Genomic DNA, 54,709 nt, shown 5'->3' on the forward strand with positions numbered 1-54,709 from the left:
ACCGGAAGTGTTTGAACTGCTGCCCTGCTCTTTCGAGGAGGGCTACCGCAACGATGTTCTGGCTGAACCGCTGCAGTGACAACTCAGGCTGCGCATATTACACGAATCGCGCAGCTTTGTGTCAACTTTTATGCAATATGCGCAAATGCCTTCTGGCACCAGATCATGATCGGGTTCCAGGCCAGGCCCAGCGCCAGCAGCGCCAGTGCGTTCACGCCCAGCACCAGGCCCAGCACGCGGTCGTTGCTTCGCGGCATGGCCTCGCCCACCGGCTCATCGAAGTACATGACCTTGATGACGCGCAGGTAGTAGAAGCAGCCGACCACGGCACACAGCACGCCCAGGATGGCCAACCACAGCAGGCCACCGTTGATGGCTGCGCCCAGCACCGCCAGCTTGGTCCAGAAGCCCAGGAACGGCGGGATGCCAGCCAGCGACGCCATGATGCACAGCACCAGGCCGGCCATCCACGGGTTGCGGGCATTCAGGCCCTTGAAGTCTTCGATGTTCTCGGCTTCGAAACCGGCACGCGACAGCGCGATGATCGCACCGAAGGCCGCGGTCGACATGATGGCGTAAGCCAGTGCGTAGAACAGCGCGGCGGCATAGCCCTGCGAACCGCCACCAGCAATGCCCATCAGCAGGAAGCCGATGTGCGAAACGGTGGAGAACGCCAGCATGCGCTTGAGGTTGCTCTGCGCGATGGCCATCAGGTTGCCGATCACCAGCGAGACCGCGGCCAGGCCGGCAATCAGCAGCTGCAGTTCGGCCGACAGCGGGCCCACGCCCATCTCCAGCAGGCGGTAGGCCATGCCGAAGGCAGCCAGCTTCGGTGCCGAGCTGATGAACAGCGCGATCGGTGCCGGAGCCCCCTGGTAGACGTCGGGCAGCCACATGTGGAACGGCGCGGCACCCAGCTTGAAGGCAACGCCGGCGATCATGAACACCGCACCGGTGATCAGCAGCACGCGCTCTTCCGAGTGCGGGATGGCCTCACGGATCACGTCCAGGTGCAGGCTGCCGGTGGCGCCGTAGATCAGCGACATGCCGTACAGCAGCAGACCCGAGGCCAGCGAGCCCAGCACGATGTACTTCATCGCCGCTTCCGACGCCAGGCCGTTCTCACGGTTGCTGGCAACCAGCGCGTAGGAGCAAAGCGCCAGCAGTTCCAGGCCCAGGTAGACCATCAGCAGGCTGCCGGCCGAGACCAGGATCATCATGCCGGCGGTGCCGAACAGGATCAGCACGGGGATCTCGCCCTGGAACAGGTTGCGGTCACGCAGGTAGCGCCAGCCATAGACCAGGGTCAGGCCGCTGAGCAGAACGATCCCGGTCTTCATCACGTCTGCGGCGGTATCGCGCACGAACATGCCATGGAAGACCTCCCCCTGCCCGCCCACGCCGGTGGCCAGCATGAACAGCACCACGGCCAGCGCAGCGAGCGAGAACAGGTGGGTGACGAGCTTGTTCCGGTTGCTGACGAACAGGTCGAGGATCATCAGGGCGAAGGCGCTGCCGATCAGCACCAGCTCGGGGGCGAGCGGTGGCAGGTCAGCGGCGGTCAATGGCAGCAGCGGCGAGGTGGTCATCATCAAATCCTGGAATTACAGCAGCTTGCTGGATGCGATCTGCATCGCCAGCTTCGCGATCGAGGGCTCCATCAGGTCGGTCAGCGGCTTGGGGTAGATGCCCAGGGCCAGCACGCCGATGGCGAACACGCCCAGCACCAGCCATTCGCGACCGTTGATGTCCTTCAGTTCGGCAACATGGCTGTTGGCCACTTCACCGAAGAAGATGCGCTTGTACAGCCACAGGGTGTAGGCGGCGCCGATGATCAGGGTGGTGGCCGCGCCCAGCGCGATCCAGGGATTACGCTGGAAGGCCGCGAGGATGACCATGAACTCGCCGACGAAACCGCTGGTGCCCGGCAGGCCTGCGTTGGCCATGAAGAACAGCATGGCGAAGGTGGCAAACCAGGGCATCACGTTGACCACGCCGCCGTAATCGGCGATGCGGCGGCTGTGCATGCGGTCGTACAGCACGCCGACGCTGGAGAACATCGCGCCGGACACGAAGCCGTGCGAGATCATCTGCACCATCGCGCCCTGCAGGCCCAGACGGGCCGCATCGGCGTTGCCGGCTTCGCGCACCAGCCACAGGGCGATGAAGGTACCCAGGGTGACAAAGCCCATGTGCGCGATCGACGAATAGGCGATCAGCTTCTTCATGTCGTCCTGCACCAGCGCGACCAGGCCGACGTAGATCACCGCGATCAGCGACAGCGCGATCACCAGCCAGGCCCATTCCTGCGACGCGTCCGGGACGATCGGCAGGTTGAAGCGCAGGAAGCCGTAGCCACCGATCTTCAGGGCGATGGCAGCCAGGATCACTGAACCGGCGGTCGGCGCTTCCACGTGGGCGTCCGGCAGCCAGGTGTGGACCGGGAACATCGGCACCTTGACCGCGAAGGCGATCAGGAAGGCGAAGAAGATCCAGGTCTGTTCCTTGGCCGACAGCGGCAGCGCGTACAGGTCGGCCAGCTGGAAGCTGCCGCCCTTCATGTACAGGTAGATCAGCGCCACCAGCATCAGCACCGAGCCGAGGAAGGTGTACAGGAAGAACTTCAGCGCGGCGTAGATGCGGCGCGGGCCGCCCCAGACACCGATGATCAGGAACATCGGGATCAGCATCGCTTCGAAGAACACGTAGAACAGCATCGCGTCCGTTGCGGCGAAGATACCGACGGTGACACCTTCCAGGATCAGGAAGGCCGCCACGTACTGGTTGACGCGCTTGTCGATCGCGCTCCAGGCACCGATCAGGGCAAGCACGCTGACCAGCGTGGTCAGCAGGATCAGCGCCACGGCAATGCCGTCCACGCCCAGGTTGTAGCCGATCTTGTACGCCGGGATCCAGGCATGGGTCTCGACGAACTGCATGCCGTCGACACCCGCGTTGTAGCCGCTCAGCAGCGAGAGGCTCGCCACGAAGGTCAGCACGGCGACGCCCAGGGACGCCCAGCGGGCGGTCTGCGCATCACGGATCGCAAGGATCAGGGCGCCACCGATGATCGGCAGCCAGATGAGGACACTGAGTAGAGGCCAGTTCGACACGTCTTCTTATTCCGTACAGGTCATCAACGCAGGTAATGCATCAGCACGCCCAGAAGGGCAATCAGGCCGATGATCATTGCGAAGGCGTAGTGATAGAGGAAACCGGATTGGGTACGACGCAGCACGCCGGCTGCAACGTCCACAACACGTGCCGAAAGATTGACCACGCCGTCGACGATGTTGCTGTCGATCCAGCGCGAGACCTTGCCCAGCTTGACGCCGCCACCGGCAAAGCCATCGATCCACAGCTTGTCGAAGCCGTACTTGTTTTCCAGCACCGACACCAGCGGAGCAAAGGTCTTGCGCGCCTTGCCCGACAGGTCCGGCTTCCACAGGTAGAACAGCGCGGCCAGCAGGAAGCCTGCCAGGGTCAGCCAGAACGGCGGCAGCATCATGCCGTGCAGCGCGAACGCGACCGGGCCATGGAACTCCTCACCGAGGAAGGCAACGGTGTTCTTGGCCGGATCGTAGAAGTCCACGACACCGGTGAAGAACGTCTGTGCCTGGCCCTTGATCGCCGCGTGAGCGTGATTACCCGCCCAGTCGGTACCGTGCAGCATCGGACCGATGCTGAAGAAACCGATGGCGATCGACGGGATGGCCAGCAGGATCAGCGGCAGGGTCACCACCCACGGGGTTTCGTGCGGCTCATGCGGACCGTGGCCATGGCCGTGGTCGTCATGGTGCGCGTCGCCATGATGCGCATCAGCAGCGTGGTGATCGTCATGGCCATGGCCATGGCCATGATCGTCATTGTGCGCGTCGCGGAAGCGTTCCTTGCCATGGAAGGTCATGAACAGCAGGCGGAAGCTGTAGAAGCTGGTCACCAGCACGCCACCCAGCACAGCCCAGTAGCCATAGGTGGCCACCCAGCTGTTCTGCATGTGGGCGTGGATCTCGGCCGCTTCGATGATGGTGTCCTTCGAGTAGAAACCAGAGAAGAACGGCGTACCGACCAGGGCCAGGGTACCGATCCACATGGTGACGAAGGTGATCGGCATGTACTTGCGCAGGCCGCCCATCTTGCGCATGTCCTGCTCATGGTGCATCGCGATGATGACCGAACCGGCACCCAGGAACAGCAGCGCCTTGAAGAAGGCGTGGGTCATCAGGTGGAACACGGCCGCCGAATAGGCCGACACGCCCAGTGCGACGGTCATGTAGCCCAGCTGCGACAGCGTGGAGTACGCGACGACGCGCTTGATGTCGTTCTGCACGATGCCGATCAGGCCGGTGAAGAAGGCCGTGGTGGCACCGATGAACAGGATGAAGTTCAACGCGGTCTGCGACAGCTCGAACAGCGGCGACATGCGGGTGACCATGAAGATACCGGCGGTCACCATCGTCGCGGCGTGGATCAGTGCCGAAATCGGGGTCGGGCCTTCCATCGAGTCCGGCAGCCACACGTGCAGCGGGACCTGGGCCGACTTGCCCATGGCACCGATGAACAGGCAGATGCAGATGACGGTGGCGATCGACCAGATCACCGGCTCGTTCAACAGTTGCATGCCGAACATGGTGCCGTCCCAGATCTGCAGCTGGGCGCGCGGGTCGGCCAGCATGCCGGCCTGCGAGAACACCTGCGAGTAATCCAGGGTGCCGAACACCCACAGCACGCCGGCAATGCCGAGCAGGAAGCCGAAGTCACCGACGCGGTTGACCAGGAACGCCTTCATGTTGGCGAAGATCGCGGTCGGGCGCTTGAACCAGAAGCCGATCAGCAGGTACGACACCAGGCCCACCGCTTCCCAGCCGAAGAACAGCTGCAGGAAGTTGTTGCTCATCACCAGGGTGAGCATCGAGAAGGTGAACAGCGAGATGTAGCTGAAGAACCGCTGGTAGCCCGGATCGTCCTGCATGTAGCCGATCGTGTAGATGTGGACCAGCAGCGACACGAAGGTCACCACCACCATCATCATCGCGGTCAGCTTGTCGACCATGAAGCCGACATGGGCCGAGTACTGGCCGACCTCGAAGAACGTGTAGATGTTCTGGTTGAACGGTTGCGCACCGCCCCACAGCAGCTGGTAGAGCGTGTACATCGACAGGCCGCAGGCCACCGCGACGCCGAGGATGGTGATGGTCTGCGCACCGAAGCGCTTGACCTGGCGACCGAACAGGCCGGCGATGATGCTGCCGAACAGCGGTGCAAGCACCACTGCGATCAACAGACTCTTGGAGAGAGTGATTTCCATCTGTGGATCAGCCCTTCAACGAATCGACTTCGCCGACATTGATCGTGCGTCGGGTACGGAACAGGGTCACCAGGATCGCCAGGCCGATGGCGGCTTCCGCGGCGGCGACGGTCAGGATGAAGAACACGAACAGCTGGCCGGACGGATCGCCCAGCTGACGCGAGAAGGCGACGAAATTGACGTTCACCGACAACAGCATCAGCTCGATCGACATCAACAGGACGATGACGTTCTTCCGGTTGAGGAAGATGCCGGCCAGGCTGATGGCGAACAGCACCGCGCCAAGCGCAAGCATGTGGCCAAGGGTAATCACGGCTGGGTCTCCTCGCCGGTGGCCGGCTTGCTGTTGCTGTGCACGACCGGCGCTTCGGCGTCCATCTTGACCATGCGCAGGCGCTGGCCGGCCTTGACCATGGTCTGCTCGCCCGGGTTCTGGCTCTTCACGCCGGTACGGCGACGCAGGGTCAGCATCACGGCGGCCACCACGGCCACGGTCAGGATGACCGCAGCGAACTCGAACGGCAGCAGGTACTCGGTAAACAGCGTACGGGCCAGCCAGGTGACGTTGGAGCTGTCGGCGGCGAGCGCGGCGGCGTTGTCGGCCGGGAACGGGGTGACCGCCCTGCCCTTCACGCCGATCAGGATCAGCATCTGCACCAGCATCGCCACGGCGACGATGAGGCCGACCGGCAGGTAGCGCACCCAACCCTCACGCAGCTTGGTGGGATCGATGTCGAGCATCATCACCACGAACAGGAACAGCACCATCACAGCGCCGACATACACCAGCACCAGTGCCACGCCGAGGAACTCGGCGCCGACCAGCAGCCACACGCAGGCGATGGAGAAGAAGGTCAGCACCAGGCAGAGCACGGCGTGAACCGGGTTGCGCACGCTGATCACCGCACCGGCCGAAACCGTTGCCGCGATGGCGAACACCCAGAAAGCGATATTTACCCAATCCATCTCTCGACCTCAGCGGTAAGCGGCATCGGCGGCGCGACGCTCGGCGATCTCGGACTCGAGACGGTCGCCCAGGGCCAGCAGCTGCGGCTTGGTAACGATGTTTTCGCCACGATTCTCGAAGTGATACTCGAGGATGTGGGTTTCGACGATCGAGTCCACCGGGCAGCTTTCTTCGCAGAAGCCGCAGAAGATGCACTTGAACAGATCGATGTCATAGCGCGTGGTACGGCGGGTGCCGTCTTCGCGCTTGGCCGAGTCGATGGTGATGGCCAATGCAGGGCACACCGCTTCGCACAGCTTGCAGGCGATGCAGCGCTCTTCACCGTTGGGGTAACGGCGCAGGGCGTGCAGGCCACGGAAGCGCGGCGACTGCGGGAATTTCTCCATCGGGTACATCATCGTGTACTTGGGCTTGAAGCTGTACTTCAGCGTCAGCCAAAGGCCGCCCAGCAGTTCGAGCAGCAGAAGGCTCTTGAAGTAATGGGTAATCCTGTTCATCACTTAGACGCCCTTTTGAATCACGCCGAAGAACACCATGACGGCGGTAACCGCGATCCACAGAATGGCCAGCGGGATGAAGACCTTCCAGCCCAGGCGCATGATCTGGTCATAGCGGAAGCGCGGGAAGCTGGCACGGAACCAGATGTAGGCACTGGCGAAGAAGAACACCTTGACGAACAGCCACGGTGCACCGCCCTTCCAGATCCAGTCGACCAGCGGCGAGATATCGCCCGGGTTGACCCAGCCCTGGATCGGGCTCAGCCAGCCGCCAAGGAAGAAGATCGAGATCAGGAAGCTGATCAGGATCATGTTGGCGTACTCGGCCAGGAAGAACAGCGCGAACGCACCGCCCGAGTACTCGACCATGTGGCCAGCCACGATTTCCGACTCGCCTTCCACCACGTCGAACGGCGCGCGGTTGGTTTCGGCAACGCCCGACACCCAGTAGATGACGAACAGCGGGAACAGCGGCAGCAGGAACCAGTCGAAGAAACCGGAATTGCCGGCCTGCGCCATCACGATGTTGCTCAGGTTCAGGCTGCCCGACGCGATCATCACGCCGACCAGGGCGAAGCCCATGGCGATTTCGTAGCTGATCATCTGCGCCGAGGCACGCATCGCACCCAGGAACGCATACTTCGAGTTGGATGCCCAACCGGCCAGGATGATGCCGTAGATGCCCAGCGAGGTCATCGCCAGCAGGTACAGCAGGCCGGCGTTGGCGTTGGACAGCACGATCTGCGAATCGAAGGGGACCACCGACCAGGCCGCGAAGGCCGGAGCCAGGGTGATCAGCGGTGCCAGCAGGTAGATCGCCTTGTTGGCGCTGCTCGGCTGGACCACTTCCTTGAACAGCAGCTTGAAGACGTCGGCGAAGGCCTGGAAGATGCCCATGCCCACGTACATCGGGCCGTGGCGGACGTGCATCCAGCCGATCAGCTTGCGTTCCCAGACCACGTAGAAGGCCACCGAGATGATCACCGGAACGGTGATCACCAGGATCTTCAGGATGATCCAGATCAGCGCGCCGATGTCACCGAGGCCAAGCAGCCACTGGTGCAGCGGGTCGACCGCGTTCAACAGCAATTCGTTCATGCAGCCACCACCGTTACGCGAGCGGCACCCAGCGGCGCGGTCGCGCCGTGGCCCGATTCAATCCAGACCGAACCCGCAGCGACGCGGGCGTCGATCACCACCGGCAGGGTGGCCTTGCCGGCATCGGTGCCGACCTTGGCCATCTGCCCTTCCTGCAGCTGCAGGCGAGCGGCATCTTCAGCGTTCAGCACGATGCGCGGCGCGTTGTTGAGCGGATGCGACTGCAGCGCCGGGGCACGACGAACCACCGCATCGGTGCGGTAGATCGCGGCGGTCGAAGCCACTTCCAGGCCTTCGCCGGCAACCACCGGCTGCGCCGAAGCGGCAACGGTGACCGACACCGGGGCCAGGCTGGCACGCAGGCCGGCCAGGTCGGTGAAGTCAAAACCGGCCAGCGCCATGTCGCCGCCCAGTGCGCGCAGCACGCGCCAGCCCTCACGGGCCTCGCCCGGCAGCTTGCCGCCGGCACGGGCCGACTGTTCGCGACCATCGAGGTTGGTCAGGGTGGCGTCGATTTCCGGCAGCGCACCGATCGGCAGGATGACGTCGGCAACGTCGCGGGTGGAGACGCAGGCGAACTGGCTGAAGGCCACCACCTTGGCACCGACCAGCGCCTTGCGCGCGGCGGGAGCGTCAGCGAAGTCCAGACCCGGCTCCAGGCCGTACACCACGTAGGCCTGGCGCGGTTGCGCCAGCATCTCGGCGACGTCCTTGCCGGCCGGCAGCACGCCGGCGCGGGTCAGGCCAACGGCGTTGGCACCCTGCGGAATGCGGCACAGCTTGGCACCGATGGCGGCGGCGAACTCACGCGCAGCGGCGCGGATCGCGGCAGCCTGCGGATGGTTTTCAGCGATGCCACCGACGATCAGCACGGTGTTGTTGCCGCCCTGCACCGCCGAACGCAGCTCGGCGTTGGCCAGCGCGTCGACGAACTTCGACGGCGCGACGATCTGCTTGCCGGCGATGCTGAAGGCGAAGTCGAAGTCCACCGGGTTGACGACGTGGATCTTCGCCCCATTGGTGGTCTGCGCCTTGCGCAGGCGAGCGTGCAGCAGCGGCAGTTCGTGGCGGATGTTGCTGCCCAGAACGACGATGCGGTCGGCGCCTTCGATCTCGGCGAGCGGCAGGCCGAACACTTCAGCGGTTGCAGCGTCGGAGAAATCGCGGTTGTTGATGCGGTGGTCGATGTTGCTCGAGCCCAGGCCCTTGGCCAGGCGGGCCAGCAGCGCGCCTTCCTCGTTCGAGGTCGACGGGTGCACCAGCACGCCCAGATTGTCGCCCTGGTTGGCCTTGAGGATCTCGGCAGCGGCGGCCAGGCCTTCGGCCCAGCTCACTTCCTTCCACTCGCCATTGACCTTGCGCAGCGGCTTGACCGCACGATCTTCGCTGTACAGGCCCTGGTGCGAGTAGCGGTCACGGTCGGACAGCCAGCACTCGTTCACGGCTTCGTTGTCGCGCGGCACGGTGCGCAGCACTTCGCCGCGACGCACGTGCAGGAACAGGTTCGAACCCATCGCGTCGTGGTAGCCCAGCGATTCGCGCGCGGTCAGTTCCCACGGACGGGCGCGGAACTGGAACACCTTGTTGGTCAGCGCGCCGACCGGGCAGACGTCGACGACGTTGCCCGACAGCTCGGTGGTCAACGGCTTGCCGTCGAAGGTACCGATCTGCAGGTTCTCACCGCGGTACATGCCACCCAGTTCATAGGTACCGGCAACGTCGGCGGTGAAGCGGACGCAGCGGGTGCACTGGATGCAGCGGGTCATCTCGGTGGCGACCAGCGGGCCCATGTCCTCGTCCGGCACCACACGCTTGCGCTCGTTGAAGCGGCTGACCGAACGGCCATAGCCCAGCGACACGTCCTGCAGCTCGCACTCGCCGCCCTGATCGCAGATCGGGCAATCCAGCGGATGGTTGATGAGCAGGAACTCCATCACCGAGCGCTGGAACTTCAGTGCCTTCTCGCTGCGGGTGGCGACCTTCATGCCATCCATCACCGGGGTGGCACAGGCCGGCGCCGGCTTCGGCGACTTTTCAACGTCCACCAGGCACATGCGGCAGTTGGCGGCGATCGGCAGCTTCTCGTGATAGCAGAAGCGCGGAATCGAAATGCCGGCCTTGTCGGCGGCCTGGATGATCATCGAACCCTTGGGTACGACCAGCGACTTGCCATCGATCTCGATGGTCACGTGATCCGGTGGCACGCTCGGGTTTACGGGTTGCGCGCTCATGCGGCGGCTGCCTCCACCTTCTTGCCGTCAACCATCGAATGACCGTTGACGATGTAGTACTCGAATTCGTCCCAGAACTGGCGCAGGAAGCCCTGGATGGGCCATGCAGCCGCTTCACCGAACGCACAGATGGTGTGGCCTTCGATCTGGCCGGCCACCGCCTTCAGCTGGTGCAGGTCTTCCATCGTGGCCTTGCCGGCCACGATGCGCTCCAGCACGCGGTGCATCCAGCCGGTACCTTCACGGCACGGGGTGCACTGGCCACAGGATTCCTTGTGGAAGAACTGGCTGATGCGGCAGGCGAACTTGACGCAGCAGACGCTGTCGTCGAGCACCACGATCGCACCCGAACCCAGGCCGGAGCCCAGCGCACGGATGGTGTCGTAGTCCATCGGCAGGTCCTTCAGCTCGGCCGCGGTCAGCACCGGCATCGACACGCCGCCCGGGATCGCGCCCTTCAGGGTGCGGCCCGGACGCAGGCCACCGGCCATCTGCAGCAGATCGTGGAAGGTGGTGCCCAGCGGCACTTCGAAGTTGCCGCCGTTCTGCACGCAGCCGGACACCGAGAAGCACTTCGGGCCGCCGTTGGCGGTCAGGCTCAGGCCCTTGAACCACTCCGGACCGTTGCGGATGATCGCCGGCACCGAACCGTAGGTTTCGGTGTTGTTGATCGTCGACGGCTTGCCGTACAGGCCAAAGTTGGCCGGGAACGGCGGCTTGTAGCGCGGCTGGCCCTTCTTGCCTTCCAGCGATTCCATCAGTGCGGTTTCTTCGCCGCAGATGTACGCGCCGGCACCCAGCGCACCGTAGATGTCGATGTCCACGCCCGAGCCCATCACGTTCTTGCCCAGCCAGCCATTTGCATAGGCGTCGGCCAGGGCCTGCTCGAAGTGCTCGAACGGCTCGTGGTGGAACTCACCGCGCAGGTAGTTGTAACCCACGGTCGAACCGGTGGCGTAGCAGGCGATCGCCATGCCTTCCACCACCGAATGCGGGTTGTAGCGCAGGATGTCGCGGTCCTTGCAGGTGCCCGGCTCGGATTCGTCCGAGTTGCAGAGGATGTACTTCTGCATGTTGCCCTTGGGCATGAAGGACCACTTCAGGCCGGTCGGGAAGCCCGCGCCGCCACGGCCGCGCAGGCCCGAGGCCTTGACCATCTCGATGACCTGCTCCGGCGGGATCTTCTCTTCGAGGATCTTGCGCAGGGCGGCATAGCCACCAGTCTTCAGGTAGCTTTCGTACGACCACGGGGTGTCGTAATGCAGGGTGGTGTAGACCACCTGGTGCGGCAGCGGCGCAGGACCGACCGGCCCCTTGGATTCGTGGTGATGTGCCATGCCCTTACTCCAGCCCGTCCAGCAGCTCGTCGACCTTTTCCAGGGTCAGACGCTCATGGTAATGACCGTTGATGACCATCATCGGTGCGCCACCGCAGCCTGCCAGGCACTCTTCCTCGCGCTTGAGGTAGACGCGGCCGTCCGCGGTCGATTCACCGTGCTTGATGCCCAGCTTCTTCTCGCAATGGCGGACGATGTCCTCGGCGCCATTGAGCCAGCAGCTGATGTTGGTGCAGATGGCCACGTTGTTGCGGCCCACCTTCTCGGTCTCGAACATCGAGTAGAAGCTGGCGACCTCGTAGGCCCACACCGGCGGCAGATCAAGGTACTTGGCCACGCCGGCGATCAGCTCGTCGGTCAACCAGCCCTGGTTCTGCTCCTGGGCCGCATGCAGGCCCTGCAGCACTGCAGAGCGCTTGCGGTCCGGCGGGAACTTGGACAGCCAGTGATCGATGTGAGCGCGGGTCTTGTCGCTCAGCACCACCATCGGGTCGACGTCGCGCGCCGCCTCGAAATTACCTGTCGCCTTCATCGGCCGACCTCAGCGAAATGCATAACGTGAAATTGCAGAAACTGCGGCGCCGGCTTGCGCCGGCTGCCTGCAGCGGGCGTTGGCGTGGCGGACGGCATTACCGGTCAACCTCGCCGAACACCAGATCGTAGGTGCCGATCATCGCCACCACGTCGGCCAGCATGTGGCCGCGCACGATCGAGTCGATCGAGGACAGGTGGGCGAAGCCCGGCGCGCGAAGGTGCACGCGGAACGGCTTGTTGGCGCCATCGGAAACCAGGTAGCAGCCGAACTCGCCCTTGGGGGCTTCAACGGCGGCGTAGGTTTCACCGGCAGGCACGCAATAGCCTTCGCTGAACAGCTTGAAGTGGTGGATCAGCGCTTCCATGTCGTCCTTCATGTCCTCGCGCTTGGGCGGAGCGACCTTGAAGTTCTTCACCATCACCGGGCCCGGGTTGGCCTTCAGCCACGCCACGCACTGCTTGATGATGCGGTTGGACTCGCGCATTTCGGCGATGCGGACCAGGTAACGGTCGTAGCAGTCGCCTTCCTTGCCCAGCGGGATGTCGAAATCGACGGCATCGTACTTGGCGTACGGGCGCTTCTTACGCAGGTCCCAGGCAACGCCCGAGCCGCGCAGCATCACACCGGTCATGCCCCACTGGTGGGCCAGTTCGGGCGTCACCACGCCAATGCCGACCGTACGCTGCTTCCAGATACGGTTGTCGGTCAGCAGGGTCTCGTATTCGTCGACACGGCCCGGGAATTCGTTGGTGAAGTTCTCCAGGAAGTCCAGCAGCGAACCTTCGCGCGCGGCGTTGAGGTTCTTCAGGGCCTTGCCCTTGTGCCAGCGCGATTCCTTGTACTTCGGCATGTGGTCCGGCAGGTCGCGGTAGACACCGCCCGGACGGTAGTACGCCGCGTGCATGCGCGCGCCGGAGACCGCTTCATAGCAGTCCATCAGCTCTTCACGCTCGCGGAAGGCGTACAGCATCACCGCCATTGCGCCCAGATCGAGGGCGTTGGAACCCAGCCACATCAGGTGGTTGAGGATGCGGGTGATTTCATCGAACAGGGTACGGATGTACTGCGCACGCTCCGGCGCCTCGATCCCCATCAGGGTCTCGATCGAGCGCACGTAGGCGTGCTCGTTGCACATCATCGACACGTAATCCAGGCGATCCATGTAGCCGATCGACTGGTTGAACGGCTTGGACTCGGCCAGCTTTTCGGTACCACGGTGCAGCAGACCCACGTGCGGGTCGGCGCGCATGATGGTTTCGCCGTCCATTTCCAGGATCAGGCGCAGCACACCGTGGGCGGCCGGATGCTGCGGGCCGAAGTTCATGGTGTAGTTGCGGATTTCCTGCCGGCTCTCGGCCGGGCTGCTGGCGAATGCTTCGCCGGCCTGGTGTACGTGGCTCACTTCACTGCCTCCTGCGCGCGCTCACCTTCTGCGGTCTGCAGGCGGGCGTCGTCGCGGATCACGCGCGGCACGCCGACACGCGGCTCCACCGAGGTGACCGGTTCGTAGATCACGCGCTTCTTTTCTTCGTCGTAGCGGACTTCGACATTGCCGATCAGCGGGAAGTCCTTGCGGAACGGATGACCGACGAAACCGTAATCGGTCAGGATCCGGCGCAGGTCCGGGTGGCCTTCGAAGATCACGCCGTACAGGTCGAACGCTTCGCGCTCGAACCAGTTCAGGCCCGGCCAGACGCCGGTCAGCGAGGACACCACCGGCAGCGCTTCGTCAGGGGCGAAGCAGCGCAGGTGCATCATCAGGTTGTGCTGGTACGAACGCAGCTGGGCGACCACGGCGAAACGCTGGCTCGGCATGTGCTGCGGGCGGGCGCCGTCGGCACCGTTTTCCTCGGTGGGGAACTCGCCCCACGCGAAACGGCCCTGGGCCTTGCCTTCGACACCACGGCTGAAGCCCTGCGAGGACACATCGGCGGTGTCCCACTCATCGGAGCCATAACCGAGATAGTCGACGCCGCAGAGATCGACGGCCTGCTCGAAACCAAACTCGTCACGCAGCGCCAGGGCGGTGGCGTGCCACTCGGCGGCAGGCACTTCCAGCGTCACTTCGCCGCGGGGTTCGACCACGATGACCTTCGCACCTGCGAAACGTGCGGAGAGTCGGTCGATGAAGGATGCTTGCTCTGCCATGGGGGCTTGGCGCGCTCTTGTCAGGTGAAGGGGTCAGCGGGCGATGGTCTGTGTACGCCAGATCTTCTTCTGCAGCTGCAGGATCCCGTACACCAGCGCCTCGGCGGTCGGCGGGCAGCCCGGGACATAGACGTCCACCGGCACCACGCGATCACAGCCGCGCACCACAGAATAGGAATAGTGGTAGTAACCACCGCCGTTGGCGCAGCTGCCCATCGAGATGACCCACTTCGGGTCCGGCATCTGGTCATAGACCTTGCGCAGCGCCGGGGCCATCTTGTTGACCAGGGTACCGGCCACGATCATCACGTCGGACTGACGCGGCGACGGACGGAACACCACGCCGTAGCGGTCAAGGTCCAGGCGCGCGGCACCGGCATGCATCATCTCGACCGCACAGCAGGCCAGGCCGAAGGTCATCGGCCACATCGAGCCGGTACGCGCCCAGTTCAGCAGTGCGTCGACGCTGGTGGTGACGAAGCCCTTTTCCAGCAGCGGGTTGTCGCCTTCCGGCCGCAGGATGTCATCAACCCGGCCTTCCGGCGTCGGATTGTTCATGAGGCCATCGAGAGTCTGAATCACTCCCATTCCAGCGCTCCCTTCTTCCAGACGTAAATGAAACCGAGGAACAGCATGCCGACGAACAGGCCCATGGTGATGAGCGAACGCGCGCCCAGCTCCATGAAGACCTGGGTCCACGGCACGATGAAGATGATTTCCAGGTCGAAGACGATGAACTGGATCGCGATCAGGTAGTAGCGCACGTCGAACTTCATGCGCGCGTCTTCGAAGGCTTCGAAGCCGCACTCGTACGGCGACAGCTTTTCCAGATCGGGGCGGCGGGGACCGAGGAATCGGCCAACCAGCATCAGCGTAATGCCGATACCGGTGGCAACGATCAGAAACAGCAGAGACGGCAAATATTCGGCCAGCACAGCGATTCTCTCTTGCCTCTGCCGCTGCGCCTGCAGGCGCTTTGGCATGGGGGAGTGGACGGGAATCTGCCTGGCGCCTTGCGCGCCAGACGAACCCGCTTTACTTACAAATGGTGCCCAAGAGGGGACTCGAACCCCTACGACCTAAGTCGCTACCACCTCAAGGTAGTGCGTCTACCAATTCCGCCACCTGGGCAAACGATCACATCAGACTATCTTCCCGATGCGCCGCGTATTGTAACCGGCTTCAGTGTTTCTGGGAGCCTTCCGAAGGCTTTTCTTCACCAGAAACCGAAGATTCCGCCTGAGCCGGCACAGTTGCGGCCGGAACCGGGGCGGCCGGGACCGCATCGGCCTTCGGAACGGCCGGCAATTCGCCCGCCGGGGCCGCCGGAGCCGTCACCGCCGGGGCGGACATCAGACCCAGATCCTGCTCGGCCGCCGGACGGGTGCCGTGACCGGCATACCAGGCCATGAAGAGGCTGATGCCGAAGAACACGACTGCCAGCCACTTGGTGGACTTGGACAGGAAATTCGAAGCGCCGCGCGCACCGAACACCGTACCCGAGGCACCGGCGCCAAAGCCCGAACCCGCCGCCGCACCCGAACCACGCTGCATCAGGATCAGCGCGATCATGGCCACAGCGACCAGCACGTAGACGACATTGAGGATCAACATCAGCATTGAAAACCGCCCTCGGACAATACTTCTAGGATTAGTTCGCGGCCGCCGCCCGTGCGATGGCCAGGAAGTCCGCGGCCACCAGGGAGGCGCCACCGACCAGCCCACCATCGACATCCGGCTGCGCGAACAGTTCCCCGGCATTGTCGGGCTTCACGCTACCGCCGTAAACAATGGGCAGTGAATCAGCGATTCTAGCATCGATACGCGCGACTTCGCCACGGATGAACGCGTGCACCTGCTGCGCCTGCTCCTTGCTGGCGGTACGGCCGGTACCGATGGCCCAGACCGGCTCGTAGGCAACCACGGCCTTGGCGAAGCCTGCCGCACCGACCCGTTCCAGCACCGGCGCCAGCTGGCTGGCGATGACCGCCTCGGTCTGCCCCGCTTCGCGCTGCTCCAGGGTCTCACCCACGCACAGCACCGGCACCAGGCCAGCATGCTGGGCGGCGGCGAACTTGCGGGCAACCAGCTCGCTGCTTTCATGGTGGTACTGGCGGCGCTCGGAGTGGCCGACCAGGCCATAGCGGGCACCGACCTCGACCAGCATCGCCGCGCAGACCTCGCCGGTATAGGCCCCCTTCTCGTTGCTGCTCACGTCCTGCGCGCCAAAGGCAAGACCGGTTTCGCCGAAGTCCTCGACCAGCTCCCCCAGGTACGGCAACGGCGGCAGGATCACCACGTCCACCCCCTCCAGCGGCAGCCCGGCGGCCACCTGCCCCAGCAGTTCATTGGCGAATTGACGGCTGCCATGCAGCTTCCAGTTTCCGGCGACGATCTTGCGGCGCATGAGCGGGTGGCTCCTGTGTGAACTCAGCCGCCCATGATACCTGCTGCGGCAAAAAACCGTTTCCGTGTAAGCGGTTACATGGATTTTCAGCCAACGGCGCAGCCCCTCGTGGCGGGGGTTGGGGTTGGTCGCGGAGAGCCCCGGCTGGATTTGTGGGGTTGGCCGGGCGGGCGGGACTGGCGAGGGACGCCGTGAACCCATCCCTGGGGGCTTGGCCGCGGCATCCATGCCGCGGACACCCTCGCCAGCCCCACCCGCCCGGCCCATGACACATTGCGGCGGTCCGCCCGCCACGGAAAGAAAAAAGAAGATCAAAAGCAAAAGCGAAAGCAGAGCTTCGGCCCCCCCCCCTGCTTTAGCTGCCGGGGTCAGATCCCTTTTCCTGCGGAAAAGGGATCTGACCCCTACCCCACACGCATGGCGTGGATCTACCGTGTCGACCAAGGTCGACACCTACCGGAAATCGCGAGTTACCCGCCGTCACCGGGAAACTGTCGAAGGCGGGGAGGTGTCGGATGGCGGGGTGTCCGCGGCATGGATCCCGCGGCCAAGCCCCCATGGACGGGTTCACGGCGTCCCCGCCATCCGACACCTCCCCGCCTCCCCACGGAACATCCCAGAGCCGCTTTGGCTTTGGCTTTGGCTTCGGCCTCTGCGGGTGCAGGGCGCAGCCCTACAAAGAAAAAGGCCGCCTTTCGGCGGCCTTCACTTCTCATTACTTCAGCTTGATCTCGCGCAGGCGCTCCTCGAGGAAGCCGTGGGCGGTGATCGGCTCCGGGTACCGGCTCGGGTTCTCCGGGGTGATGCAGGACGGCAGCACATCGATCAGGAAGTCCGGGTTCGGGTGCAGGAAGAACGGCACCGAGTAGCGCGGCTGGCGCGCCAGCTCACCCGGGGGGTTGACCACGCGGTGGATGGTCGACGGATACACATGGTTGGTCAGGCGCTGCAGCATGTCGCCGATGTTGACCACGATGGTGTCGGCGTCCGAAGTGAACGGCACCCACTCGCCATCATGCGACTGCACTTCGAGGCCGGCGGCACTGGCGCCGACCAGCAGGGTGATGAAGTTGATGTCGCCATGGGCGCCCGCACGCACGTTCGGGATGTCGTCGGTGGTGATCGGCGGGTAATGGATCGGACGCAGGATCGAGTTGCCGAAATTGGTCTTGTCGGCGAAGAAATTCTCCGGCAGGCCGATGTGCAGGGCCAGCGCCGACAGCACGCGCGAACCCAGGTTGTCCAGCGCCTGGTACAGGCCGTAGCCACGCTCACGGAAGCCCTCGACCTCGGTCGGCCACAGGTTCGGGGCCATCACGTCGCGGTACTTGGAGTCGTCAGCGATCTCGCGGCCGATGTGCCAGAACTCCTTCAGATCGAAGTGCTTGGAACCCTTGGCGGTTTCAACACCGAACGGGGTGTAGCCGCGGGCGCCGCCGCTGCCGGCCACGTGGTACTTGCGCTTGACCTCATCCGGCAGGGCGAAGAAGGCCTTGAAGGCACCGTAGGCCGCGTCGATGTCGGCCTGCGGGATGCCGTGGTTGCGGATGCCCGCGAATCCCCATTGGCGGTAGGCCGCGCCCAGCTCGGCCACGAAGGCTTCGCGGTCGCTGTCGAAACGGGTGATGTCGAGGGTCGGGATCTGGCTCACAGCGGTTCCTGGCTTGTCGTTGGGTCTGAAACGGGCCTGCGCATTCAGGGCCCGCCTGAACATTGTGACAGATCGCCCGGCGAACGCGACTCGATACAAGGAAACAAACCGATACAATGCGCGACCCGAGCACATTTAACGATTCAATCACGTTGGTGCCGCGCGTTTCTTCCAGCCACCCGACCCCGCCCGCACCATGCCCTCCGACCCAGCCGACACCACGCCCGTAGCAGATACCGCCCGCCACTGGCGCCGGCTGGCCTGGTGGTCGCTGTTCGTGGCCGGCAACGCGATCCTGGCCGCAGCCATCACTGTTGGGAACGTGCCGCTGACCGACAACCCCGGTGGCGCAATCGGCCTGGTTTACCTGTCCGTCGCCCTGCCCGGCCATCTGCTGGCATTCGGCGCGCTGGCCGGCCTGTTGCCACTGCTGCTGGGACTCTGGCAGCGCAACGCACGCATCCTGAGTGTCAGTGCAGTGCTGCTGCAGGGCCTGTGGCTGTGCCTGCTGCTGGTCGACGCCAAGGTGTTCACCCTGTACCGCTTCCACCTCAATGCCATGGTGGTGAACATGGTCTTCGGTGGCGCACTGCAGGACCAGGTAGCGCTGTCCTGGAAAACCTGGCTGCAGGCGGGCCTGCTGGTGGCCGCCATCTTCACCGCCGAAGGCCTGCTGGCCTGGGCCTGCTGGAAGCTGCTGCCAGCCCTGCCCCGTCGGCGCACGGTACTGCAGGCCTGGGCGGTGGTCGCACTGCTGATGGCCGGCGGCCAGGTCGCCACCGCCTACTACGATGCCCGCGGCGACCGCGATGTGATCGCGCAGTGGAACTATCTGCCGTGGGCACAGCCGATCACCGCCAAGAGCTTCATGCGCAAGCTCGGTGTGGTCAGCGAACAGCAGGCCGGGCTGCCAGATCCGCGCCACGCCCAGTTGCAGTATCCGCTGCAGCCGCTGCGCTGCCAGAACCCGCACCGCCCCAACGTGCTGATGGTGGTGCTGGAGTCGCTGCGCCACGACGTCCTGACCCCCCAGCTGATGCCCAATGCCTCGGCGCTGGCACAGGGGTCGCGTGTATACGACCACCACTTCAGCACCGGCAACGCCACCCGCTATGGCCTGTTCGGCCTGCTCTACGGCCTGCCCGGTGGCTACTGGCAGAGCATGCTGGACGAACAGCGTGGCTCGCAGCTGTTCCAGGTACTGCGCCAACAGGGCTACGACCTGCACCTGTATGGCAGTGCGCCGCTGTACAGCCCCGAATTCGACCGCACCGTGTTTGCCGACGTCCGCGATCAGCTGCATCAAGGACCGTCCGAACTCGGCCCGGATGGCCGCGACCGTGCCATCGTCGCTGCGCTGCAGAAGGACATCCGTACCAGCCAGGCGGCACAGCAGCCCTGGTTCGGTTTCGTGTTCCTCGACTCCACCCACGCTGGCTACCACCTGCCTGCCAGCTATCCGCCGGTGGCCACACCGATGGCCAAGGAAATCGACTTCCTGAAATTCGGCCCCGACCACGACCCGACGCCGGAGCTCAACCGCTACCGCACCGCCGTGCACTACGCCGACAGTCTTATCGGCTCATTGCTGGACGACTTGCGCGCGCAGGGCCTGGCCGAGGACACCATCGTCCTGGTCACCGGTGATCACGCCGAAGAATTCAACGACCTCAAGCTGAACTACTGGGGCCACAACGGCAACTTCTCCGATTACCAGCTGCAGGTGCCGTTCGTACTGCACTGGCCAGGCCAGGCCAGCGGCATTCAGACACGCACCAGTTCCCACGAAGACTGGGTGCCGACCCTGATGCGCCACGCACTGGGCTGCGAGAACGCGCTGACCGACTTCAGCACCGGCCAGGACCTGCTGGGCGAACCCACGGGCCAACGCGCACTGGTGGTGGAAAGCTGGTCGCAACGCGCGGTCCGCCACGGCGACGCCATCTACGTGTTCGACAAATTCGGCAACGCAACGGCGCTTGACCTGCGTTACCGCCCGCTGCCTCAGCAGGTCCCGGACTCCGCCGCCGTCCGCTCTGCATGGGAAGCGCTGACCCGCTTCCGCAACCGCTGACCCCCAAGGATCATCCCGCATGAACCGTCCGCTGCGCATCCTGCATACCGAAGCCGCCAAGGGAATGGGCGGGCAGGAGATCTACATCTTCCGCCACATGCAGGTGATGCGTGCGCGCGGCCATGATGTGTCGCTGCTGTGCCAGCCGGATGCACGGCTGGCCAAGCTGGCGCGTGATGACGGTTTCACCGTGCACGCGCTGCGCATGGGCGGGCTCGCCCGCCTGCTGCGCGGCATCTGGTCGGTGTCACGACTGGTCCGCCGCGAACGTTACGACGTGGTCAATACCACCAGCCGCCGTGACGCGCTGATCGCCGCTGCAGGTGCGCGTCTGGGCGGTACGCCGCTGGTGGTGCGCTCGCGCCATCTGATGAGTCCGGTCAATTCGCTGCTGACCTATACCAGGCTTCCACACCGGGTTCTGACCGTCAGCAGTTTCGTCAAGCAACTGCTGGCCGACCGTGGCATACCGGCCGAGCATATCGGCATCGTGCCGCCGATCGCGGTGCCGCCGCGCTGGAGCGAGATCCGCAAGGCCGATCCCTGGCAGTGCCTGCAGGAGGTGCGCGCGCAAGTGCGTGCCGAGCTCGGTTTCGGCGAACAGGACATCGTGGTCGGCTGCGTGGCGGTGCTGCGTGAGCCCAAGGGCCATGCCGACCTGCTGCAGGCGATGGTTCCCCTGTTCAAAGCCAACCCGGACCTGCATCTGGTCATCGTCGGCGATGGCCAACAGGTGATGGAACGGCTGCAGGCGCTGTGCGCAGAGCATGGAGTGCAGCAGCAGGTACACCTGCTGGGATACCGCGATGGCGCCTGCCGCCTGATGGCCGGCTTCGACATCTTCGCCCTCGCCTCGCACAAGGAAGCGGCCGGTACCGTATTCCTGGAAGCGGCCTATGTCGGTGTACCGATCGTGGCCACCCGGGTCGGCGGCGTACCGGAAATGGTGGTTGATGGCAGCAATGCGATCCTCACCCGCCTGGGCGACAATGCAGCCTTGACCGGTGCCCTGCGCCTGCTGGTGGACGATCCACAGCGGCGTCGGCAGATGGGCCGCGCCGGCTGGGACTGGATGCACAGCGCACACCGTTTCACCCCGGACGGTCACGGCGAGACCACCGAACACTATTACCACCAGTGGCTGAAGGAGCTGGGACATGGCTGAGGCCCGAACCGTACCGGTGCTGATGCACCATCACGTCAGTCCTTCACCGGGCATGATCACGGTGTCGCCGGAAAACTTCGAGAGCCAGATCGCGTGGCTGGCCGGCAATGGCTGGACGTCGCTGACGCTGGACCAATATGCCGGCTTCCTCGCCGGCAAGCCGGTACCACGCAAATCAATCGTGATCACCTTCGACGATGGCTACCTGGACAACTGGGTGTATGCGCATCCGATCCTGCACAAGTACGGCATGCACGCAGTGGTGTTCGTGGTCACCGGCTGGATGGGCGAAGGCCCGGAACGCCCGCATGCTGGCATCGAAGGGGCAACGCTGCCTGCCACCCCGGACCACCGGGGCTGCGAAGCGGCGATCTACGAACAGGACCGCAGCGACGATGTGATGATGCGCTGGAGCGAAGCGCGCGCCAGCATTGCCGCCGGCACCTTCGAGATGCATTGCCATACCCATACCCATACGCGCTGGCTGCGCCGCACCGACCTGGACCGTGCGCAGCGCCGCGCAGGCCTGAGCCACGACCTGGCGGTTTCGCGCGAGGTCCTGCAGGACAAGCTGGGCCAAGTCTCGGACACGCTGTGCTGGCCCTATGGCGATTTCGACCAGGACCACATCGAGGTGGCGCGCGAGCACGGCTTCCGCTACCTGCACACCACTCATCCTTTCGGCCGCAACCTGGTCGGAGGCGACCCGGAACGCATCTATCGGTTCGCCATCCGCAACCGGCCGGCCAGCTGGCTGCGCAAGCGCATCAGGCTGAGCTACAACCCGCTGATCGGGCCACTGTTCAATGGTTTCAAGGCGCGGCAGAAGAAGATGGTGCCGGGGCCCTGAGTACCGCGTGCACCGCCCGCGCAAAGAAAAACGCCCCGGCTTCCCGGGGCGTTTTCATTTCACCGCGCGGCAGCCTCAGCTGGCGGCGGCGCGTACCGCGGCAGACAGGCGATCGAGCGTGTCCTGCATCAGCGTCGCGTCGTCAGCTTCCACCGTAACCCGCACCACCGGCTCGGTACCGGAAGGACGCAGGAAGGCACGACCACGACCGGCCACCGCCTGCTGCGCGTCGGCGAGCGCAGACTGCACGCTTTCAGCCTGCACCGTGGCCTTGGCCGAGACATTGCCCAGCCGCACGTTCACCGTCTTCTGCGGCACCCGCACCAGCCCCTTCAGCGCCTGGCGCAGGGTCTGGCCGTTGTTGCGCAGCGCCACCAGCACCTGCAGGGCACTGACGATGCCATCGCCGGTGGTGGCCCGATCCAGGCACAGCAGGTGTCCCGACGCTTCACCGCCGAGCACGCCACCGCCTTCGATCAGCGCCTGGTGCACGTAGCGGTCACCGACGTTGCTGCGCAGGAACGGAATCTGCAGATCAGCGAAGGCCTTCTCCACACCGTAGTTGCTCATCAGCGTACCGACCACCGGACCGCGCAGGCGACCTTCGTCCTTCCACGCACGTGCCAGGATGTACAGCAGGTCATCACCGTCGACCGGATTGCCCTGGTCATCGGCCATCAGCACGCGGTCGCCATCGCCATCGAAGGCGATGCCGAGATCGGCGCGGGTCTCGCGGACCTTGGCCGCCAGGTTGTCGATATGGGTGGAACCGACGCCGGCGTTGATGTTGACGCCGTTGGGTTCAGCACCGATACCGATCACTTCCGCACCGAGCTCACGGAACAGCAGCGGTGCGATCTGGTAGGTGGCCCCATGCGCACAGTCCAGGACCAGGCGCACGCCACGCAGGTCGAATGCACGCGGCACGCTGGCCTTGCAGAATTCGATGTAGCGGCCGACCGCCTCACGTGCACGCGAAGCTTTGCCCAGCTTCTCCGATTCGGCGGTGGTGAACGGAACATCCAGTGCCGCTTCCAGCGCCAGCTCGGTGGCATCGTCGAGCTTCTCGCCCTGGGCGGAGAAGAACTTGATGCCGTTGTCGTAGTGCGGGTTATGCGAAGCACTGATGACGATGCCGGCATCCACGCCCAGCGTGCGGGTCAGGAAGGCCACGGCCGGGGTCGGCATCGGCCCCAGCAGCTGCACATCAGCACCGGCGGCGACCAGCCCAGCCTCCAGCGCCGCTTCGAACATGTAGCCGGAAATGCGGGTGTCCTTGCCGATGATCACGATCGGCCGGCGCCCGTCCTGGCCACGCTGGGCCACCAGCACCCGGCCCAGGGCGTTGCCCAGACGCAGCACGAAGTCGGCCGAGATCACGCCCTGGCCGACCCGCCCACGGATGCCATCAGTACCGAAGTACTTGCGGCCTCCCATCACGCCACCTCCGGCGCCGGCTGACGGCCCAGCATCGCCAGCAGGCCGGCGAGACGGTCACGCATTTCACGGCGGTCGCAGATCTGGTCGATGGCGCCGTGCTCGAGCAGGAACTCCGAACGCTGGAAGCCTTCCGGCAGCTTTTCGCGCACGGTCTGTTCGATCACGCGCGGGCCGGCGAAACCGATCAGTGCCTGCGGCTCGGCGATGTTGATGTCGCCCAGCATCGCAAACGATGCCGACACGCCACCGGTGGTCGGGTGGGTCAGCACCGAAATGAACGGCAGGCCGGCTTCACGCAGTTTGCCCAGCGCTGCAGAGGTCTTGGCCATCTGCATCAGCGAGAACAGGCCTTCCTGCATGCGCGCGCCACCACTCTGCGAGAAGCACACGTAAGGAGCGCCGATCTCGACTGCAGTTTCGGCAGCCAGCGAGAAACGCTCACCCACCACCGAACCCATCGAGCCGCCCATGAAGGCGAAGTCGAACGACGAGGCCACCAGCGCACGGCCCTTGAGCAGGCCGCGCATGGCGATCAGCGCGTCGTACTCACCGGTGTTCTTCTGCGCGATCTTGATGCGCTCGCTGTACTTCTTCTGGTCCTTGAACTTGAGCAGGTCGGTCGGGCCCAGGCGCGCAGCGATCTCGGTGGTGCTGTCGGCGTCGAACAACGCTGCCAGCCGCGCACGTGCACGGATCGCCATGTGGTGGCCGCACTTCGGGCAGACCTCCAGGTTCTCTTCCAGTTCTGGCCGGTACAACGCGCTGCCGCAGTTGCTGCACTTTTCCCACAGGCCCTCGGGGACGCTGCGCTTCTTGCTGGGGGTGTTGTCGGTGCGGATGCCGGACGGCATCAACTTGCTGAGCCAACTCATGCGGGAGGACACTTCCGTTCAGGGCGGCCCATGGGCCGCAAAGGCGGACAGTCTAGCTCCGCTTTCCCTGCCCGTGCACCCCCTGTGCCACCGGCGGAAGGCCGGGAAAAACCATGCTGGGACGTACGTTTAGCGCGGCAACGCCGCGCGGGTAGTGCCGGGCCATGCCCGGCGGATCCCCTTGCGCCCGGCACCGCCGGGCATGGCCCGGCGCTACCGTTACTGGTCCAATGCCTGCCGCAGCGGGGCCAGGAAGGCAGCGGCACGCTGCGCGGCCTGTTCCACCGAGCCCGCCTCAGCCAGCGCGGCGACCAGCGCGCTGCCGACCACCACGCCATCGGCCTGGCGGGCCATGGCCGCAGCACTGGCTGCATCCTTGATGCCGAAACCTGCCACCACCGGCACCGATGCGCGCGCGCGCAGGGCCTGCAGCCGAGCGCTTGCGGCATCGCTGTCCAGCCGCTCGGAGGCACCGGTGACGCCAGCGAAGCTGACGTAGTAAAGGTAACCACGCGCCAATGCCAGCAGCTTGTCGGCACGTGCCTCGCTGGTGGTCGGCGAGGCCAGCAGCACCAGCGCCAGGCCGGCTGCATCGAAGGCCTGCTGCGCCTCACCGGCTTCTTCCGGCGGCAGGTCGACCAGCAGCACTCCATCGACACCGGCGTCCACGGCGTTCCTGGCGAATGCTGCGTAGCCATGGATCTCCACCGGGTTCAGGTAGCCCATCAGTACCACCGGGGTCTGCGCGTCGCGCTCGCGGAACTGCGCCACCGCCCGCAGCACGTAACGGCTGCCAGCACCGCGTGCCAGCGCGCGCTCGGAGCTGCGCTGAATGGTCGGGCCGTCGGCCATCGGGTCGGAGAACGGCACGCCCAGCTCAATCACATCGGCACCGGCTCCGACCAGTGCATGCATCACCGGCACGGTCGCCTCCAGCGAGGGATCACCTGCCGTGATGAAAGGGATCAGCGCCTTGCGCTGCTGCGCGCGCAGGCGCTGGAAACAGGCATCGAGTCGGGAAACAGGCATCTCAGGCACATCCTTCAATCAGTTCAATCGCATCGCTGGTCCCCCAGTACATCTGGATGACCCTCCCTTCAAACAGTTCCACGCGGATGCCAAGGGCCGAGCCCGGGTCCTGCCAGGTCAGGTACTCGCCCTGCTCGCCATCGTAGGCATGCGGGCTGGACACAGGCGGCTTCGGAAACCGGGCAACCGCCTGGGCGCGGGTCATGCCGACGCGCAGGCCGAACGGGCCCGGCTGCTGGGTCGGCGCCCCGCTCTCCGGATCCAGGCCGAGGTCGAAACGGACCACGCGATCTTCGTCGGTCATCATCGACACGCCGGGCGGCAGCCCCTTGCCGTCGTAGTACTCGCAGCTTCCGCCGAGCGCTTCGACCGCTCCTTGTGCCGTCCACGGCCCGAATGCCTTCAGATCCGTCATGTGTTGTCCGATCAGCACCTCGCCGGCATGGTCCAGCGCCACCGAGACCACCGCCGGCGCGTCATCGCTGTTGGTCTCTTCCGTGGAGGGCGGATCGTCGATCGGCGTGCGCGCCATCGGGTCGAGGTCATCATTGGCCGCCGGTTGCTGCACCGGTTGCGTGGTGGCCTTGGCCGCCGGTGCCAGCACCGGCGGTTCCGGCGGCTGGCATGCCGCCAGGCCGAAGGCCAGCAGAAGCACGCCGCTGCTTCGCAGACGCGCGCTCACAGCACCAGGCCTTCGCGCGCGGCGATGGTGTGCACATCCTTGTCACCACGGCCGGACAGGTTGCACAGCACGATCTGATCGCGCGGACGCTCGCGTGCCAGCTTCATCGCCTGCGCCAACGCGTGGCTGGATTCCAGCGCCGGCAGGATGCCCTCGGTGTGCGCCAGCAGATGGAAGGCCTGCAGGGCCTCCTCATCGGTGATGCCCAGGTAGCGCGCGCGGCCGCTGTCGGCCAGGAACGCGTGCTCCGGGCCGACGCCCGGGTAGTCCAGGCCGGCCGACACCGAATGGGTCTCGATGATCTGGCCGTCGTCGTCGCACAGCACGTAGGTGCGGTTGCCATGAAGTACCCCGGGGCGACCGGCAGCAATCGAGGCCGCATGGCGACCGGTATGGATACCATCACCGGCCGCTTCGGCACCGACGATTTCGATCTGACGATCATTGAGGAAGGCATGGAACAGGCCGATCGCATTGCTGCCGCCGCCGACGCAGGCGGTGATCGCATCGGGCAGGCGGCCGTACTCGGCCAGCATCTGCTCGCGTGCTTCGCGGCCGACGATGGCGTTGAAATCGCGCACCATGCGCGGATAGGGATCCGGGCCGGCGACTGTACCGATGATGTAGAAGGTGTCCTGCACATTGGTCACCCAGTCGCGCATCGCTTCGTTGAGCGCATCCTTCAGGGTGGCCGAGCCGGAGGTGACCGGCACCACCGTCGCGCCCAGCAGCTTCATGCGGTAGACATTGATCTTCTGCCGCTCGATGTCGGTGGCGCCCATGTACACCACGCATTCCAGGCCCAGCCGTGCGGCGACGGTGGCACTGGCCACGCCATGCTGGCCTGCGCCGGTCTCGGCGATGATGCGCTTCTTGCCCATCCGCGCCGCCAGCAGCGCCTGGCCGATGGTGTTGTTGATCTTGTGCGCGCCGGTGTGGTTCAGGTCCTCGCGCTTGAGCAGGATCTGCGCGCCGCCGACATGGTCGCTCAGGCGCTGCGCGTGGTAGATCGGGCTCGGCCGGCCCACGTAATGGGCCAGGTCGCGGTCGTAGGCCAGCTGGAATTCCGGATCCTGGCGGGCCTGGTCATAGGCCTGGGCCAGTTCCTGCAGCGGGCCGACCAGGGTTTCGGCGACGAAGCTGCCGCCGTAGCGGCCGAAGTGGCCCTGGGCATCCGGGAAGGCGTGGTAGTCGGCAATGGGGGAGGCAGACATGGAAGCGACCGCTGGTTCGAGACAGGTGGATACTCTAGCGCACGGGTCGTGACCGGAAAATCGATATTATCTCGCGTATATCGTCAGGAAATCTCACATGAGCCGCTCCCTGCTGCCACCGCTCAATGCGCTGCGCGCCTTCGAGGCCACCGCCCGTCTGGGCGGGGTTGGCCGCGCTGCACAGGACCTGCACGTCACCCACGGTGCGGTCAGCCGGCAGCTGAAGCTGCTGGAAGACCACCTCGGCCTGGCGCTGTTCCAGCGTGCCGGCCGTGGCCTGCGCCTGACCACTGCGGGCATCCGTCTACAGGCCGCCTGCAGCGAAGCCTTCACCGGCATCGAGGACTGCGTGCGCGAGCTGGGACGACCCGCGGCCTCTCCGGTACTGGTCCTGGGTTGCAGTGGCAGCGTGCTCGCGCGCTGGATGATCCCGCGCCTGCCCGCGCTGCAGGCCGCCTTGCCCGGCGTGCGCCTGCAATGGTCGGCGCTGGACGGCAGCTTCACCGAGGCGCAGGCGGCACTGGATGCGGTGCTGCTGCTTGCACAGGGACCGTGGCCACGCGGTTGGCAGGTGCGCGAACTGGCAGCGGAACGGGTCGGAGTGGTGGTGGCCCCCTCGCATCCGGCGGCACTGCGCCTGCGCAACGTGCCGCCGTCTGCACTGCTGAAGGAGACACTGCTGCACACCAGCTCACGGCCACAGGCGTGGCCGGCGTGGGCGCAGGCGCACGGCCTGGAAACGTCCAGACTGCAGCTGGGCACTGCCTTCGAGCACCTGTACTACCTGCTTGAGGCGGCTGTGGCCGGGCTGGGCCCTGCGATCGCGCCCGAGCCGCTGGTCGCGGAGGATCTGGCGGCGGGCCGGCTGGTCGCGCCGTGGGGATTTGCCGCCACGGGTGGCTTCTGGGTATTGGCGCGGCCGGACGGCCCGGTCGATGCGCGCGTGGATGCCCTGGCCGACTGGGCAGCAGCGCAACTGCGATGAGGCGAGGCCCCGGGCGGCGTTCACCACCCGGAGCCGGCAATACATTCCTCAGCGACCGCCCATCGCGACCCGCTGCTGCTCCTCATGCACCTGCTGCTGATGCGACGGATCTGCAAGTAGCTTGGCACTGGTCTGCTCCAGCGACGGCGGCGCCTGGGCCAGGTCGACCGCGGTGCGGAAACCCGGCGTCGTGCCCATCACGAACGCCTTGCCATCCTGCACCGTGATGCTCTGCAGCTTATCGGCCGCGTCGATACCGTTCTGCTTTGCATGCAGGGTGATATTGGCCGCAGCTTCTTCGGAGAACACGCTGGGAAGCTTGCTGCGGACGGCGTTGTGCAGTCCGTGGTCCGGATGCGATGCATCGTTCAGCGACGGCCCTTTCGGCACAGCCGCTGCAGGTTCATGGCCCTGCACACGGTCCGCCGCCAGTGCGGCAGTGGTCTGGCGACCGACAATTCCATCGGCCACCAGCCCCTGATGTTTCTGGAGCGCGATCACCGCTTCGCGGGTGTGGTCACCGAAACGGCCATCCTCTGACAATCGATGGCCCTGTGCATCACGCACGCCGAGCTGGTTGAGGGTCTGCTGCAACGCCTGCACGTCGGCGCCACGCTGGCCCTGCTTCATCACCTCATTGGCCGCGGGGTGCGATGCAGCCGGCTGCACGCTGGCGGCAGGCCGGGACAGCGCAGGTTCGCCACTGCCGTGCAGCGGCGCGCGCACCTGGAATTCCGGCTTCGGTGTCAGCGCACCAACGATGCGGGTGCTACCGCCATCCCAGTACCCGCCTGGCCGGATGGTGACTTCGGCCGGCCCGGTGCTTCCCTGCGAACCGATGAACTGGATGTTTCCCTGTGCATCGTAGCCTTTGAAAATGCCGACATGCTGGCCCTGCGACGAGGAGAACATCAGGATGTCGCCCTGCTTCAGCGATCCTTTCGGCTTGCGTGCTTCCGCAGCCGAGGTCACATCGAAATGCTCGCGTGCGTAAGCCGTGGTGTTCGCACCATTGAACAGCGTCGAGGTAGTGAACCCGCCAGCATTCTCGCCACGCACGTCGTAACCCGCGTTCTTCAGGCCGCGCCATACGAATGCCGAGCAATCCACGCCGAAGCGTCCGTCACCATCGAGGTCACGCTCCAGCCGGCTGCTGTCGCGCCCGGGACGTGGATGGTCCGGGCGCCCGTATTCGTACTGGCGGCCCGAGGCCATGAAATGCTGATAGGCCTCGTTGTAGACCGCGGCACCGCCGACTGCAGCCGCGGCCTGGCCCACAGCGGGCGCCGTCGCCGAAGGCGCCTGTACCTGCGCCTGGGTCTGTGTCTGCACCGGCGCGGCCGACTGAGTGCGCGTGGGTTGCTGCAACGTGGCGACCTCACCCGGCTGCCAGCCCTCGAAACGGCGGATGCCATCTGCCAGCACCTCGCGCTCGCGCACGCTCATCTGGCCGACGGTCTTCGAGCGCAGGTCGACGCCCTGGCGATCGCCTTCGGCATAGATGGTGGCCGCCTGTTCCTTGTGGTGGGTGGTGCCGCTGTAATCCTTCGTGGAGTAGCTCGGCAGCATTTCCTCTACGGTCTTGTCGCCGAACCGACGTTCGAGCAGCTGGATCTTCGCCACCCGGCCGGCTTCATAGCTCTCGAAAACCGCGTTGCCCCACTGGTCGAGATCGACCACGCCCTTGTAGCGCCCCTGCGCCGATTCCAGTGCCTGCTCGCGGGTACGCGGATTGGTGACCGTTTTGTCCGCGCTGCCGGCGAATTCGAACTTGAGATTGCCAGGATTGTTGTTGCGCCACGAGACGCTGCCACCTGATCGTTCGACGACGCTGCCATCGTCCATTTCCAGCGTGCGCGTGGTACCTACGCTGCTGACCAGCCGGGTGATTTTTGGATCCGACATGAGCTGTTCCTTTGCCAGTGGTTGATTGGACCGCTCCCCTGACGGTGATTACATTCCGTTGGAAAACACGTCGAGCGCGTCCGCACTGACCCAACCCTGTGCGCAGTTCCCGGCGTAATGTCCCGGCGCCGCCGCATGGCAGGCCTCGCCCCCCGTGTTCGCCAGGCCAGTGTTCGGCCTGTCGCCATAGGTGTCACACAATGTGTTTCCCTTGCACTTCCCGACTGTCGCAGCGGGAACCGCAACGACGTAATAGAACAGCGGGTTCTGTCCGGCGCGCCCGATGCCCTGCACACAGACCAGCTGCCCCTTCGACAGCTTCGCGGTCACGCTGACCTTACTGCCGGTGGACGGCACCGCATTCAATGTCTCCACGCCCTTGGCGTCGGCCACGCCAGCGAAGAAACCCTGGTCGCCACAGTCCGGCGACAATTCGACATCGTAGAAATCACCGCTGTCCACATCGCCGGCCGTGCAGCCGCTGCCTGTACTCGCGTTGCTGCATTTCACACCGCTGGCCTGGATCAGCGCAGCCAGGCCGTCGGCAGCCGGTGCTGCCGCCGGAACCGTGGCAGGTGCCGTGGCAGGTGCGGCTGCCGGTGTGGCAGCAGCCGGTGCCGATGTGCCCGGGGCGGATGAGTCACCGGCCGCACACGCGCCCAGGGCAAGCAGCAGGCCGGGCACGATCGCCAGGCGAGCCAGGCGGATACGGCGGGAAGAGAGATGGGGCATATCCATTGCGTCCTCGTTCGAAAGGTAAGGCGTATCTCGAGGGTGCTGCCAGCGACACGCACGCAGCGTCGCACCCAACCGTGACAGGCTGGGCGCATTGTGTCCGATCAGATGTTTGGAGGCTGTCGACTTTTTGGCGCTGGAACCTGAATCAGCCGGAAGCGTGATGCTCGTCGCATTCAGGAGATGCCGGCCTTCAAGGCGCGGCGCGCTACAGGCCACGCTCGCAGGCTACGCACACCCGCCAAGGAGACAGACCCGGCGGAATGCACCGTCGCCGATGACATTCCGGGCGCCCCCTCAGGTGACGCGGATCACTCCAGAACGGTGCAATCGGCGCGGCGCACTTCCTCGACGAAGGTGCGCATCTTGTAGCCGTCCTTGATGCCCGGCTCCAGCTCGATGCCGCTGGAGACGTCCACGCCCCACGGCAGCGTCGCCAGCACGGCGTCGTAGACGTTTTCCGGGTTCAGGCCTCCGGCCAGCAGGAACGGACGATGCAGTCCGGTCGGGACGCGGCTCCAGTCGAACGCCACGCCGGTACCGCCACCGCCGCCCGGCGCATGGCTGTCGAACAGGAAGCCGGCCGCGCTGGGGTAGCGCAGCTGCAGGGTGCGTGCGTTGACCTCTTCACGCCCGCCCATGGCGATCGCCTTCAGGTACGGCATGTTGAAGCTGCGGCAGAAGCTCTCGTCTTCCTCACCGTGGAACTGCAGCAGGGTCGGCCGCACCGTGCGCAGCACCTCACGCACCTCTTCCTTGCTGTTGTTGCGGAACAGCGCCACCACGTCGACCATCGGTGCGATCGCCTGGCGCATCGCGCGCGCTTCGGCCGGAGCGACCCGGCGACTGCTCTCGCGGGCAAAGATGAAACCCACTGCGTCCACGCCCAGCTCACCGGCCAGGCGGACGTCGCCGGCACGGGTCATGCCACAGAACTTGATGCGCGTACGGTAGTAGGAACGGCTCATAGCGTGACCTCGGCGGGCAGATGCCAGTTGTCGGGGTACAGGGGCCCAAGGAACACCAGGCCCTGCGGCGGTGCGGTGGGACCGGCTACGGTGCGATCACGCCCGGCCAGCAGTTCAGCGATCCATTCCACCGGTTTTTCGCCGCTGCCCACCAGGATCAACGAACCGACGATATTGCGGACCATGTGATGAAGGAATGCATTGCCCTGTACTGAGACTTCGATCACCTCGCCGTGGCGGCTGACCTGCAGCGACTGCAGCTCACGCCGCGCGTGCAGCGCCTGGCACTGGACCGAGCGGAATGCATTGAAGTCGTTCTCGCCGAGCAGGGCCTGTCCGGCGGTGTGCATGAGCGTCTCGTCCAGCGCACGCCGCTCCCAGCTCAGGGTCTGCCGCTCGAGCGCCGGCCGCACTTCGCGGTTGAGCAGTCGGTAGCGGTAGCGGCGCGCGCGCGCCGAGAACCGGGCATGGAAATCGTCGGTGACCGGAACACACCAGCGCACTGCGATCGAACGCGGCAGACGGGTAGTGGTGCCCAGCATCCAGGCGCGCGGATCGCGCACCACGTCGGTATCGAAATGCACGACCTGGCATTGGCCGTGCACACCGGCATCGGTACGACCGGCACAGACCACCTGCAGCGGCGTGTCCGCCACCGAGGACAAGGCCTGTTCAAGGCTGGCCTGCACGCTGGGACCACCTTCGCCCAGGTTCTGCCAGCCCCTGAAATCGCTGCCGTCATACTCGACGCCAAGCGCGTAACGCATGTGCTACCTCGAAGTTGCGGAGGGGGTGACGCTCAGGCCGGGTCGCGTTCGGACCAGACCGCCAGTTCATTGCCACCGGGCTCGACGAACTGGAAGCGGCTGCCGCCGGGGAAAGAGAACACCGGGCGCACGATCACGCCGCCGGCATCACGCACGGCCGCTTCGACCGGCGCCAACTGATCGGCATACAGCACCAGCAGCGGTGCGCCACCTTCCGTGGCCCGCTGTGGCTGGCCGCGGAAGAAACCGCCCTGCAGGCGGCCGTCGTCGAAGGCGGTGTAATCGCTGCCGTAGTCGACGAATGACCAACCAAACACTTTCTCGAAGAATGCACGGCTGGCGGCCGGATCGCTGGAAGCGAATTCAACGTAATCGATGCGGCGCTCGCGGCTCATGGCACGGTCCTTGTCGGCAGGTTCGGTCACGGCAGGCGGGCCAGCAGTTCCCGGGCCTGTGCCTGGCTGTGCAGGTCGCCGCCTTCGGCGACTTCCAGCAGCAGGGTACGCGCAGTCTGTGCGTCACCCAGGTCGAGATAGGCGATGGCCAGTTCCAGGCGCTCCTGGCCAGCACGCGGTGACCAGCCAGCATCGTTGGTGGGTGCGGCATCCGTCGTAGCGACGTCATCAGTGTGCGCGTTGTCGATGCGGTCATGGTGGACGCGGTCGACCACTGCCTCGACCTCATGCGACTCCGCCGGCAGGTCAAATACGCCACGGAACTGCGGCTGTTGTTCGGCGTGCAGCGCATAGTCCGGCACACCGACGTCGGCAGCGGCTTCCTGCACCGCCGGTTCGTCAGGGTGCTGTTCGACGACAAGCCCGTCGTCATGTCCGGACGCTGGCTCGTCCCAGCGCGGCTGTTCGGTCACTGCCGCAGGCAGCTCCACCACATCCGCTGCGCGCAGCGTCTCGACCTGCCAGTCGGCCTGCACTGCTTGATGGGCCGTCGGCTCGGCATGCGACGGGTCATGCGTTTCGAGCTCGGTTTCGGTGGCCCACGCTGGCATCGCCGGCTCCTGGCGGCCCCCTTCGGCAACCACCGACGACCATGAAGACTGCTCGGCCAGGGTATCCAGCGCGGCTCCAGCCGGAACCGCCGCAGCAAGCCCGGTGGCATCGTCTTCTTCACGCAACGGCGGCAATGGCGACGGCTTGCGACGGCGCAGCAGCCACGCCGCAGCGGCCGCCAGCAGCAGCACCGGCAGGCCCAGCCAGTACCATGGCGTTGCTGCGTCGCGGGCACCGGGGGCCTGCGCGAGGCGTTGCTGCGCGGCGGCCAGATCGTTGTCCTTCATGGCAATCAGCGACTGCTGCTGCTGCTTCAGCGCTTCCAGGTCGGCCACGCGCTGCTTCAACTCGCCGATCTCGGCATCGCGGGTGGCGATGTCCTCACGCGCCTGGCGCAGTTGTTCGTTGCCCAGCATGTCACCCTCGCTGCCGGCAGCGGTGCCGGTGGTTGTGCCCGCACGCGCGGCGTCGGACGCCAGCGCCGGAGCGATCTCAAGTCGTGCCCCGTTGGCCGCAGCCGGGGAGGAATCGGTGGCCGCGACCGCCTTGGCGACCGGGGCGACCGTGCCCGCCGGTTGCGGCACGGTACGCGCCTGCCGCCATTGCGCGGCGTGCTCGCGCACCAGCGCAGCGGCGTCGGCGGCATCGACAGCTGCCAGCGCATCACTGCCCGGCATGCGCAGCACCGCGCCCTGCTTGAGCAGGTTCACGTTGCCCCGGATGAAGGCTTCGGGATTGGCGCGCAGCAGGGCGATCATCGCGCGGTCGCGGCTGATCTGGTTGCCACGTGCCACCGCGCCGGCGATCTGCGACAGGGTCTGCCCGCGCTGCACGGTGACACTGCCATCGGCTGACGGCGCGGCAACCGGTGTAGCTGCTGTACGCGGGCGAGCCGGCACCGGCGCAGCGGTGGATGCACGCACGGGCGCTGGCACGCTTGCCGTTTCGGCTGCTGCAGGCTCAGGCGCCGCGTCCCGCGTGATGGTGTTGGACAGGGTGCCTGCAGGAGCAACGATCTCCGGTTCGGCCACGGCCAGCGCACTGGACGGTGCATCGACCAGCGCCGAGTACTCGCGCACCAGCCGGCCCTGGCCCCAGTCGGCCTCGATCAGGAAGCTCAGCGACGGGGTCTCGACCGGTGCCTGCGAGGTCACCCGCACCACTGCCCTGCCCTGTGCATTGCGGGTCAGTTCGAACTGCAGCTCGCTGACCAGCCCGGTCGGCCGTTGCAGGCCCACGCGTTCGAAGGTGACTGGTGACGCCAGCGCCACGCGCAGGTTTTCCAGCTCGGACGGGTCGGCCGAGATCACCGGGATTTCTGCCAGCAGGGGCTGGCCCGGCTTGGACAGGACACGGATGTCACCCAAGCCCAAGGCAAGCGCCGAACTGCTGGCCAGGGCCAGCAGCGCGGCGGAAAGATAGCTGAGCGGGCGCTTTGCGCCCTTGGCCCGTTTATTCATGGGCGACACTATAAAGCGTGCGGACCGGAGTCCGCACCCACCGGAAAGACCCTTGAGGTAGTGCCGGCCACTGGCCGGCAATCCCTTCAGCTGGTGGATCAGGGCAATGCCGGCCAGCGGCCGGCACTACCGGTGAGGCAACCGATGTGATCAGCGCTGTTCGGCGGCGACCAGCTCGGCCAGCTGCACGGCGTTCAGTGCCGCGCCCTTGCGCACGTTGTCCGACACGATCCACAGGTTCAGGCCGCGCGGATGCGACAGGTCCTCACGGATGCGACCGACGTACACTGCGTCGGTGCCCGACGCATGCGTGACCGGGGTCGGGTAGCCGCCAGCCTCGTGGCGATCGACCACTTCGATACCCGGCGACTGCTCCAGCAGCGCGCGTGCTTCGGCGACGGTCACCTTGTCACGGGTTTCGATCGCTACCGACTCGGAGTGACCATAGAACACCGGCACGCGCACTGCAGTCGGGTTCACCAGGATGCTGTCGTCGCCGAGGATCTTGCGGGTTTCCCAGACCAGCTTCATTTCTTCCTTGGTGAAGCCGTTGTCCTGGAAGTCGTCGATGTGCGGGATCAGGTTGAAGGCGATCTGCACCGGGAAGCGCTGCGGATCGATCTCCTGGAAGCTCAGCAGCTGGCCGGTCTGCTTGCCCAGCTCTTCCGTCGCCGAACGGCCGCCACCGGACACCGACTGGTAGGTCGAGACGTTGATGCGCTCGATGCCGTACTTGCGGTGCAGCGGCGCCAACGCCACCAGCATCTGCATGGTCGAGCAGTTCGGGTTGGCGATGATGCCGCGCGGACGGTTGGCGACCTGCTCTGGATTGACCTCGGACACCACCAGCGGCACGTCATCGTCGTAACGGAAGGCCGAGGAATTGTCGATCACCACCGCACCGGCGGCGGCGAACTTCGGTGCGTATTCCTTGGACACGCTGCCACCGGCCGAGAACAGGGCGATCTCGACGCCGCTCGGGTCGAAGGTTGCCAGGTCCTGGACCTTGACCTTCTGGCCGTTGAACTCGATCTCGCCGCCGGCCGAACGCTCGGAGGCCAGGACGCTCAGGGTTCCGACCGGGAAATCTCGCTCGGCCAGGATCGACAACATGGTCTCGCCGACGGCACCGGTGGCACCGACGACGGCGACGTGAAAACTGCGCTGTGCATTGCTCATGGGGGGAAACTCTCACGAAAACAGGGATGGGGAAAATCACGCACGACAGCTGGGTTCGGGGAACCTCCTCAAGCGGCACGCACGGAGGCTCCCTATCGTTTCCCGGTTTTTTTGCCCAGCGTCACGCGCGCGGCTATTGCCGCGTCAGCGTTGATCGCGCTTGGCATGCGCGATGGGGCGCCGTCCAGGCCAAGCCCGGCGAGCAGATTATCCACCGCCAGCTGTACCATCGCCGTGCGCGTGGCCAGCGAGGCACTGCCGATATGCGGGGTCAGCACCACGTTGCGCAGCGCCAGCAGTTCCGGACGCACCGTCGGCTCGCCTTCGTACACATCCAGCCCGGCAGCGGCGAGGCGGCCATTGGCCAGTGCGTCGGCCAGTGCCAGTTCGTCGACGATGCCGCCGCGGGCGATGTTCACCAGCGTGGCCGTCGACTTCATCTTCGCCAGTGCAGCTGCATCGATGATGTGATGCGAGGACGGCGAATAAGGCAGCACCGTGATCAGGTGATCGGCCTGCGCCAGCAGCGTATCCAGATCCACATACGAAGCGCCGACAGCGGCCTCGGTGTCGGCCGGCAGGCGCGAACGGTTGTGGTAAAGCACCTTCATGCCAAAACCGTGCGCACCGCGGCGGGCGATGCCCTGGCCGATGCGGCCCATGCCAAGGATGCCCAGCGTGCTGCCATGGATGTCGGCGCCAAGCATGGTCTGGAACGACCACTGGCCCCACTGCCCCTCGCGCAACCAACGTTCGGATTCGGTGATCCGGCGCGCGGTGGCCATCAGCAGCGCAAAGCCGAGATCGGCGGTGGTTTCGGTGAGGACGTCGGGGGTGTTGCTGGCGAGGATGCCGGCCGCGCTGAGCGCGTCGACGTCCAGGTTGTTGTAGCCGACACCGACATTGGCGATCACCTGCAGCTGCGCGGCATCGGCCAGCTGGGCCGCGCCGATGCGCTCGTTGAGGGTGATGATCGCGCCGTCGGCGCTGGCCAGTTGTTCGGCGATCTGCTCAGGCGACCACGCGGTGACGGTGTCGGTGCTGCGCAGCTGCACGCGATCGCGCAGCGGCGCGATGGCCGCGTCGATCAGCGGCTGGCTCACCCATACCGTCGGCCGCGTGTCAGCCATCGAGCTGACCAGGAATACGCGGGGTGACGGTGCCGACGTCGCCGCACTGCGCACGGTGGCGCAGCGCCTGGTCCATCAGCACCATCGCCACCATCGCCTCGGCGATCGGCGTGGCGCGGATGCCAACACAGGGATCATGGCGACCGGTGGTGACCACCTCGACCACGTTGCCGGATGTATCCAGCGACGGGCCGGGCAGGCGCAGGCTGGAGGTCGGCTTGAGCACGATCGAGGCGACCACCGGCTGGCCGGTGGAAATGCCGCCGAGAATGCCGCCAGCGTGGTTGCTGGCAAACCCCTGGGGGGTCAGCAGGTCACGGTGTTCGGTGCCTTTCTGCACGGCGCTGGCGAAACCGTCGCCGATCTCCACGCCCTTGACCGCATTGATGCTCATCAACGCGGCGGCCAGGTCACCGTCGAGCTTGCCGTAGATCGGCTCGCCCCAGCCGGGCGGCACGTTGTCGGCGACCACGTCCACGCAGGCGCCGACCGAATCACCGGACTTGCGCAGCGCATCCATGTACGCCTCCAGCTCCGGCACCTGTGCGGCATGCGGCCAGAAGAACGGGTTGTCTTCCACCGCCGACCAGTCGAAACCGGCCGGGGTGATCTCGCCCAGCTGCGACAGGTAGCCGCGCACGGTGACGCCGAAGCGCTCGGCCAGCCACTTCTTGGCGACCACGCCGGCGGCCACGCGCATGGTGGTCTCGCGCGCCGAGGAACGGCCGCCGCCACGCGGGTCACGGATGCCGTACTTGTGCCAGTAGCTGTAATCGGCATGGCCCGGGCGGAACTGCTGGCCGATGTTGGCGTAATCCTTGCTGCGCTGGTCGGTGTTGCGGATCAGCAGTGCGATCGGGGTGCCGGTGGTCAGCCCTTCGTACACGCCGGACAGGATCTCGACCTCATCGGCCTCGCGGCGCGCCGATGTGTGCCGGCTCTTGCCGGTGGCGCGGCGCTGCAGGTCGTGGGCGAATTCGGCCGCGTCCAGCGCCAGCCCCGGCGGGCAGCCATCGATCACGCAGCCGATGGCCGGCCCGTGCGATTCGCCGAACGTGGTGACGGTGAACAGCTTGCCGAACGAATTGGAGCTCACGGGCGCTGCGCCGCCAGTTCGGTGATGCGCGCGCTGTGGGCGATCAGCTCGCGGCATTCGACCGCGAAGATGCCCATCTGGCCGACCTTGAACTCGATCCAGGCGAAGTCGACTTCCGGTAGCAGCTTGATCAGGTGCTGCTCGGACTCGCCCACTTCACAGATCAGCAGGCCGTCTTCGCTCAGGTGCAGCGGCGCGTCGCGCAGGATCTTCAGCACCAGGTCCAGGCCGTCGTCACCGGCACGCAGGCCCATGTCCGGCTCGTAGGAGTACTCCTGCGGCAGGGCATCGGTCTCGTCGTTGGTGACGTACGGCGGGTTGGTGACGATAAGGTCGTAGTGGCGGCCGGTCAGGCCGTTGAACAGGTCCGACTTGAGCAGGGTCACGTTGTGCGCCTGCAGGCGTTCCTTGTTCTCGGTGGCCAGCGAAAGTGCGTCGTCGCTGAGGTCCACGCCGTCCACTTCCCAGTTCGGGTAGTAGTGCCCCATGGCGATGGCGATGCAGCCCGAACCGGTGCACAGGTCCAGCGCGCGGCTGACATCGCGGCCAGCCAACCACGGCTCGAAGCCGCATTCGATCAGTTCGGCGATCGGCGAGCGCGGCACCAGGGCGCGCGTATCGCTCTTGAAGCTCAAGCCAGCGAACCAGGCTTCACCGGTCAGGTAGGCGGCCGGGATGCGCTCGTCGATACGGCGCTGGAACAGTTCCAGCACGCGCACCTTCTCTTCCTGCAGCAGACGCGCCTGGCCGTAGGCCGGGCCCAGATCGTGCGGCAGGTGCAGGCTGTGCAGCACCAGCTGGGTCGCTTCATCCAGCGCGTTGTCGTAGCTGTGGCCGAAGGTCAGCCCGGCAGCGTTGAAACGGCTGGTGCCGTAGCGGATCAGATCGATGATCGTGTGGAGTTCGGCGGCCGTTTCAGCGGTCATGGCGGTACTGCGGGCAAAGTGGCCCCCGATTATAGGGGCTGGCGCCCGTGGCGGCATCCGTTGCGGCGGAAACGATCGGGCCACAGCCGGTATGATGGAGCCCACTTCGCGCGGGGGCTCCCATGTTCAATCGCAACGCCGGCATCATCCTGCTGGTCGCCCTGGCGACGGGCCTTGGCCTGCTGGCCGCGCAGCAGGTGTTCGCGCCGAAGCCTCCGGCCAATGCAGCGGCCACCGAAGCGATCACCCTGTACCCGCAGGCCCGTGAACTGCCCGACTTCAACCTGGCCCAGTCCGACGGCACCCGCCTGATTCCGGGCGAGCTGAAGGGCCACTGGACCCTGGTGTTCCTGGGCTTCACCTTCTGCCCGGACGTCTGCCCGACCACCCTGGCCGAGCTGGCCGGCGCCCAGAACCAGTGGGAGGCCCTGCCCGACAGCCTGCGCCCGCGCGTGCTGTTCGTCTCGGTCGACCCCGACCGCGACAGCGCCACCCGCCTCGGCGAATACGTGCACGGCTTCCACAAGGACACCCTGGCCGCGACTGCCGATGTGCCCTCGCTGGAACGCTTTGCCACCTCGTTGGGCTTCGTGTTCCAGAAGGTGCCGGGCAAGCACTTCGACGAAAATCCCGAGGACTACACCGTCGAGCACTCGGCCAGCCTGGCCGTGCTCGACCCGCAGGGCCGCCTCGCCGGCCTGGTGCGGCCCCCGTTCAACGCGCCGGCGATTGCCCGCGACCTGCAGAAGCTGACCGAGAAAACCGCCCCATGAGTCTCACCACCGCCCTGACGTACGCCCTGCCCCACCGCCTGCTGTCCTCGATGGCGCGTTCGCTGGCGTACTCGGACGATCCGCGCGTGTCGCGCTGGCTGATCGACACGGTCACCCGCAAGTTCAACGTCAATCTGGACGAAGCGGCCAACCCGGACCCGCGCAGCTATGCCACCTTCAACCAGTTCTTCACCCGTGCGCTGAAGCCGGGCGCGCGCGTGGCCGACGCCGATCCGCGCAGCCTGGTGATGCCGGCCGACGGCCGCATCAGCCAGCTTGGCAGGATCGAGGCCGGCCGCATCTTCCAGGCCAAGGGCCAGTCGTTCACCGCCGCCGAACTGCTGGGCAGTGACGAGGATGCCAAGCCGTACAACGACGGCCTGTACGCCACCGTGTACCTGTCGCCGCGCGATTACCATCGCGTGCACATGCCGTGGACCGGCACCCTGCGCGAAACCGTGCACGTGCCTGGCCGCCTGTTCAGCGTCGGCCCGGCCGCCGTCAACGGCGTGCCGCGCCTGTTCGCGCGCAACGAGCGCCTGGTCTGCCACTTCGACACCAGCTTCGGCCCGATGGTCAGCGTGATGGTCGGTGCGCTGCTGGTGTCCGGCGTGGAAACCGTATGGAGCGGCGAAGAAATTCCGGCCTACGGTGATCGGATCACCCGCAAGGACTACCGCGGCCAGGGCATCCAGCTGGAGCGCTTCGCCGAGATGGCGCGCTTCAACTACGGCTCGACCGTGATCGTGCTGCTGCCGCCGGGCGTGGCCGAGTTCGCCCCGCAGCTGGGTGCCGAAAGCCCGGTGCAGCTGGGCCAAGCGCTGGCGAAGCTGCGCTGAGGCTTCCGTTAGTGCCGGCCGCTGGCCGGCATCTCCGTTGATCCAACGCGTCGAGCATTGCCGGCCAGCGGCCGGCACTACTGGTACGCGCGTTACTGCAGGGCCGGTGCAGGGCCGACGTCCATGCCGTCGTAGTCTTCCACACCCTTTTCCGCAGCCAACGCCGCGAACTCCTGGTTGCGGCGGTCCAGCGACGCTTCGTCGTGGATCTCCACGCGCTCCACATGCAGCACATGGAACGGTGCACCGCCCTCTTCCGGCTCCTGTTCGAACAGTTCGACGAAGCTGTAGCCCTGCGCCTGCAGATGATCCGCCAGTGCCTGCAGCGGCTCGGCGCTGGAATGGACGAAGAAGTACCCCCACAGCAACGGGCCGTTGATGTCCCAGTCGGTGTTTTCGCGGAGGTTGGCGAACAGGTTACGGGTGTCTTCGAGGTCCATGCGGGTTCCAGGGTCGTAGGGGGTTACTTGTCGCAGCCCTGCAGCTTCAGCGTCTGGCCGTGGCGCAGGCTGTAGGCCGGGGCTTTCAGGCCGTTGGCGCGGGCCAGGGTCGGCACATCGCACTGGAACTTCGCGGCGATGGCGCCGAGGGTTTCGCCCTTGCCCACCTTGTGGCTGCGCACCGGCTTCGGCCGCGCAGCCGGACGTGGCGTGGCCACCGGCGCTACGGGCGTGGTCGGCACGCTGGTGGATGCGGCCACATCGGCCACCGGCACCACCCCACCCACGGCCACGCTGCCGGTGTAGCTGGCGGCGGTCGGGCGCACGATCGCTGCATTCAGATCGGCGGTGATCAGGGTGCGGGCGAGGTCGGCACGCGGACCGCTGACGCAGTTGCGCTGGTACAGGCCGGCAATGCGGGTAGTGGCGTTGATCAGCGTGCCGGCCGGAATCCAGCCATCAGCCTCATAGCGCGGGTTGAGATTGCGCAGCGCGCGCATGTAACCATCGCGGGTGCCATGGCTGCCCAGGCAGATGGTCAGTTCATAGATCGTGGTGGATCGCGCCAGGCGGATGGTGGCCGGCTGCGCGCTGATCTTCGGGAACTCCACGCCGTACTGCTGCGGGTGCAGGAAGATCCACGCCGCGGCGATCACCATCGGCACGTAGTCCTTGGTTTCGCCCGGGAACTGGTTGTAGACGCTGTCCACCCAGAAGCTCTGCCCCGGGTACTGCTTGTAGACGCGCGCTGCGCGGCCTTCGCCGCCGTTGTAGCCGGCCAGCGACAGTTCAACGTTGTTATTGAGCTCGCGCATGCGCTCGTTGAGGTAGGTGGCACTGGCTTCTGCAGCACTGCGTGCATCGAAGCGGGTGTCGAAACCGGTGCCATCCGGGCCCAGGCCGAAGCGGCGGCCAGTGGCCGGCATGAACTGCATCAGGCCGGCGGCACCGGCACGCGAAGAGGCATGTACGCGGCCATTGGATTCCTTGGCCATGATGCCGAACAGCAATGCCTCAGGCAGACCGCGCTTTTCCCACTCCGGCCACATCACCGCGCGCAGGTTCTGGTAGTTCTCGTAGGTGGTCATCAGCGCCGGGCGCATGTCGGTCAGCCAGCGGCGGATACCGGCCTGTACCGCCGGGTTGTACTCCACCATGCTGTCGAAGGCGTGCCGCTTGTCGTTCAGCAGCGCAGCGGCGCGGGCCGCCTCGGGCACGTCGGCGGTGAGCGGGCCGATATGGTCGGGGTCGGCTTCCAGGCGGTCGCCACCTTCATCGGCCACGTCATCGCTGGCAGCTGCATCGGCATCGTGCTTGAGCAGGCGCTTGTAGCTGGCCAGCAGGGTGCCCATCTGGCAGCCCTTCTGCTTCACGCAGTCGTTGAGGACATCTTCCATGTCCTCCAGCGCGGCATCGGCCTCGTTGCTGCCCTTGGGGTCGGCATTGGCGACCAGCAGCAGGGCATCGCTGTAGCGCTTCTCGGCGGCGGTCATGCGCTGCTGCAGCGCATCCACCTTCACCTTGTCCCGGGCCGAGACCCGCTGTGCATGGGCATCGGGTGCCAGGGAAACCAGGCCGGCAAGGGCCAGCAGCGGCCAACCGCGGGAAATCAGGACAGGAACGGGCATTGATGGCACTGTGTGCGAAACAGGCAGGCAGAGTAGCGGCGCCGCCAAGGTCCGGGCAAGCGGACCTTCGGACCGTCACCGCCGGCGGTTAACATTGGGCTATTCACCACAAGGGCTGGACCATGGATCCGATTCTGCTCGGCAAAGGCATCACCGACGATGTTGCCGTCACCCTGCTGCCGAAACTGGGCAACCGTCACGGCCTGGTTGCCGGCGCCACCGGTACCGGCAAGACCGTGACCCTGATGACCCTGGCCGAGGGCTTCTCGCGGCTGGGCGTGCCGGTGTTCCTGGCCGATGTGAAGGGCGATGTATCCGGCCTGGCCGTGCCCGGCACCGGCGCCGAGAACCTGCTCGCGCGCGCCGCCGAGATCGGCGTGGCCGACTATGCGCCAGCGGCAAGCCCTACCATTTTCTGGGACCTGTACGGCAAGCTCGGCCACCCGGTGCGCACCACCGTCAGCGAAATGGGCCCGACCCTGCTGTCGCGCATCCTCGAGTTGAACGACACCCAGGCCGGCGTGCTCGACATCGTGTTCAAGCTGGCCGACGACCGCGGCCTGCTGCTGCTGGACATGGACGATCTGCGCGCCTTGCTCGGACTGGTTGCCGAGGAACGCAAGGACATCTCCACCGAGTACGGCCTGGTCAGCGCACAGTCGATCGCTGCCATCCAGCGTTCGGTGCTGCGCCTGGCGCAGGACGGCGGCGAGAACTTCTTCGGCGAACCCGCGCTGGAACTGGCCGACGTCATGCGGGTCAATCACGACGGCCGCGGCGTGATCGGCATCCTGGCCGCCGACCAGCTGGTGCTCAAGCCCAAGCTGTACTCCACTTTCCTGCTGTGGCTGCTGTCGGAGCTGTTCGAGCAGTTGCCGGAAGTGGGTGACCTGGACAAGCCGAAGCTGGTCTTCATCTTCGACGAGGCCCACCTGCTGTTCGACGATGCACCCGCCTCGCTGGTGCAGCGCATCGAGCAGGTGGTGCGGTTGATCCGGTCCAAGGGCGTGGGCGTGTACTTCTGCTCGCAGTTCCCTGACGACGTGCCGGGCAACATCCTCGGCCAGCTGGGCAACCGCGTGCAGCATGCACTGCGCGCGTTCACCCCGCGCGACCAGAAGGCGGTGAAGACCGCCGCCGAAACCTTCGTGCCCAATCCGAAACTGGATGTGGTGAAGGTACTGAGCCAGCTCGGCACCGGCGAAGCGCTGGTCTCTACACTGCAGGACAAGGGCGTGCCGATGCCGGTACAGCAGACGATGATCGCACCGCCGCGCTGCCGGATGGGGCCGATCACCGAGGCCGAGCGCGCCCAGGTGCGTGCCGGCAGCCCGGTCGGTACCCGTTACGACACGGCGATCAACCGCGAATCGGCTGCGGAACTGTTGGCACAACGTGCGCAGAAGGCGGTTGAGAAAGCAGAGGCTCCCGCTGCCCGCAGCCGTGAGCAGGACGAGGCGCAGGAAGGTGGCTTCGGCCAGTCGATCAAGGACGCGATCTTCGGCACCAAGCGCCGCCAGGGCATGATCGAGACCATGGCCAAGCAGACCACGCGCACCGTCGGCACCAAGCTGGGCAACCAGATCGTGCGCGGCATCCTGGGTGGCATTTTCGGCGGCAAACGCTAGCTGCCCCTGCTGGGGTCAGAGCCCTTTCCCGTGGAAAGGGCTCCGACCCCACGCCTCCATCGCTCCCCTGAAAAGAAATCGCACCATATGTCGCGTTGGCGTCCCCCTGCAGAAAAGAGCACCGCACTGATCACCGCCTCCGGCCATGCACGGTTGAAGGCTGAACTGGATGAGCTGTGGCGTGTGCGGCGCCCCGAAGTGGTGAAAGCACTGGCCGCGGCTGCTGCGGAAGGCGACCGTTCGGAAAACGCCGAGTACACCTACCGCAAGAAGCAGCTGGGCGAGATCGACCGCCGCGTTCGCTACCTGACCAAGCGGCTGGAGTCGCTGCGGGTGGTCGATACCACGCCGACCGATCCGCAGGCGGTGTTCTTCGGTGCCTGGGTGGAACTGGAGAACGTGGACAGCGGGCAGACCAGCCGCTACCGCATCGTCGGCCCGGACGAGACCGATGCGGGATTGGGCTGGATCAGCATCGACTCACCGCTGGCGCGTGCGCTGCTGAAGAAACGGCTGGATGATGAATTCTCGGTGGAGCTGCCGAGCGGGCCGCATACTTTTGCGGTGATCGGCGTGGACTACGAGCCCCTGTAGAATCGACTGTCAGTCGACTATCGCGCGCAGCGCGGGGTTTTCGCGGTGCTGCAGGAAGAGCAGTCGACTAACAGTCGACTCTACCGCCAGGCAACGGCGCCGGATACGCGCGGCCGACACGCAGCGGGCGGAAATAGTCTGCATCTGCGTAGAAGGCAGCATCCTGCACCTCGTACCAGCCGGGAATGCCAGCCAGCGGCAGGGGCCGCAGTTGCAAGGGATCCGTCAGTACCCCGCCCACGGTGATGGCCCGTGCGACGGCATCGACACACTCCGCGTCGGCATCACCCTGCACCACCACGCACTTGCCCACCAGCCTGCGTCCAGGCAGCACCGCCTGCTCCATCAATGCATGGCCGAATACCGCAGCGATGGCGATGTCGCCGCTCTGCCAGTGCGCAGGTTCGAACAACGCGCGCCAGTCGTGCGCATCCCACGCAGCCAGCAACGCGTGATTGCGCACGCGCACGATCACGCCGGTTTCGTCGAACTGGGTCAGCGCGGCCTGCGCGCGGTTGCGCTGGCCCGGCGGCATGGACTCGATATGCATGCACTGCCGCGCATTGAGTGCATGTTTGAGTTGCCGATGGCGTGCCCACACCAGCGCATTGAACAGGTCGTGCCAATTGTCGGCACGGGTCGCGAGGCGCCCCTGTGCGATGCGCACTTCGTAGTGCAGGCCGTCGGCCAGCAGCGTGGCATCCTGCTCGACCAGGTGCAGTCCCGGCAGCCCCAGCCGCACATCCAGATCGGCGATGGCTGGCCATTCGCGGCCAGCCAGCAGGTCATGGAAGTCCTTCAACCCCGCAAACACCGGGTGCTCGAATACAGTGGCGTCGACCGCCGCACGCGGCGGCGGCACGAAGCGACGGACACCGCTGCCGTCACCGGCGGCGGTCGTCGCTGCGGTCACAGCATCTTGAGATCAAATGCCGGGCGGGTGGCGGCCGGCAGCGCGTCACCGTACAGGTCGTGCTCGTCGCTCTCGGTGATTTCCACGTCGACGAACTCACCCACGCGCAGCGGCACCTGATCGGCGTTCTGGATATGCACCAGGCCGTCGATCTCCGGGGCATCGGCCTTGGAGCGGGCCACGGCGATATCGCCTTCGATGGCGTCGACCAGGCACTGCTGCACGGTGCCGATCTTGGCTTCCAGTCGTGCGGCGGAAATCTGCGCCTGCTTTTCCATGAAACGGGCCAGGCGCTCCTGCTTCACTTCTTCCGGCACTGCATCGGGCAGGTCATTGGCGGTGGCACCTTCGACCGGCGAGTAGGCGAACGCACCGACGCGGTCCAGCTGCGCTTCGTCCAGGAACGACAGCAGCTCTTCGAATTCGGCTTCGGTCTCGCCCGGGAAGCCGACGATGAAGGTGGAGCGCACGGTGATGTCCGGCGCGATGCGGCGCCAGTTCTGCACGCGCTCCAGGGTCTTTTCGACCGCGCCGGGGCGCTTCATCAGACGCAGGATGCGCGGGCTGGCGTGCTGGAACGGGATGTCCAGATACGGCAGGATGCGGTTCTCGGCCATCAGCGGCACCACCTCGTCCACGTGCGGGTACGGGTAGACGTAGTGCATGCGCACCCACGCATCCAGCTCGGACAAGCCTTCGCACAGTGCCTTCAGGCGGGTCTGGTAGGCCTTGTCGCGCCACATCTTCTCGGCGTACTTCACGTCCACGCCGTAGGCCGAGGTGTCCTGCGACACCACCAGCAACTCACGCACGCCGCCGCGCACCAGGCGCTCGGCTTCACGCAGCACCTCATCAACCGGGCGCGAGACCAGCTTGCCGCGCATCGACGGAATGATGCAGAAGCTGCACTTGTGGTTGCAGCCTTCGGAAATCTTCAGGTACGCGTAATGCCGCGGGGTCAGCTTGATGCCGTAGTCAGGCACCAGATCCACGAACGGGTCGTGCTTGGGCGGCAGCGCTTCGTGCACGGCCTCCATCACGCTCTGGTAGTCCTGCGGGCCGGACACCGCCAGCACGTTCGGATAGGCCTCGCGGATCTGTTCCGGGCGCTTGCCCAGGCAGCCGGTGACGATCACCTTGCCGTTCTGGTTCATCGCCTCGCCGATGGCGTCCAGCGATTCGGTCACCGCCGAATCGATGAAGCCACAGGTGTTGACCACCACCACGTCGGCCGAATCGTAGGACGGGACGATGTCGTATCCCTCGGACCGCAACTGGGTAAGGATGCGCTCGGAATCGACAAGGGCCTTCGGGCACCCCAATGAAATAAACCCTATACTTCTACGATCCGACACTGCATTACCTGGCGCTATGGCTACAAAGGCGAGAGTTTACAGCTACTTGCGCTTCAGTGACCCGAAGCAGGCCGCCGGCAGCAGTGCTGATCGGCAGCTGGAGTATGCCAAGCGCTGGGCGGCCGAACACGGCATGGCACTCGATGCCGCCCTATCCATGCAGGATGAAGGCCTCTCCGCGCACCACCAACGGCACGTAACCAAGGGCGCGCTGGGTGTCTTCTTGGCCGCGATTGATGAGGGCCGCATCCCGGCCGGGTCCGTCCTGATCGTTGAAGGTCTCGACCGCCTGAGCCGCGCAGAGCCCATCCAAGCGCAGGCCCAGCTGGCGCAGATCATCAATGCCGGGATCACGGTGGTAACCGCCAACGACGGCCGCGAGTACAACCGGGCTGGCCTGAAGGCCCAGCCCATGGACCTGGTCTACAGCCTGCTGGTGATGATCCGGGCCCACGAGGAATCGGACACCAAGAGCAAGCGCGTGCGCGCTGCCATCCACCGCCAATGCAAGGGGTGGCAGGACGGGACCTGGCGAGGCGTCATCAGGAACAGCAAGGATCCCAGTTGGACCCGGCTGGACCCGGAGTCCGAAACGTTCCAGCTCGTGCCCGAGCGAGCTGAGGCGGTGGAGCTGGCGATCCGCATGTTCAGGGACGGCCACGGAGCGGTGAGGATCATGCGCACCCTTGCCGAAGAAGGCCTGCAGTTGACCAATGGCGGCAATCCGGCTGGACAGCTCTACCGGATCCTGCGCAACAGGGCCCTGATCGGCGAGAAAGTGCTGGAGATCGATGGCGAAGAGTACCGCCTGGCCGGGTACTACCCTTCCATGCTGAGCGCGGAACAGTTCGCGGACCTGCAACAGGCGACCGAGCAGCGCGCGAAACAGAAGGGCACCGGGGAGATTCCCGGCCTGATCACTGGCCTGCGGATCTCCTACTGCGGCTATTGCGGATCGGCAATGGTCGCGCAGAACTTGATGAATCGCGGGCGCCGTGAAGACGGCGGTCCGCAGCACGGGCACCGACGCTTGATATGCGTAGGCAACTCCCAGGGCATGGGCTGCGCCGTTGCTGGCAGCTGCAGCGTCGTACCTATTGAACACGCGATCATGAGCTACTGCGCAGACCAGATGAACCTGGCCCGGTTGCTCGAGGGTGGGGATAGATCGGAGGCACTGAGTGGAAGATTGGCCGTTGCGCGTGCGCGGGTAGCTGACACTACCGCGAAAATTGAGCGGATCACCGATGCCATGCTGGCAGATGATGCAGGCGACGCGCCGGCCGCATTCATACGTCGGGCGAGAGAATTGGAGGTAGCGCTGGCCGAGCAACAGTCCGAAGTAGAAGCACTGCAGCACGAGATGGCCGCAGTCGCCAGCTCGCCCACGCCCGCCGTGGCCAAGGTGTGGGCTGAACTGCAGGAAGGCGTTAAAGCCCTGAACTATAACGCGCGGACCAAAGCCCGCCAGCTGGTGGCCGACACCTTCGAGCGCATCTCGATCTACCACCGGGGAACCGACCCGGAGCAGACGCGGTCTTGGAAGGGCACCATAGACCTGGTGCTGGTGGCGAAGCGCGGCAGCGCGCGCATCCTGCATGTAGACCGCCAGACGGGTGAATGGCGAGGGGGAGAAGAGATCCGAGACCTACCGGATGATCCGACGCAGTAGGCGGGTCTTAACACCCCGCCGTAGCTGCTCTGCAGCCCTGCCCTCAACCACGCCTTGCGGGCCGATATGGGATCGCGTGCCCGCCCTCCGCGATGGCGCCAAACAAGAAAGCCCTAACCAGAGTCAGGGCTTTTCAATTGGAGGCATCAAGCGGAATCGAACAGCTATAGACGGATTTGCAATCCGTGCAGAATCAAGTTCTGCCAAGAACCTGCGACGAAATGACACCTGCGCGGCACCCGCCTGCCAATGTGGGAGCTAGATCAAGCTGACGCTCCCGGTGGGGCTGAACCCGTTCAAATAAGTTCAGCACGTGGAACACCCGGGGGCCGGGCTGCCGACAGGCGCAAAACTCCCACCACCAAGAGCTGAGGTAAGTAAGAGCGTGTCACCCCGTTGTGAGGCTGGACCTTGTCACGCGACGAAACACCTGCTTCCATCGGCCAGCTCGAACAAATCTTAATGGAAGATAAATAACACCCACTAAGGCGTAGGGGGTCATTACTGCTGCTCGTTCTAATAGCTGAGAGGGTTCAATTCCGAGGCCTCTCCGACCTTGCACCAGGGTAGGTGCACTTAACCAAGGAAAATCCATGCGCGACTTAGATAGCGATCAGATTGCAGCGGTGAGCGGTGGTGAGATGTCGACCACATCCAAGGTTGTAATCGGGGGTGCCCTACTGCTGTCGCCAGCAGTTGGGTTGGGAATGATGTTGGGCTATTACTCCAACACAGAAAAAAACTGAGGGCTCCTCATGAAAGAACTATCTGCGGAAGAAGTAACCTCGGTTTCGGGCGGAAGCGCGCTTGTGGTCGCCGGAATGATTGGAGCGGCCATTGTGTTTGGCTATGGCGTTGGGAAAGACCTTGCGGAACGAGACAACGCCTGAGAATGTTAGGCGATGCACCTATGTCGCCCCCCGATTAAGGAGTGAATCAAGATGACCAAGCTTAGTGACGTAAAGATCATCACCTTAGCTTTCATAGCCTCATTCATCGTTTTTGTGGCAGGCTATAACGGGGGTAAACTACTCGCGAAGCAAGACAACTTGAAGCAACCCTCTGTGCAGTCTCAGTAAATTTATCTGAGCACAAGGGGCGGGGCTTATGTCCCGCCCCTTCTTATGGCTCATCTAAAATAAAATGAGCGCTCAGAAACACCCCCCACTTAATCCGCTCTTCACGCAATCAGGAGGAGCTAGCTTATTGACGTCGCAATTCAATCCGAGGCGGCTGAGTGCGGGCTCGCCTGCTTAGCCATGATTGCATCCCATCACGGCAACGGCATTGGGCTCCGAGAGCTTCGGCGCCATTATGCCCTATCGCTGAAAGGGGCAACTCTTGCTCAGATTATAGAGATTGGAGGAAAGCTCGACTTTCGTTGCCGTCCCTTGAGCTTGGACATGGAACACCTGAGCCAACTTCAGTTGCCATGCATCGCGCATTGGGATCTCAACCACTTTGTTGTAATCAGCAAAGTTCATCGCAACGGTGTCACAGTGCTGGATCCTGCCTTCGGCGAGCGTAAGCTTTCCTTGGAAGAGGTCTCACGTCACTTCACCGGGATTGCTCTGGAGTTGCATCCAACTACCGAGTTCCGGGCGACCCCTCGCCCGCCAGCAGTCTCGTTTGCACAGCTGACAGGCAGGGTCGAGGGGCTTTGGCGGGCTGTTGGACTACTGCTGCTCTTGTCCGTTGCTCTTCAGGTATTCGTCCTGATAGCACCGTTCTTCATGCAGTGGACCGTGGATCAAGCGCTCGTCGCCTATGACAGAGACTTGCTGACCGTGCTGGGTACTGGATTCGCTCTGGCGCTCCTGTTGCAGGTATGTATTGGGCAGATTCGAGGCAGGGCGGTCATCTATCTATCAAACCGACTCAACCTGGAATGGACCGGCAACGTCTTCCGCCACCTCCTGCGTTTGCCCTTGGACTATTTTGAGAAGCGCCATCTAGGTGATGTCACGTCACGTATGGGAAGCATCCAGGCCATCCAGAGAACACTGACAACCGGCTTCGTAGAGGCGCTCATTGACGGCCTCATGGCGGTTGTGACCCTGGGAATGATGCTGCTGTACAGCTGGAAACTGGCGCTGGTCACGCTGCTTGCGGTTGCTCTGTATGCAATTGCACGCGCCTGTGCATTCCCACCCCTGCGCCGAGGCACAGAGAAGCAATTGATCGCCGGGGCACGGCAGGAGAGCCATCTACTTGAGTCGATTCGGGGAGTGCAGTCGGTAAAAGTTGCCGGCCGCGAATCAGTTCGCCAAGCGGGCTATTTCAACCTCATGAACAAGACTATCAATCAAGACGTTTGGCTCTCGAAGTTTGGACTGAGTTTCGCGGGAGGCAATCAGCTGCTGTTCGGCCTGGAGCGCATTGCGGTGATTTGGCTGGGGGCGCTACTGGCCATGGACAATGTGTTCTCCGTCGGCATGCTCATTGCTTACCTCGCCTACAAGGACCAGTTCTCCCAGCGCGTCGGAGCGTTGATCGACAAGTGGGTGGAGTTCCGCATGCTTCGCCTTCACGGCGAGCGACTCTCCGACATTGTTCTGTCCGAACCAGAGGACCACTCGTCCAATGCGGGTGCCCTGTTGCCGGACGGACTTCGCATCGAGGTCGAGGGGCTTGGCTTCCGCTATGGCGCTGGAGAGCCATGGGTGTTGAAGAACTGCAGCTTTGTAGTGGACGCCGGTGAGTCGGTCGCCATCATCGGCCCTTCGGGCTGCGGGAAGACCACGCTGATGAAGATACTTCTTGGGCTTCTCCAGCCGACCGAAGGTCTGATCCGCATTGGTGGCGTTCCCTTATCAAGGATCAGCATGGACGCTTACCGGCGCATGATCGGAGCGGTGATGCAGGACGATCAGCTCTTTGCGGGCAGCGTAAGCGACAACATTACATTTGAGGACGATCACTGCGACGAGGATCGAGTGCGTGAGGCGGCGCAGTTGGCTGCTGTGCATGACGACATTGCGGCTATGCCAATGGGCTACAACAGCCTGATCGGAGACATGGGAACCACCCTTTCCGGAGGCCAGAAGCAACGGGTAATCCTCGCTCGCGCCCTGTATCGCAAGCCCCAGTTTCTCTTCTTGGACGAGGCAACCAGCCATCTGGATGTTGAGCGGGAAAGGCTGGTGAATGAAGCTGTCCGACAGCTTGAGCTGACCCGGGTGATCATCGCCCATCGTCCGGAGACCATCGCCAGCGCCGACCGCGTGCTGATCATGGAGGCGGGCGCAATAGCGCACGTGCTGACCCAGAACACATCCAACTCCCTCGCGCCGGAACGAGGCGATGCAGCGGAGCTCACCGCATGAGCAGCCTCTTCCGCAAGGAAGCGATTGATGCCCAGCGGCGAAGCTGGCTGGGCGGGATATCCCTCGTACAGCCACTTCGGTTCTGGCTTCTGGCGGTGTTCACAGCGATCGCTGCCATAGGCATCGTTAGCTTCTTTTACCTTGGTGAGTACTCACGCAGATCAAGGGTCTTGGGTGAGCTTGTTCCCGACCTCGGGCTTTCCACCGTGGTTGCTCCATCGGCGGGTGTGGTGGCGAAACTGGACGTCGAAGAAGGGGACCATGTCCAGCGCCAGGACGGGCTGCTAACCATCAACATACCTCGCGTAACATCTTCGGGTCTGGACACCGTATCCACGTTGCTTGAGGCACAACGTTCCCGCATAGCCAGCGTGGGAGCGATGAGCGAGTTCCAGGACAAGCAGCTCGCAGCGCAGTTGGAGGGTGCGGAGGCTCAGCGCACTGCGATGCTGCGTGAGCTTTCGCAGATCGAAGCAGAGATCCATACCCGTGGCGAGCAGGTGAGAATCGGTCGCGAGACCCTCGCCCGCTATCGGAGCGTCGAAGATGAGCGCTATGTGAGCCTGATTCAGATCAACCAACAAGAGCAATCGATGCTTGAGGCGGTCAATGCACAACAAGCCCTTCAACGCCAATCGACCTCGATTCGGCGGAACCTGGCCGAACTGGAGCAGCGGCTTGCAGAAATTCCCCATCAACGGCTATCCGCCAAGGCAGTGTCTGAGCGTGACCTTGCCACCTTGAATCAGGAATCTATCCGGATGGAGGCCGACGGGGAGCTGCTCCTTCGAGCCCCGGTAGCTGGACTGGTGGCAAATCGACTCGTTGAGGCTGGCCAAGCGGTGCAGCCCGGTCAACCCATTCTCAGCCTGCTTCCCAAGGGATCTGAACTTCGAGCGCAGCTGCTGGTGCCCAGTTCGGCCATTGGTTTCGTTAAATCAGGTGACAGGGTTCTGCTGCGCTACCAGGCCTATCCCCATCAGAAATTTGGAGCCCACGAAGGAACGGTCATCCGCATCTCTCGCAGCGCCTTGACGGGGAACCAGAAGGACGGCGACACGAAGCAGTCGCTGTATCGAGTTCTGGTCTCGTTGGATCAGCAGGGAGTGCTGGCATACGGGAAGATGGAGCCGCTCCGCCCCGGGATGCAGCTTGAAGCCGATATCATGGGCGAGCGCCGCAGGCTCTATGAATGGCTTTTGGAGCCTCTCTACTCCGTCACCGGCAGGCTTAAAGACTGATGATCAGTGCTCGACTGCACCGCCGGCGAGCCCGCCTCCAGCGGCCCAGCGGCAGCTCGGCCTTCTCCGGCCAGTTGAAGGTCTCTGGCTGCGGCAGCAGTGCCCGCATTTGGTCCCAGGTCTCAATCCCCTCAGGCGGCACCAGCACCAGTTGCTCCAGCGCCTTGTTCACCGCTCCGAGGGCACGGCCACCTTCGAGCGCTTAAGAACCCTTCAAAGTAGCGCGATCACCTGTCCGCTATCCGCTAGACTCGCGGCACATCAAAGACGAGGAGCGGGCATGGATGGTATTGGCATCGCGATGGCCAAGCTGGCAGGCATTCGAAAGGCCGTTTCATTGGCCCTTGATGAGGCAAAGCGAGGCAACCCAAGGACGACGTGGACAATCGAAGAGGTCATGCCGTACTTCGTCAGCATGCAACGGCAGATGGAGTCTCTTCGAAAGTCTCACCCCGACCTCTTTGATGACATTCCCGACATTGGGTGCTCGCCCCGGGCCGTGCACGCAGTCAGTGGCGTGGCCTCCGGCTACTTCCATCGCGCCCAGCTCGAACACCTTAGGGTTCTACCCCGATATCACGGACGGTTCTAAAAGAGCCGCAACCTTCTGATCCTGCCTGGCGACCCTTCGCCGCAT

50 protein-coding genes and 1 tRNA gene are annotated in these 54,709 nt (G+C 64.9%); 14 read left to right on the top strand and 37 right to left on the bottom strand.

The window, feature by feature from the left end:
• Window positions 1–128 precede the first annotated feature (128 nt).
• The 18 genes from nuoN to AC07M7_RS06785 form a co-directional block, all read right to left on the bottom strand.
• Window positions 129–1,589 carry an NADH-quinone oxidoreductase subunit NuoN gene (nuoN, locus tag AC07M7_RS06700; RefSeq protein ID WP_136639760.1) on the bottom strand — a complete coding sequence of 487 codons (1,461 nt, stop codon included), beginning with the start codon at window positions 1,587–1,589 and terminating at the stop codon, window positions 129–131.
• A gap of 15 nt (window positions 1,590–1,604) precedes the next feature.
• A complete protein-coding gene (locus AC07M7_RS06705) occupies window positions 1,605–3,113 on the bottom strand; it encodes an NADH-quinone oxidoreductase subunit M (RefSeq protein ID WP_006381122.1) in 1,509 nt (502 codons plus the stop codon).
• A gap of 23 nt (window positions 3,114–3,136) precedes the next feature.
• Entirely contained in the window at window positions 3,137–5,308 is a 2,172-nt protein-coding gene (gene nuoL / locus AC07M7_RS06710) for an NADH-quinone oxidoreductase subunit L (RefSeq protein ID WP_495206988.1), read from the bottom strand.
• A 7-nt stretch (window positions 5,309–5,315) separates the two neighbouring features.
• A complete protein-coding gene (gene nuoK / locus AC07M7_RS06715; RefSeq protein ID WP_006381125.1) occupies window positions 5,316–5,621 on the bottom strand; it encodes an NADH-quinone oxidoreductase subunit NuoK in 306 nt (101 codons plus the stop codon).
• Window positions 5,618–6,274 carry an NADH-quinone oxidoreductase subunit J gene (locus AC07M7_RS06720; RefSeq protein ID WP_046983973.1) on the bottom strand — a complete coding sequence of 219 codons (657 nt, stop codon included), beginning with the start codon at window positions 6,272–6,274 and terminating at the stop codon, window positions 5,618–5,620. The genes nuoK and AC07M7_RS06720 overlap by 4 nt, the downstream gene beginning before the upstream one ends.
• A 9-nt stretch (window positions 6,275–6,283) precedes the next feature.
• Entirely contained in the window at window positions 6,284–6,772 is a 489-nt protein-coding gene (gene nuoI, locus AC07M7_RS06725; RefSeq protein ID WP_006381128.1) for an NADH-quinone oxidoreductase subunit NuoI, read from the bottom strand.
• Window positions 6,773–6,775: 3 nt separating this feature from the next.
• The gene (gene nuoH / locus AC07M7_RS06730) at window positions 6,776–7,870 is read right to left on the bottom strand and encodes an NADH-quinone oxidoreductase subunit NuoH (protein ID WP_046983974.1); all 1,095 of its coding nucleotides are present in this window, start codon (window positions 7,868–7,870) and stop codon (window positions 6,776–6,778) included.
• Window positions 7,867–10,101, bottom strand: a complete 2,235-nt coding sequence (gene nuoG, locus AC07M7_RS06735; RefSeq protein WP_495206989.1) for an NADH-quinone oxidoreductase subunit NuoG — start codon at window positions 10,099–10,101, stop codon at window positions 7,867–7,869. Before nuoG ends, nuoH begins: the two co-directional genes overlap by 4 nt.
• Window positions 10,098–11,438, bottom strand: a complete 1,341-nt coding sequence (gene nuoF, locus AC07M7_RS06740) for an NADH-quinone oxidoreductase subunit NuoF (protein WP_012511708.1) — start codon at window positions 11,436–11,438, stop codon at window positions 10,098–10,100. Before nuoF ends, nuoG begins: the two co-directional genes overlap by 4 nt.
• Before the next feature lie 4 nt (window positions 11,439–11,442).
• On the bottom strand, window positions 11,443–11,970 hold the full coding sequence (gene nuoE / locus AC07M7_RS06745; RefSeq protein WP_180846260.1) for an NADH-quinone oxidoreductase subunit NuoE: 528 nt from the start codon (window positions 11,968–11,970) through the stop codon (window positions 11,443–11,445).
• Window positions 11,971–12,067: 97 nt separating this feature from the next.
• Window positions 12,068–13,375 (bottom strand): NADH-quinone oxidoreductase subunit D, encoded by a 1,308-nt coding sequence (locus AC07M7_RS06750; protein WP_046983976.1) that lies wholly within the window; start codon window positions 13,373–13,375, stop codon window positions 12,068–12,070.
• Complete coding sequence (locus tag AC07M7_RS06755; RefSeq protein WP_495206990.1) at window positions 13,372–14,121, bottom strand: NADH-quinone oxidoreductase subunit C; 750 nt, start codon at window positions 14,119–14,121, stop codon at window positions 13,372–13,374. Before AC07M7_RS06755 ends, AC07M7_RS06750 begins: the two co-directional genes overlap by 4 nt.
• Window positions 14,122–14,154: 33 nt before the next feature.
• Window positions 14,155–14,709 carry a NuoB/complex I 20 kDa subunit family protein gene (locus AC07M7_RS06760; protein ID WP_005410463.1) on the bottom strand — a complete coding sequence of 185 codons (555 nt, stop codon included), beginning with the start codon at window positions 14,707–14,709 and terminating at the stop codon, window positions 14,155–14,157.
• Window positions 14,700–15,056, bottom strand: a complete 357-nt coding sequence (locus AC07M7_RS06765) for an NADH-quinone oxidoreductase subunit A (RefSeq protein WP_008265012.1) — start codon at window positions 15,054–15,056, stop codon at window positions 14,700–14,702. Before AC07M7_RS06765 ends, AC07M7_RS06760 begins: the two co-directional genes overlap by 10 nt.
• 111 nt (window positions 15,057–15,167) lie before the next feature.
• A tRNA-Leu gene (locus AC07M7_RS06770) sits at window positions 15,168–15,252 on the bottom strand.
• 51 nt (window positions 15,253–15,303) lie between these two features.
• A complete protein-coding gene (secG, locus tag AC07M7_RS06775; protein ID WP_006381136.1) occupies window positions 15,304–15,741 on the bottom strand; it encodes a preprotein translocase subunit SecG in 438 nt (145 codons plus the stop codon).
• Between the two features lie 31 nt (window positions 15,742–15,772).
• Window positions 15,773–16,528, bottom strand: coding sequence for a triose-phosphate isomerase (gene tpiA / locus AC07M7_RS06780; protein ID WP_046983977.1), 756 nt, complete (start codon window positions 16,526–16,528; stop codon window positions 15,773–15,775).
• Between the two features lie 715 nt (window positions 16,529–17,243).
• Window positions 17,244–18,179: an isopenicillin N synthase family dioxygenase gene (locus tag AC07M7_RS06785; RefSeq protein ID WP_136639391.1), complete on the bottom strand. Its 936-nt coding sequence runs from the start codon at window positions 18,177–18,179 to the stop codon at window positions 17,244–17,246.
• A 196-nt stretch (window positions 18,180–18,375) separates the two neighbouring features.
• Between AC07M7_RS06785 and AC07M7_RS06790 the strand changes: the two genes are divergently transcribed.
• From AC07M7_RS06790 to AC07M7_RS06800, 3 genes are read left to right on the top strand one after another with little or no spacing between them, the layout of a single operon-like run.
• Window positions 18,376–20,253: a DUF3413 domain-containing protein gene (locus tag AC07M7_RS06790; RefSeq protein ID WP_295379512.1), complete on the top strand. Its 1,878-nt coding sequence runs from the start codon at window positions 18,376–18,378 to the stop codon at window positions 20,251–20,253.
• A gap of 19 nt (window positions 20,254–20,272) precedes the next feature.
• Window positions 20,273–21,418, top strand: coding sequence for a glycosyltransferase family 4 protein (locus AC07M7_RS06795; RefSeq protein WP_426355540.1), 1,146 nt, complete (start codon window positions 20,273–20,275; stop codon window positions 21,416–21,418).
• Window positions 21,411–22,268, top strand: a complete 858-nt coding sequence (locus AC07M7_RS06800; RefSeq protein ID WP_136639388.1) for a polysaccharide deacetylase family protein — start codon at window positions 21,411–21,413, stop codon at window positions 22,266–22,268. The genes AC07M7_RS06795 and AC07M7_RS06800 overlap by 8 nt, the downstream gene beginning before the upstream one ends.
• A 75-nt stretch (window positions 22,269–22,343) precedes the next feature.
• Here AC07M7_RS06800 and glmM read toward each other — a convergent pair whose 3' ends face one another.
• From glmM to trpB, 5 genes are all read right to left on the bottom strand, one after another.
• Window positions 22,344–23,705 carry a phosphoglucosamine mutase gene (gene glmM / locus AC07M7_RS06805; protein WP_136639387.1) on the bottom strand — a complete coding sequence of 454 codons (1,362 nt, stop codon included), beginning with the start codon at window positions 23,703–23,705 and terminating at the stop codon, window positions 22,344–22,346.
• A complete protein-coding gene (gene accD, locus AC07M7_RS06810) occupies window positions 23,705–24,580 on the bottom strand; it encodes an acetyl-CoA carboxylase, carboxyltransferase subunit beta (RefSeq protein WP_495206991.1) in 876 nt (291 codons plus the stop codon). The genes glmM and accD overlap by 1 nt, the downstream gene beginning before the upstream one ends.
• A gap of 219 nt (window positions 24,581–24,799) precedes the next feature.
• Window positions 24,800–25,609: a tryptophan synthase subunit alpha gene (gene trpA / locus AC07M7_RS06815; RefSeq protein WP_253078222.1), complete on the bottom strand. Its 810-nt coding sequence runs from the start codon at window positions 25,607–25,609 to the stop codon at window positions 24,800–24,802.
• A gap of 1 nt (window position 25,610) precedes the next feature.
• The gene (locus AC07M7_RS06820; RefSeq protein ID WP_478473779.1) at window positions 25,611–26,291 is read right to left on the bottom strand and encodes a hypothetical protein; all 681 of its coding nucleotides are present in this window, start codon (window positions 26,289–26,291) and stop codon (window positions 25,611–25,613) included.
• Window positions 26,288–27,505 (bottom strand): tryptophan synthase subunit beta, encoded by a 1,218-nt coding sequence (gene trpB / locus AC07M7_RS06825; protein ID WP_495206992.1) that lies wholly within the window; start codon window positions 27,503–27,505, stop codon window positions 26,288–26,290. Before trpB ends, AC07M7_RS06820 begins: the two co-directional genes overlap by 4 nt.
• Before the next feature lie 97 nt (window positions 27,506–27,602).
• On the opposite strand from trpB, the gene AC07M7_RS06830 reads away from it, so the two are divergent.
• Window positions 27,603–28,490 carry a LysR family transcriptional regulator gene (locus AC07M7_RS06830; protein ID WP_253078225.1) on the top strand — a complete coding sequence of 296 codons (888 nt, stop codon included), beginning with the start codon at window positions 27,603–27,605 and terminating at the stop codon, window positions 28,488–28,490.
• A gap of 48 nt (window positions 28,491–28,538) precedes the next feature.
• Here AC07M7_RS06830 and AC07M7_RS06835 read toward each other — a convergent pair whose 3' ends face one another.
• The 10 genes from AC07M7_RS06835 to prmB all read right to left on the bottom strand — a co-directional run bounded on the left by AC07M7_RS06835 (window position 28,539) and on the right by prmB (window position 39,663).
• Complete coding sequence (locus tag AC07M7_RS06835) at window positions 28,539–30,395, bottom strand: C40 family peptidase (RefSeq protein WP_495206993.1); 1,857 nt, start codon at window positions 30,393–30,395, stop codon at window positions 28,539–28,541.
• Window positions 30,396–30,443: 48 nt separating this feature from the next.
• The gene (locus AC07M7_RS06840) at window positions 30,444–31,133 is read right to left on the bottom strand and encodes a hypothetical protein (protein WP_495206994.1); all 690 of its coding nucleotides are present in this window, start codon (window positions 31,131–31,133) and stop codon (window positions 30,444–30,446) included.
• Between the two features lie 308 nt (window positions 31,134–31,441).
• On the bottom strand, window positions 31,442–32,098 hold the full coding sequence (locus tag AC07M7_RS06845) for a phosphoribosylanthranilate isomerase (RefSeq protein ID WP_135274607.1): 657 nt from the start codon (window positions 32,096–32,098) through the stop codon (window positions 31,442–31,444).
• Entirely contained in the window at window positions 32,095–32,865 is a 771-nt protein-coding gene (truA, locus tag AC07M7_RS06850; protein ID WP_495206995.1) for a tRNA pseudouridine(38-40) synthase TruA, read from the bottom strand. Before truA ends, AC07M7_RS06845 begins: the two co-directional genes overlap by 4 nt.
• 32 nt (window positions 32,866–32,897) lie before the next feature.
• Window positions 32,898–33,260 (bottom strand): VOC family protein, encoded by a 363-nt coding sequence (locus AC07M7_RS06855; RefSeq protein WP_253078243.1) that lies wholly within the window; start codon window positions 33,258–33,260, stop codon window positions 32,898–32,900.
• Between the two features lie 26 nt (window positions 33,261–33,286).
• Window positions 33,287–35,332, bottom strand: coding sequence for a FimV/HubP family polar landmark protein (locus AC07M7_RS06860; protein ID WP_495206996.1), 2,046 nt, complete (start codon window positions 35,330–35,332; stop codon window positions 33,287–33,289).
• A gap of 150 nt (window positions 35,333–35,482) precedes the next feature.
• Complete coding sequence (locus tag AC07M7_RS06865; protein WP_482997739.1) at window positions 35,483–36,511, bottom strand: aspartate-semialdehyde dehydrogenase; 1,029 nt, start codon at window positions 36,509–36,511, stop codon at window positions 35,483–35,485.
• A gap of 92 nt (window positions 36,512–36,603) precedes the next feature.
• Complete coding sequence (locus AC07M7_RS06870; RefSeq protein ID WP_136639378.1) at window positions 36,604–37,641, bottom strand: 2-hydroxyacid dehydrogenase; 1,038 nt, start codon at window positions 37,639–37,641, stop codon at window positions 36,604–36,606.
• Window positions 37,634–38,737: a chorismate synthase gene (gene aroC / locus AC07M7_RS06875; protein ID WP_136639377.1), complete on the bottom strand. Its 1,104-nt coding sequence runs from the start codon at window positions 38,735–38,737 to the stop codon at window positions 37,634–37,636. The genes AC07M7_RS06870 and aroC overlap by 8 nt, the downstream gene beginning before the upstream one ends.
• Entirely contained in the window at window positions 38,734–39,663 is a 930-nt protein-coding gene (prmB, locus tag AC07M7_RS06880; protein WP_136639376.1) for a 50S ribosomal protein L3 N(5)-glutamine methyltransferase, read from the bottom strand. Before prmB ends, aroC begins: the two co-directional genes overlap by 4 nt.
• A gap of 122 nt (window positions 39,664–39,785) precedes the next feature.
• Between prmB and AC07M7_RS06885 the strand changes: the two genes are divergently transcribed.
• Together AC07M7_RS06885 and asd are read left to right on the top strand one after the other, a co-directional pair.
• Window positions 39,786–40,436: an SCO family protein gene (locus AC07M7_RS06885; protein WP_495206997.1), complete on the top strand. Its 651-nt coding sequence runs from the start codon at window positions 39,786–39,788 to the stop codon at window positions 40,434–40,436.
• Entirely contained in the window at window positions 40,433–41,275 is an 843-nt protein-coding gene (gene asd, locus AC07M7_RS06890) for an archaetidylserine decarboxylase (RefSeq protein ID WP_006381472.1), read from the top strand. The genes AC07M7_RS06885 and asd overlap by 4 nt, the downstream gene beginning before the upstream one ends.
• 92 nt (window positions 41,276–41,367) lie before the next feature.
• On the opposite strand, the gene AC07M7_RS06895 is transcribed toward asd, so the two are convergent.
• On the bottom strand, window positions 41,368–41,715 hold the full coding sequence (locus tag AC07M7_RS06895) for a ribonuclease E inhibitor RraB (RefSeq protein ID WP_136639373.1): 348 nt from the start codon (window positions 41,713–41,715) through the stop codon (window positions 41,368–41,370).
• 23 nt (window positions 41,716–41,738) lie between these two features.
• Window positions 41,739–43,343 (bottom strand): transglycosylase SLT domain-containing protein, encoded by a 1,605-nt coding sequence (locus AC07M7_RS06900; RefSeq protein WP_495206998.1) that lies wholly within the window; start codon window positions 43,341–43,343, stop codon window positions 41,739–41,741.
• Window positions 43,344–43,465: 122 nt separating this feature from the next.
• Between AC07M7_RS06900 and AC07M7_RS06905 the strand changes: the two genes are divergently transcribed.
• Complete coding sequence (locus AC07M7_RS06905; protein WP_136639371.1) at window positions 43,466–44,971, top strand: helicase HerA-like domain-containing protein; 1,506 nt, start codon at window positions 43,466–43,468, stop codon at window positions 44,969–44,971.
• A gap of 87 nt (window positions 44,972–45,058) precedes the next feature.
• A complete protein-coding gene (gene greB, locus AC07M7_RS06910; protein ID WP_006381559.1) occupies window positions 45,059–45,565 on the top strand; it encodes a transcription elongation factor GreB in 507 nt (168 codons plus the stop codon).
• 67 nt (window positions 45,566–45,632) lie between these two features.
• Here greB and AC07M7_RS06915 read toward each other — a convergent pair whose 3' ends face one another.
• Both AC07M7_RS06915 and rimO read right to left on the bottom strand, forming a co-directional pair.
• Entirely contained in the window at window positions 45,633–46,478 is an 846-nt protein-coding gene (locus AC07M7_RS06915) for a DUF3025 domain-containing protein (RefSeq protein ID WP_430765910.1), read from the bottom strand.
• Entirely contained in the window at window positions 46,475–47,833 is a 1,359-nt protein-coding gene (gene rimO / locus AC07M7_RS06920; protein ID WP_430346142.1) for a 30S ribosomal protein S12 methylthiotransferase RimO, read from the bottom strand. The genes AC07M7_RS06915 and rimO overlap by 4 nt, the downstream gene beginning before the upstream one ends.
• A 46-nt stretch (window positions 47,834–47,879) precedes the next feature.
• On the opposite strand from rimO, the gene AC07M7_RS06925 reads away from it, so the two are divergent.
• From AC07M7_RS06925 to AC07M7_RS06950, 6 genes are all read left to right on the top strand, one after another.
• A complete protein-coding gene (locus AC07M7_RS06925) occupies window positions 47,880–49,505 on the top strand; it encodes a recombinase family protein (RefSeq protein ID WP_495206999.1) in 1,626 nt (541 codons plus the stop codon).
• Between the two features lie 593 nt (window positions 49,506–50,098).
• Complete coding sequence (locus AC07M7_RS06930; RefSeq protein ID WP_495207000.1) at window positions 50,099–50,251, top strand: hypothetical protein; 153 nt, start codon at window positions 50,099–50,101, stop codon at window positions 50,249–50,251.
• 9 nt (window positions 50,252–50,260) lie between these two features.
• Window positions 50,261–50,395 carry a class IIb bacteriocin, lactobin A/cerein 7B family gene (locus tag AC07M7_RS06935; RefSeq protein WP_495207001.1) on the top strand — a complete coding sequence of 45 codons (135 nt, stop codon included), beginning with the start codon at window positions 50,261–50,263 and terminating at the stop codon, window positions 50,393–50,395.
• 315 nt (window positions 50,396–50,710) lie between these two features.
• Window positions 50,711–52,831 (top strand): peptidase domain-containing ABC transporter, encoded by a 2,121-nt coding sequence (locus AC07M7_RS06940; RefSeq protein WP_495207007.1) that lies wholly within the window; start codon window positions 50,711–50,713, stop codon window positions 52,829–52,831.
• Window positions 52,828–54,072, top strand: a complete 1,245-nt coding sequence (locus AC07M7_RS06945) for an HlyD family secretion protein (protein WP_495207002.1) — start codon at window positions 52,828–52,830, stop codon at window positions 54,070–54,072. Before AC07M7_RS06940 ends, AC07M7_RS06945 begins: the two co-directional genes overlap by 4 nt.
• Before the next feature lie 280 nt (window positions 54,073–54,352).
• Window positions 54,353–54,664 carry a hypothetical protein gene (locus tag AC07M7_RS06950; protein ID WP_495207003.1) on the top strand — a complete coding sequence of 104 codons (312 nt, stop codon included), beginning with the start codon at window positions 54,353–54,355 and terminating at the stop codon, window positions 54,662–54,664.
• Window positions 54,665–54,709: the final 45 nt, after the last annotated feature.

It is taken from the genome of Stenotrophomonas sp. GW821-FHT09E08, assembly GCF_059416125.1.

Excerpts from the sequence above, each read along its gene's own strand:
- AC07M7_RS06860 (WP_495206996.1), bottom strand. The coding sequence starts at position 35,332 with ATGAATAAACGGGCCAAGGGCGCAAAGCGCCCGCTCAGCTATCTTTCC.
- trpA (WP_253078222.1), bottom strand. The coding sequence starts at position 25,609 with ATGCCTGTTTCCCGACTCGATGCCTGTTTCCAGCGCCTGCGCGCGCAG.
- prmB (WP_136639376.1), bottom strand. The coding sequence starts at position 39,663 with ATGACCGCTGAAACGGCCGCCGAACTCCACACGATCATCGATCTGATC.
- trpB (WP_495206992.1), bottom strand. The coding sequence starts at position 27,505 with ATGTCTGCCTCCCCCATTGCCGACTACCACGCCTTCCCGGATGCCCAG.
- AC07M7_RS06935 (WP_495207001.1), top strand. The coding sequence starts at position 50,261 with ATGAAAGAACTATCTGCGGAAGAAGTAACCTCGGTTTCGGGCGGAAGC.
- AC07M7_RS06720 (WP_046983973.1), bottom strand. The coding sequence starts at position 6,274 with ATGGATTGGGTAAATATCGCTTTCTGGGTGTTCGCCATCGCGGCAACG.
- AC07M7_RS06830 (WP_253078225.1), top strand. The coding sequence starts at position 27,603 with ATGAGCCGCTCCCTGCTGCCACCGCTCAATGCGCTGCGCGCCTTCGAG.
- nuoH (WP_046983974.1), bottom strand. The coding sequence starts at position 7,870 with ATGAACGAATTGCTGTTGAACGCGGTCGACCCGCTGCACCAGTGGCTG.
- nuoF (WP_012511708.1), bottom strand. The coding sequence starts at position 11,438 with ATGGCACATCACCACGAATCCAAGGGGCCGGTCGGTCCTGCGCCGCTG.
- nuoN (WP_136639760.1), bottom strand. The coding sequence starts at position 1,589 with ATGACCACCTCGCCGCTGCTGCCATTGACCGCCGCTGACCTGCCACCG.
- AC07M7_RS06835 (WP_495206993.1), bottom strand. The coding sequence starts at position 30,395 with ATGTCGGATCCAAAAATCACCCGGCTGGTCAGCAGCGTAGGTACCACG.
- truA (WP_495206995.1), bottom strand. The coding sequence starts at position 32,865 with ATGCGTTACGCGCTTGGCGTCGAGTATGACGGCAGCGATTTCAGGGGC.
- AC07M7_RS06790 (WP_295379512.1), top strand. The coding sequence starts at position 18,376 with ATGCCCTCCGACCCAGCCGACACCACGCCCGTAGCAGATACCGCCCGC.
- AC07M7_RS06840 (WP_495206994.1), bottom strand. The coding sequence starts at position 31,133 with ATGGATATGCCCCATCTCTCTTCCCGCCGTATCCGCCTGGCTCGCCTG.
- nuoL (WP_495206988.1), bottom strand. The coding sequence starts at position 5,308 with ATGGAAATCACTCTCTCCAAGAGTCTGTTGATCGCAGTGGTGCTTGCA.
- AC07M7_RS06845 (WP_135274607.1), bottom strand. The coding sequence starts at position 32,098 with ATGAGCCGTTCCTACTACCGTACGCGCATCAAGTTCTGTGGCATGACC.
- AC07M7_RS06795 (WP_426355540.1), top strand. The coding sequence starts at position 20,273 with ATGAACCGTCCGCTGCGCATCCTGCATACCGAAGCCGCCAAGGGAATG.
- nuoG (WP_495206989.1), bottom strand. The coding sequence starts at position 10,101 with ATGAGCGCGCAACCCGTAAACCCGAGCGTGCCACCGGATCACGTGACC.
- AC07M7_RS06800 (WP_136639388.1), top strand. The coding sequence starts at position 21,411 with ATGGCTGAGGCCCGAACCGTACCGGTGCTGATGCACCATCACGTCAGT.
- AC07M7_RS06855 (WP_253078243.1), bottom strand. The coding sequence starts at position 33,260 with ATGAGCCGCGAGCGCCGCATCGATTACGTTGAATTCGCTTCCAGCGAT.
- AC07M7_RS06865 (WP_482997739.1), bottom strand. The coding sequence starts at position 36,511 with ATGAGCAATGCACAGCGCAGTTTTCACGTCGCCGTCGTCGGTGCCACC.
- nuoI (WP_006381128.1), bottom strand. The coding sequence starts at position 6,772 with ATGAACAGGATTACCCATTACTTCAAGAGCCTTCTGCTGCTCGAACTG.
- AC07M7_RS06905 (WP_136639371.1), top strand. The coding sequence starts at position 43,466 with ATGGATCCGATTCTGCTCGGCAAAGGCATCACCGACGATGTTGCCGTC.
- nuoE (WP_180846260.1), bottom strand. The coding sequence starts at position 11,970 with ATGAAGGCGACAGGTAATTTCGAGGCGGCGCGCGACGTCGACCCGATG.
- glmM (WP_136639387.1), bottom strand. The coding sequence starts at position 23,705 with ATGGGAGGCCGCAAGTACTTCGGTACTGATGGCATCCGTGGGCGGGTC.
- accD (WP_495206991.1), bottom strand. The coding sequence starts at position 24,580 with ATGAGTTGGCTCAGCAAGTTGATGCCGTCCGGCATCCGCACCGACAAC.
- tpiA (WP_046983977.1), bottom strand. The coding sequence starts at position 16,528 with ATGCGCCGCAAGATCGTCGCCGGAAACTGGAAGCTGCATGGCAGCCGT.
- AC07M7_RS06900 (WP_495206998.1), bottom strand. The coding sequence starts at position 43,343 with ATGCCCGTTCCTGTCCTGATTTCCCGCGGTTGGCCGCTGCTGGCCCTT.
- AC07M7_RS06870 (WP_136639378.1), bottom strand. The coding sequence starts at position 37,641 with ATGGCTGACACGCGGCCGACGGTATGGGTGAGCCAGCCGCTGATCGAC.
- greB (WP_006381559.1), top strand. The coding sequence starts at position 45,059 with ATGTCGCGTTGGCGTCCCCCTGCAGAAAAGAGCACCGCACTGATCACC.
- AC07M7_RS06885 (WP_495206997.1), top strand. The coding sequence starts at position 39,786 with ATGTTCAATCGCAACGCCGGCATCATCCTGCTGGTCGCCCTGGCGACG.
- AC07M7_RS06945 (WP_495207002.1), top strand. The coding sequence starts at position 52,828 with ATGAGCAGCCTCTTCCGCAAGGAAGCGATTGATGCCCAGCGGCGAAGC.
- AC07M7_RS06755 (WP_495206990.1), bottom strand. The coding sequence starts at position 14,121 with ATGGCAGAGCAAGCATCCTTCATCGACCGACTCTCCGCACGTTTCGCA.
- AC07M7_RS06760 (WP_005410463.1), bottom strand. The coding sequence starts at position 14,709 with ATGGGAGTGATTCAGACTCTCGATGGCCTCATGAACAATCCGACGCCG.
- AC07M7_RS06950 (WP_495207003.1), top strand. The coding sequence starts at position 54,353 with ATGGATGGTATTGGCATCGCGATGGCCAAGCTGGCAGGCATTCGAAAG.
- secG (WP_006381136.1), bottom strand. The coding sequence starts at position 15,741 with ATGCTGATGTTGATCCTCAATGTCGTCTACGTGCTGGTCGCTGTGGCC.
- asd (WP_006381472.1), top strand. The coding sequence starts at position 40,433 with ATGAGTCTCACCACCGCCCTGACGTACGCCCTGCCCCACCGCCTGCTG.
- AC07M7_RS06895 (WP_136639373.1), bottom strand. The coding sequence starts at position 41,715 with ATGGACCTCGAAGACACCCGTAACCTGTTCGCCAACCTCCGCGAAAAC.
- AC07M7_RS06930 (WP_495207000.1), top strand. The coding sequence starts at position 50,099 with ATGCGCGACTTAGATAGCGATCAGATTGCAGCGGTGAGCGGTGGTGAG.